Source organism: Aminobacter sp. P4_D5, from assembly GCF_056401815.1.
The window spans coordinates 1-43,242 of record NZ_JBFUIP010000032.1 but is presented as its reverse complement, the minus strand read 5'-3'; the positions used below and the strand labels follow the sequence as shown (position 1 = coordinate 43,242).

General features: G+C 61.2%; 39 protein-coding genes, 3 tRNA genes and 1 pseudogene. 22 read left to right on the top strand and 21 right to left on the bottom strand.

Features of this window, described 5'->3' with window-relative positions; all coding sequences use genetic code 11:
- The 3 genes from AC1DWF_RS09835 to AC1DWF_RS09825 form a co-directional block, all read left to right on the top strand.
- The coding region (locus tag AC1DWF_RS09835; RefSeq protein WP_476841637.1) for a GNAT family N-acetyltransferase at positions 1–456 on the top strand (456 nt) is incomplete at its 5' end.
- A gap of 112 nt (positions 457–568) precedes the next feature.
- Positions 569–1,126 (top strand): OmpA family protein, encoded by a 558-nt coding sequence (locus AC1DWF_RS09830; RefSeq protein WP_476784863.1) that lies wholly within the window; start codon positions 569–571, stop codon positions 1,124–1,126.
- Positions 1,127–1,278: 152 nt separating this feature from the next.
- Positions 1,279–1,779, top strand: a complete 501-nt coding sequence (locus AC1DWF_RS09825) for a DUF1203 domain-containing protein (RefSeq protein WP_476787677.1) — start codon at positions 1,279–1,281, stop codon at positions 1,777–1,779.
- Between the two features lie 64 nt (positions 1,780–1,843).
- Here AC1DWF_RS09825 and AC1DWF_RS09820 read toward each other — a convergent pair whose 3' ends face one another.
- Together AC1DWF_RS09820 and ald are read right to left on the bottom strand one after the other, a co-directional pair.
- Positions 1,844–3,328, bottom strand: a complete 1,485-nt coding sequence (locus tag AC1DWF_RS09820; protein WP_476784864.1) for an outer membrane protein — start codon at positions 3,326–3,328, stop codon at positions 1,844–1,846.
- 37 nt (positions 3,329–3,365) lie between these two features.
- Positions 3,366–4,481 carry an alanine dehydrogenase gene (gene ald / locus AC1DWF_RS09815; protein ID WP_476787676.1) on the bottom strand — a complete coding sequence of 372 codons (1,116 nt, stop codon included), beginning with the start codon at positions 4,479–4,481 and terminating at the stop codon, positions 3,366–3,368.
- 154 nt (positions 4,482–4,635) lie between these two features.
- Between ald and AC1DWF_RS09810 the strand changes: the two genes are divergently transcribed.
- The gene (locus tag AC1DWF_RS09810) at positions 4,636–5,109 is read left to right on the top strand and encodes an Lrp/AsnC family transcriptional regulator (RefSeq protein ID WP_476784860.1); all 474 of its coding nucleotides are present in this window, start codon (positions 4,636–4,638) and stop codon (positions 5,107–5,109) included.
- Positions 5,110–5,124: 15 nt separating this feature from the next.
- Here AC1DWF_RS09810 and AC1DWF_RS09805 read toward each other — a convergent pair whose 3' ends face one another.
- The gene (locus tag AC1DWF_RS09805) at positions 5,125–5,787 is read right to left on the bottom strand and encodes a 5-formyltetrahydrofolate cyclo-ligase (protein ID WP_476784859.1); all 663 of its coding nucleotides are present in this window, start codon (positions 5,785–5,787) and stop codon (positions 5,125–5,127) included.
- 239 nt (positions 5,788–6,026) lie between these two features.
- On the opposite strand from AC1DWF_RS09805, the gene AC1DWF_RS09800 reads away from it, so the two are divergent.
- Positions 6,027–8,003 (top strand): bifunctional 2',3'-cyclic-nucleotide 2'-phosphodiesterase/3'-nucleotidase, encoded by a 1,977-nt coding sequence (locus tag AC1DWF_RS09800; RefSeq protein WP_476787675.1) that lies wholly within the window; start codon positions 6,027–6,029, stop codon positions 8,001–8,003.
- A gap of 65 nt (positions 8,004–8,068) precedes the next feature.
- Here the strand turns inward: AC1DWF_RS09800 and AC1DWF_RS09795 are convergent, their stop codons facing one another.
- The gene (locus AC1DWF_RS09795) at positions 8,069–9,049 is read right to left on the bottom strand and encodes a glycerophosphodiester phosphodiesterase family protein (RefSeq protein WP_476783118.1); all 981 of its coding nucleotides are present in this window, start codon (positions 9,047–9,049) and stop codon (positions 8,069–8,071) included.
- 139 nt (positions 9,050–9,188) lie between these two features.
- Entirely contained in the window at positions 9,189–10,445 is a 1,257-nt protein-coding gene (locus tag AC1DWF_RS09790; protein WP_476783117.1) for a class I SAM-dependent methyltransferase, read from the bottom strand.
- A 371-nt stretch (positions 10,446–10,816) separates the two neighbouring features.
- On the opposite strand from AC1DWF_RS09790, the gene AC1DWF_RS09785 reads away from it, so the two are divergent.
- Complete coding sequence (locus AC1DWF_RS09785; RefSeq protein WP_476783116.1) at positions 10,817–10,945, top strand: hypothetical protein; 129 nt, start codon at positions 10,817–10,819, stop codon at positions 10,943–10,945.
- A gap of 101 nt (positions 10,946–11,046) precedes the next feature.
- Positions 11,047–11,337, top strand: coding sequence for a Dabb family protein (locus tag AC1DWF_RS09780; protein WP_476783115.1), 291 nt, complete (start codon positions 11,047–11,049; stop codon positions 11,335–11,337).
- Positions 11,338–11,385: 48 nt separating this feature from the next.
- Here the strand turns inward: AC1DWF_RS09780 and AC1DWF_RS09775 are convergent, their stop codons facing one another.
- Positions 11,386–11,847 carry a Ros/MucR family transcriptional regulator gene (locus AC1DWF_RS09775; protein WP_476783114.1) on the bottom strand — a complete coding sequence of 154 codons (462 nt, stop codon included), beginning with the start codon at positions 11,845–11,847 and terminating at the stop codon, positions 11,386–11,388.
- A 157-nt stretch (positions 11,848–12,004) separates the two neighbouring features.
- Positions 12,005–14,842 (bottom strand): Rne/Rng family ribonuclease, encoded by a 2,838-nt coding sequence (locus AC1DWF_RS09770; protein ID WP_476783113.1) that lies wholly within the window; start codon positions 14,840–14,842, stop codon positions 12,005–12,007.
- A 726-nt stretch (positions 14,843–15,568) separates the two neighbouring features.
- On the opposite strand from AC1DWF_RS09770, the gene AC1DWF_RS09765 reads away from it, so the two are divergent.
- The 7 genes and pseudogenes from AC1DWF_RS09765 to AC1DWF_RS09735 all read left to right on the top strand — a co-directional run bounded on the left by AC1DWF_RS09765 (position 15,569) and on the right by AC1DWF_RS09735 (position 22,898).
- Complete coding sequence (locus AC1DWF_RS09765) at positions 15,569–16,759, top strand: N-acetylmuramoyl-L-alanine amidase (RefSeq protein ID WP_476841639.1); 1,191 nt, start codon at positions 15,569–15,571, stop codon at positions 16,757–16,759.
- Positions 16,760–16,975: 216 nt separating this feature from the next.
- Entirely contained in the window at positions 16,976–19,417 is a 2,442-nt protein-coding gene (locus AC1DWF_RS09760; RefSeq protein WP_476783111.1) for a penicillin-binding protein 1A, read from the top strand.
- 276 nt (positions 19,418–19,693) lie between these two features.
- The gene (locus tag AC1DWF_RS09755; RefSeq protein WP_476787674.1) at positions 19,694–20,164 is read left to right on the top strand and encodes a VOC family protein; all 471 of its coding nucleotides are present in this window, start codon (positions 19,694–19,696) and stop codon (positions 20,162–20,164) included.
- A 145-nt stretch (positions 20,165–20,309) separates the two neighbouring features.
- Positions 20,310–21,441, top strand: a protein-coding gene (prfB, locus tag AC1DWF_RS09750; RefSeq protein WP_476783110.1) for a peptide chain release factor 2 whose coding sequence is annotated in 2 segments (ribosomal slippage) — positions 20,310–20,375 and positions 20,377–21,441 — 1,131 coding nt in all. Because the reading frame shifts where the segments join, the coding sequence is not laid out codon by codon here.
- Between the two features lie 145 nt (positions 21,442–21,586).
- Positions 21,587–21,925, top strand: a complete 339-nt coding sequence (locus AC1DWF_RS09745; RefSeq protein ID WP_476787673.1) for a hypothetical protein — start codon at positions 21,587–21,589, stop codon at positions 21,923–21,925.
- A 75-nt stretch (positions 21,926–22,000) separates the two neighbouring features.
- Positions 22,001–22,096: pseudogene (locus AC1DWF_RS09740) on the top strand (GFA family protein); the annotation flags it as partial.
- A 154-nt stretch (positions 22,097–22,250) separates the two neighbouring features.
- Entirely contained in the window at positions 22,251–22,898 is a 648-nt protein-coding gene (locus AC1DWF_RS09735) for a YiaD family glycine zipper/OmpA-like lipoprotein (protein WP_476786272.1), read from the top strand.
- A 164-nt stretch (positions 22,899–23,062) separates the two neighbouring features.
- Here the strand turns inward: AC1DWF_RS09735 and AC1DWF_RS09730 are convergent, their stop codons facing one another.
- Both AC1DWF_RS09730 and AC1DWF_RS09725 read right to left on the bottom strand, forming a co-directional pair.
- Positions 23,063–24,604: a DEAD/DEAH box helicase gene (locus AC1DWF_RS09730; protein ID WP_476786273.1), complete on the bottom strand. Its 1,542-nt coding sequence runs from the start codon at positions 24,602–24,604 to the stop codon at positions 23,063–23,065.
- A gap of 166 nt (positions 24,605–24,770) precedes the next feature.
- Positions 24,771–25,544 (bottom strand): NAD kinase, encoded by a 774-nt coding sequence (locus tag AC1DWF_RS09725; RefSeq protein WP_476787672.1) that lies wholly within the window; start codon positions 25,542–25,544, stop codon positions 24,771–24,773.
- 362 nt (positions 25,545–25,906) lie between these two features.
- Between AC1DWF_RS09725 and AC1DWF_RS09720 the strand changes: the two genes are divergently transcribed.
- Positions 25,907–26,647, top strand: a complete 741-nt coding sequence (locus AC1DWF_RS09720; RefSeq protein ID WP_476787671.1) for a GGDEF domain-containing protein — start codon at positions 25,907–25,909, stop codon at positions 26,645–26,647.
- A gap of 26 nt (positions 26,648–26,673) precedes the next feature.
- Here AC1DWF_RS09720 and AC1DWF_RS09715 read toward each other — a convergent pair whose 3' ends face one another.
- Positions 26,674–26,841, bottom strand: a complete 168-nt coding sequence (locus AC1DWF_RS09715) for a hypothetical protein (RefSeq protein ID WP_476782591.1) — start codon at positions 26,839–26,841, stop codon at positions 26,674–26,676.
- 158 nt (positions 26,842–26,999) lie between these two features.
- Between AC1DWF_RS09715 and AC1DWF_RS09710 the strand changes: the two genes are divergently transcribed.
- Positions 27,000–27,075, top strand: a tRNA-Thr gene (locus AC1DWF_RS09710).
- Positions 27,076–27,204: 129 nt separating this feature from the next.
- Here AC1DWF_RS09710 and AC1DWF_RS09705 read toward each other — a convergent pair.
- The 9 genes from AC1DWF_RS09705 to bhcR form a co-directional block, all read right to left on the bottom strand.
- On the bottom strand, positions 27,205–27,639 hold the full coding sequence (locus tag AC1DWF_RS09705; protein WP_476782590.1) for a CAP domain-containing protein: 435 nt from the start codon (positions 27,637–27,639) through the stop codon (positions 27,205–27,207).
- 64 nt (positions 27,640–27,703) lie between these two features.
- Positions 27,704–28,144, bottom strand: coding sequence for a hypothetical protein (locus tag AC1DWF_RS09700; RefSeq protein ID WP_476841640.1), 441 nt, complete (start codon positions 28,142–28,144; stop codon positions 27,704–27,706).
- Positions 28,145–28,522: 378 nt separating this feature from the next.
- Complete coding sequence (locus tag AC1DWF_RS09695) at positions 28,523–30,034, bottom strand: tripartite tricarboxylate transporter permease (protein ID WP_476782589.1); 1,512 nt, start codon at positions 30,032–30,034, stop codon at positions 28,523–28,525.
- A 10-nt stretch (positions 30,035–30,044) separates the two neighbouring features.
- Positions 30,045–30,506 carry a tripartite tricarboxylate transporter TctB family protein gene (locus AC1DWF_RS09690; protein WP_476782588.1) on the bottom strand — a complete coding sequence of 154 codons (462 nt, stop codon included), beginning with the start codon at positions 30,504–30,506 and terminating at the stop codon, positions 30,045–30,047.
- A gap of 252 nt (positions 30,507–30,758) precedes the next feature.
- Positions 30,759–31,736, bottom strand: coding sequence for a tripartite tricarboxylate transporter substrate-binding protein (locus AC1DWF_RS09685; protein ID WP_476782587.1), 978 nt, complete (start codon positions 31,734–31,736; stop codon positions 30,759–30,761).
- A gap of 218 nt (positions 31,737–31,954) precedes the next feature.
- Positions 31,955–33,316 carry a sigma-54-dependent transcriptional regulator gene (locus AC1DWF_RS09680; RefSeq protein ID WP_476787668.1) on the bottom strand — a complete coding sequence of 454 codons (1,362 nt, stop codon included), beginning with the start codon at positions 33,314–33,316 and terminating at the stop codon, positions 31,955–31,957.
- A complete protein-coding gene (locus AC1DWF_RS09675; RefSeq protein ID WP_476782585.1) occupies positions 33,313–35,157 on the bottom strand; it encodes a sensor histidine kinase in 1,845 nt (614 codons plus the stop codon). Before AC1DWF_RS09675 ends, AC1DWF_RS09680 begins: the two co-directional genes overlap by 4 nt.
- A gap of 91 nt (positions 35,158–35,248) precedes the next feature.
- Positions 35,249–35,743: a YbaK/EbsC family protein gene (locus tag AC1DWF_RS09670; RefSeq protein WP_476782584.1), complete on the bottom strand. Its 495-nt coding sequence runs from the start codon at positions 35,741–35,743 to the stop codon at positions 35,249–35,251.
- A 124-nt stretch (positions 35,744–35,867) separates the two neighbouring features.
- Entirely contained in the window at positions 35,868–36,704 is an 837-nt protein-coding gene (gene bhcR, locus AC1DWF_RS09665) for an HTH-type transcriptional regulator BhcR (protein ID WP_476782583.1), read from the bottom strand.
- A gap of 197 nt (positions 36,705–36,901) precedes the next feature.
- Between bhcR and gcl the strand changes: the two genes are divergently transcribed.
- Genes gcl through AC1DWF_RS09650 form a run of 3 tightly spaced genes read left to right on the top strand, consistent with a single transcriptional unit; the run spans position 36,902 to position 40,445 of the window.
- The gene (gcl, locus tag AC1DWF_RS09660; RefSeq protein WP_476787666.1) at positions 36,902–38,683 is read left to right on the top strand and encodes a glyoxylate carboligase; all 1,782 of its coding nucleotides are present in this window, start codon (positions 36,902–36,904) and stop codon (positions 38,681–38,683) included.
- An 18-nt stretch (positions 38,684–38,701) separates the two neighbouring features.
- Entirely contained in the window at positions 38,702–39,499 is a 798-nt protein-coding gene (gene otnI / locus AC1DWF_RS09655) for a 2-oxo-tetronate isomerase (protein ID WP_476782581.1), read from the top strand.
- The gene (locus AC1DWF_RS09650; RefSeq protein WP_476782580.1) at positions 39,384–40,445 is read left to right on the top strand and encodes a 2-hydroxy-3-oxopropionate reductase; all 1,062 of its coding nucleotides are present in this window, start codon (positions 39,384–39,386) and stop codon (positions 40,443–40,445) included. Before otnI ends, AC1DWF_RS09650 begins: the two co-directional genes overlap by 116 nt.
- A 114-nt stretch (positions 40,446–40,559) precedes the next feature.
- Here AC1DWF_RS09650 and AC1DWF_RS09645 read toward each other — a convergent pair whose 3' ends face one another.
- Both AC1DWF_RS09645 and rlmB read right to left on the bottom strand, forming a co-directional pair.
- A complete protein-coding gene (locus AC1DWF_RS09645; RefSeq protein WP_476782579.1) occupies positions 40,560–41,432 on the bottom strand; it encodes a F510_1955 family glycosylhydrolase in 873 nt (290 codons plus the stop codon).
- A gap of 144 nt (positions 41,433–41,576) precedes the next feature.
- Positions 41,577–42,425: a 23S rRNA (guanosine(2251)-2'-O)-methyltransferase RlmB gene (gene rlmB / locus AC1DWF_RS09640; protein WP_476782578.1), complete on the bottom strand. Its 849-nt coding sequence runs from the start codon at positions 42,423–42,425 to the stop codon at positions 41,577–41,579.
- Between the two features lie 199 nt (positions 42,426–42,624).
- Between rlmB and AC1DWF_RS09635 the strand changes: the two genes are divergently transcribed.
- The 3 genes from AC1DWF_RS09635 to AC1DWF_RS09625 all read left to right on the top strand — a co-directional run.
- Positions 42,625–42,709, top strand: a tRNA-Tyr gene (locus AC1DWF_RS09635).
- 123 nt (positions 42,710–42,832) lie between these two features.
- A tRNA-Gly gene (locus AC1DWF_RS09630) sits at positions 42,833–42,906 on the top strand.
- Between the two features lie 196 nt (positions 42,907–43,102).
- Positions 43,103–43,242: GTP-binding protein (locus AC1DWF_RS09625; RefSeq protein WP_476841638.1), on the top strand; the 140-nt coding region annotated here is incomplete at its 3' end.

Genomic DNA, 43,242 nt, shown 5'->3' with positions numbered 1-43,242 from the left:
CTCAAGACCCGTGACATTCCGCTGCATTATTATCGCTATCTAGCCGACCGTGTCGGCCGCAAATGGCATTGGGTCAACATTCTCAGGCTCGACGACGAGGAACTTGCCGCTGGCCTGCACCGCGAAGACCGCGACATCAGGGTGCTTTATCTCGATGGTGCGCCTGCCGGCTTCATGGACCTCAAGCCGCATCTGCCCGATGAGGTCGAATTGGCCTATTTCGGCATGATGGACCATGCCATGGGGCAGGGGATCGGGCGCTGGTTCCTCGGCGCGGCGATCGATGCCGCATGGTCCTACAGACCGCACCAGGTGACAGTCCAGACCTGTACGCTCGACCATCCGGCAGCCCTGCCGCTCTATCAGAAGATGGGCTTTTCGCCCGTCGCGCAGAAGACGGAAACGGTTCGGACGATGACCTTTGCCGAGCGTGCGGCAAGCGTGATGCGACCGTGATCGCACACAACCCCRGCTGAACTGTCCGTTCATCGCGTCTTCAGCTTGGCTCAGGCCTTTTCCGCTGCATCAGATTCGACCGGATCGGTCGAAATATGCAAGGAGAATGAAGATGTTGAACCGCCGTACGCTTGCCGCCGCGCTGATCGCCGTGCTTGCCGCACCGTCTTACGCCGCAGCACAAGCGACGACGCCATCGGCGTCGCAAATCGAGCGCCAGCTCCAGGCGGCGCCAACGACGAGGCTCCAGCCCAACCAGCGCGTCACGGTTCGCGAATTCAAGCGCCGGCCGGATTTGCGCCGCATGGCGCCCTCGATTGACATCCAGTCGATCAACTTCGCCTTTGGCTCGGCCGAGGTGCCTTATTCGCAATATGGCAAGGTGGAAAACATCGCCAACGCGCTGGACCGCATCCTGCGCCGCGATCCCGAGGCGCGTGTGCTGATCGAAGGCCACACCGATGCCGTGGGTTCGTTTTCCGCCAACCAGGCGCTGTCGGAGCGCCGTGCTGCTTCGCTCAAGCAGACGCTGGTGCGCCAGTTCGGAATTCCGCGCTATGCGCTGGAAACGGTCGGCTATGGCGAAGAGTTCCTGCTCGTGCCGACCCAGAACGAGAATTGGCGCAACCGCCGCGTGACGCTGCGCCGCTACGACGCCTTCATCCGGTAAGAGCCTGCTCGCATCGATCATTTATGGAGCCCGGCTTGCAAGAGCCGGGCTTTACGCTGCCATACCACGAAAATTTTCTGCGTCGGAAATCGGGTGGGCGAGCGCCTGTGCTCGCCATAACTTGCGGCAATCGATCAACCAGGATTGCCGCTATGACCATACTCTTCCAGGCACTTCCCACCGATGCGGTGAAGGCTCTCCAGCACGGCGCCCCGGATGCCTATGGCATGACGCCCGAGCGCAAGATTTCGGATGGCGTTGGCGTGCCTTGTCGCCATTGCCTGACCAATGTCGCGGCGGGTAAGCCTTACCTCGTGCTGGCATATCGCCCATTCCCGGAACTTCAGCCCTATGCCGAAACGGGCCCGATCTTCCTGCATGCTGAGGAATGTCCACGTGCGGCTGAGACCCGCGAGTTGCCGGAGCTGTTCGCCAAGACCAAGGACTACATCCTGCGCGGCTACAGTGCGGACGATCGCATCGTCTATGGCACCGGTGCGGTGACGCTGACGCCCGAGATTGTCGGCTGGGCGGCAATGTTGCTCCAGCGCCCGGACGTGGCCTACGTGCACATGCGATCGGCAAAGAACAATTGCTATCAGTGCCGGATCGAGCGGGACGAGCCGATGACGTCAAGCGGCGCCGATATCTGACTGAAAACGAAAAAAAGCCCGCCGCATCGCTGCGACGGGCTTTGGCATTTTGCCTGAAACGGTTCTAATTGAACTTGTACTTCGCGCCGACGCGGACTGTATGGAAGGCTGGAACTGTCTCCCAGAAGTCGCCGCTGTCGTAGTCTTGGCCTTCGTAGCGCGAATAACGGTACTCGAGATTGACAGCTACGTTGTTGGTTACAGCGGTTTCAAGGCCGCCACCGACGGAGAAACCGCCAACACTCCAATCCCTGCTGTCGGACATATCGGCAAAGGTGATCTCTTCCCTGACATGCTGCCAGCTATAGCCGCCGAGCACGTAGCCAAGGGTCGACTCATTGAGCTTTGCACCAACACGGGCGAGAACATCGAAACCGTAGTCGGCGGTAGCCTCGTATCGTGCACCACCAAGCGCCAGATCGTCTGCCAGCTGCGTCGTCATGCCGGAATAACGGCCGTCGATCTGCAGACCGGCAACCCAGATGCCATTGAACTCATGGTCGTAGCCGACGCTCAATTCGCCGAAGGCGCCGTCGCCACCGAAGCCGTTGAAGGTGGCCGCGCCCGCAGCGAGATTGATTTCATCGGTGATTGCACCCGCCCCAAGCGCGCCGCCGACATAAAAGCCCGTCCAACTATAGGCCGGCGCCGCAATTGACGCACCACCGCCATTCTGGCCACCGATGCGGTAGTTGGCGCCGACGTGGAATGTATGCGTTGACGGCTCGATGTTGAGGAGAGCTCCTCCAAGATCGGCAACGGTGTCATTGCCATAGTTGGCGTAGCGATATTCGCTCTTGACGGTCCAGTTGCCACTGACCGCAGTTTCCATACCCAGCCCGAGAAGGTAGCCGCTGCGGTCGTCTTCAAATTCAATTGGTGTGCCGGCCAGGGTTCCGTCGAGCTTGAAATGCTGCCAGCTGTAGCCGCCGAGAACGTAACCCAGCGTATTGGAGGTCAGCAAATAGCCAGCTCGCGCCGCGACATCAAAGCCGTAATTGTTGTTGAGCGAGGCGTCCAATGTGCCATCCGAGGATTCCAGGGAAAGCCCAACATTGCCAAAACGACCATCGACCAAGGCGCCCAGAAGAAAGCGTTCTGACACCATGTAGTCGTAACCGGCCGTCACCTCGCCAAAGAAGCCGCCGCCGCCGAGATCCGGCATGCCGATTCGTTCGGGGCCGTTAGGATTGGCTATTTCGAGCCCGTGCTTGACAGCACCAACGCCGCCGCCGACACCGATATAGATGCCGCTCCAGTTGAAACCCGCAGCGGCCGGCGCTTCCGTTGATACTGCATCCGCTGCGTTTGATGCCGAAGAGATTGCAACTGCTGACACTGCGCCCAGCAAAAGCGCTATAAAAGTCTTACCAAATTTCATCACTACTGCCCCACTACCAATACTGGCTGTTTGGCACGGAGGCCTTCCGCGCGATGCAACATAAATGTCACATTCAGTTTGAAACCGGTGAGCCGAATTCGTTTCGGGAAATCTGTCGACAGGTGCTAAAAATCGCGTGGGAAGCCAATGACATAAAGCCCGCCGCATCACTGCGACGGGCTCCTTCTTTATTGATACAGCAGACTTAAGCCGCCAGCGCGGACTTGGCTTCCGTCATCTCATAACCCAGGGCTTCGGCGACGGCGCGATTGGTGATGCGGCCACGATGCACATTGAGGCCGTTGCGCAGATGCGGCTCGTCGGCGAGCGCCTGGAGGCCACGGTCGGCCAGCGCCAGGCCGTAATGCAGCGTGGCGTTGTTGAGCGCATGGGCCGAAGTCACCGGCACGGCACCCGGCATGTTGGCGACACAGTAATGGATGATGCCGTCGACCTCGTAGGTGGGGTCGGCGTGGGTGGTGGCGTGCGAAGTCTCGAAGCAGCCGCCCTGGTCGATGGCGACGTCGACAAGCACCGCGCCCTTCTTCATGCCGGACAGCATCTCGCGGCTGACCAGCTTGGGCGCCGCCGCCCCTGGAATAAGTACGGCACCGATGATGAGATCGGCGGAGAAGCACTCTTCCTCGAGCGCTTCGACAGTCGAATAGCGCGTGTGGACACGGCCAGCGAAAAGATCATCGAGCTGGCGCAGGCGCGGGATCGAACGGTCGATGATGGACACATCGGCGCCGAGACCGGCGGCCATGCGGGCGGCATGCAGGCCAACGACACCGCCGCCGATGACCGCGACCTTTCCCGGCAGCACGCCAGGCACGCCGCCAAGCAGCACGCCACGGCCACCATAGGCCTTCTGCAATGCCGTGGCGCCTGCCTGGATTGCCAGACGACCGGCCACTTCCGACATCGGAGCCAGCAAAGGCAGGCCGCCGCGCTCGTCGGTCACGGTTTCATACGCGACCGCAGTCACCCCCGACGCGAGCAGCCCCTTGGTCTGCTCCGGATCGGGCGCAAGATGCAGATAGGTGTAGAGGATCTGGCCTTCGCGCAACTGCGCCCATTCATTGGGCTGCGGTTCCTTGACCTTGACGATCATGTCGGAGCGGGTGAACACCTCTTCGGCGGTCTTGGCGATCTGGGCGCCGGCCGCACGGTAGGCGTTGTCATCTGCGCCGATCCCGGCACCCGCGCCTGTCTCGACCAGGACGTCATGGCCATGGGCGACGTATTCGCGAACCGAGCCGGGGGTCAGCCCGACGCGGTATTCATGATTCTTGATTTCCTTGGGGCAACCTACGCGCATTTCCTGCTCCTCCGCAGCCGTTTTGGCCGTCGTTCCCTGATGACGAAGTCAATCACGAATCGTTCCGAATATGTTTGCGAAAAAGGTTGCGCTACCGCAGGTTGATCGATAATTTTTGCGCACATCCTCTGTATTGTCGAAGGAAATTCGAAGAATGCCGTTGGACAGGATCGATATCGCTATTCTGGACGCGCTTCAGAAGGATGGGCGGATGCCCAACGCGGCGCTGGCCGAAAAGATCGGGCTGTCGCAATCAGCCTGTTCGCGTCGCCTCGACAACCTCGAAAAGTCAGGCATCATCAGTGGTTATCATGCCAGGCTTTCGAGCGCGGCACTCGGTCACCAGATGACGGTGATCGTGCATATCTCGCTGTCGGGACAGTTCGAAAAAACGCTTTCGGATTTCGAGGTCGCGGTGAAGCGCTGCCCCAACATCCTGTCTTGCCATCTCATGTCGGGCGAATACGACTACATCCTGCGCATCGCCGCCCGCGACTTGCCCGATTATGAGCGCATCCACAAGGAATGGCTGTCGGCCATGCCGCATGTCATCAAGATCAACTCGTCATTCGCCTTGCGCGAGATTGTCGACCGCATGGCCACGGGCATGCGGCCGGATCTGGCGTGACCGCAAGCAATGGCTTCAGCGGATGATTCCGGCCTCGGTAACGATCCTGTCCATGGGAATGTCGTGCGGCTGCGGGAAGATCGTTGCAATGCGCGTGATCTCGTAGCCTACGCCTATGACCAGTGCCTTTTTCGGCAACGCGGCCAGTGTTCGGTCGAAGAAACCGCCGCCATAGCCTAGCCGGTAGCCCATAGCGTCGAAGCCGACGAGTGGGGCAATGACGATATCGGGGATGACCTCCGGGCTGGCGACAGGGACGGGTATGTTCCAGACGCCACGTTCGAGCTTGTCGCCCGGTGCATAGGCGCGAAAGATCAGCGGTCGACCCAACTCGATTGCGATTGGCAGCGCCGACTTGCCGCCGCGCGCATTGACCGATGCCAGCCATGGCCGAAGGTCCGGCTCGCCCCGGAACGGCCAGTAGAGGCTGACCATCTTGCCCGCCACATCGCCGGTGACTTGGTCGAGCCCCTGCGCGATCAGGCCGGCCATGGCCGTGCGAACGTCAGCGGGGATGGCAAGTCGGGATTCGATCAGCCTTGCGCGCTCGGCTTTGCGCCAGCGCCTGACATCCGGCCATTCCGGCGCGGGCACGGCGCGGAATTCGGGATCAAGCTCATGCATGAAACATGGCGGCGAGGCGTATTGCGCCGGTTGTTCGTCGTCGAGATCGGCCATGTCGCACCTTTTTGAGGTTTCGAGCAGCGTCGAGCCTAGTCCTGCATGCTGGCTGCCTGTGGTCAACGGGCGACATCGCGCTGGCCGAACAGGTCGCAAAGCGTCTGGACCAATCCATTCCCCCGCAGCCTGTCGCGCTGCTGTCACGCGAGTCGGCTGGACTCGCGCGGATTTTGGCGCGACATTTGATCTTTGGGACGCCGGCTAAATACTGTCAGTTCATTTCCTGGAGAATGAAAATGTCCAACATGGTTCACCCTATGTCTCGTCGTTCCTTTCTTGCCGGATCGGCCGCGGCGAGCGCTCTTGTGATGCTGCACCCGTTTTCGGCGCGCGCCCAGGCCAATCAGGCGCATCTGCGCATCATGGAAACGACCGACCTGCACGTGCACGTCTTTCCCTATGACTACTACGCCGACAAGCCGAACGACACGATGGGTGTTGCCCGCACGGCCACGATCATCGACGCCATCCGCACTGAAGCCACCAACTCGATCCTGGTCGACAATGGCGACTTCCTGCAGGGCAACCCGATGGGCGACTACATGGCCTATCAGCGCGGCATGAAGGACGGCGACGTCCACCCGATCATCAAGGCGATGAACACGCTGGGCTATGATTGCTCGACACTCGGCAATCACGAGTTCAATTACGGGCTCGACTACATGTTCAAGGTGCTCAACGGCGCCAATTTCCCGGTCGTCTGCTCGAATCTGACCAAGGGCGAACTGGCCGCCGACGCGACCAAGGACGAACTGTTCCTCAAGCCCTACGTGATCCTCGACAAGAAGGTGAAGGACGGTTCGGGTGCCGAGCATCCTATCCGCATCGGCCTGATCGGTTTTGTGCCTCCGCAGGTGATGACCTGGGATTCCAGGCATCTGCAGGGCAAGGCGATGACCCGCGACATCGTCAAGGCAGCTCAAGCCTGGGTGCCGCAGATCAGGGAACAGGGCGCCGATATCGTCATCGCACTCTCGCACTCCGGCATGGGCACGCCGCAAGCCGCGGAAAACCTGGAAAACGCCTCGATCCTGCTCGCTGGCGTCGACGGCATCGACGCGATAGTTACCGGCCATAGCCATCTCGACTTCCCCGGTCCGAAATTCGACAAGGTCGACGGTGTCGACAACGCCAAGGGCACGATCAATGGCAAGCCGGGTGTGATGGGTGGCTTCTGGGGCTCCCATCTCGGCTTGATCGATCTTCTGCTCGAGCGCGACGGCAATGCCTGGAAGGTCATCAGTTCGACGAGCGAGGCACGCCCCATTTCCAAGCGCGTCGACAAGAAGGTGGTGCCGACAGTCGAGAGCAAGCCGGAGGTCGAGGCGGCAGCCAAGGAAGAGCACGAGGCAACGCTCGCTTATGTCCGCACCCCGGTCGGCAAGACGTCGGCGCCGCTCTATTCCTATTTCGCGCTCGTCGCCGACGATCCGTCGGTGCAGATCGTCAGTCAGGCGCAGATCTGGTACATCAAGGACATGCTCAAGGACACCGAGCACAAGGATCTGCCGGTGCTTTCGGCTGCGGCTCCCTTCAAGTCGGGCGGGCGCGGTGGTCCAGATTATTACACCGACGTTCCGGCCGGCGCCGTGGCGATCAAGAACGTCGCCGACCTCTATCTCTACCCCAATACGGTACAGGCGGTGGCGATCACTGGCGCACAGGTCAAGGAATGGCTGGAGATGTCGGCCGGCATCTTCAACAAGGTCGAACCCGGCAAAGCCGACCAAGCGCTGATCAATCTCGATTTTCCATCCTACAATTTCGACGTCATCGACGGAGTGGCCTACAAGATCGATCTGGCGCAACCACCGAAATACGATCCCAAGGGCGCCGTGCTGAACGCTGGCTCCAACCGCATCGTCGACCTGATGTTCGAGGGCAAGCCAATCGATCCGGCGGCGAAGTTCGTCGTTGCAACGAACAATTACCGGGCTGGTGGCGGTGGCAATTTCCCTGAAATCAACGCCTCCAAGCTGGTGTTCGAAGCACCCGATACCAACCGCGACGTGATCGTGCGCTACATTGTTGATCAGGGCACGATCAACCCGTCGGCCGATGCCAACTGGTCGTTTGCCCCGGTTGCAGGCGCGTCGGTGATCTTCGAGACCGGTCCCAAGGCCAAGGATCACATATCCGAAGTCAAGGCTGTGAAGATCGAGCCGGCCGGCGATGGCGCTGAAGGTTTTGCGAAGTACCGCATCACGCTTTGAGTTTTCGCAGGGTACCAAGGCGGCTGGAGCGATCCGGCCGCCTTTTTGTTTAGCCCTGACTCAGGTCAGTTGGCCCTACGCTCAACCGCAGGCGCAACCAGATCGAGCGCATCGGTGGATATCCCGCCGGAGTAGCCTGCAGGCAGCGCATCGATGGTCGCCGGGTCGTCGATGCCGTCCGAGAAGCCCCCGCCATGGTAGGGCCCCAGCAGATAGACATTGGTGCCGACGCTCTCCATCCGGTCGAGGAAGCGGTTCGGCCAACCCCATAGCAAGGGCGCAATGTTTATCGGCACGCCCAGGGTTGTGCCCCGACAGTCTTCCGGCACATAGCCGCTCCAGCCGAGCCCTTCATAGCGCAACAGGCAGCGCATCAGCGATTGCTTGGACAGTGTCCGTATGGCGGGAAGGGCCAGCTTGATTGCCTGGACCGGCTTGTCGCCGCCGACGATGGTGAGGGATGACAGGCGTTCAGCCGGCAAAGTCGACAGGAAGGCTGCGAGCGCTTCGCCCTCCTTGGCATCGTTGCTCTTGACGTTGATATGGAAGTGCTGGTCGGGAAAGCGCTTGAGAATTTCGTCGAGCGTCGGCATCAGCCCGACGCCTTTGCCACGGAAGGGATATGTCTTGCCGCCATCGGCGGTATAGCCGTAGCCGACATCAAGCGTCTTGAGCTCAGCCATCGAATGGTCGCGCGTCTCGCCGCTGCCTTCGGTGCGGCAGTCCACTGTCCAGTCGTGGAAGACGGCGAACTTGCCGTCGGTGGTGGGGTGCACGTCGAGCTCAAGCACGTCTGCACCCATGACAAAGGCTGCTTGCATGGAGCGGACTGTGTTTTCCAGATAGTCGTGCCGGGGCGGCAGCATCCGCTCGGCTGTACATGTGTCGCTGGTCAGCCCGGTCCGGTCGAACTCCTGGGCAAGCCCCCTGTGCGCGAGCATGACCGGCTCGCCGGCAGGCCGGTTTGAAAGCAGCGATGTGTTGTTGAGGTAGATCGCCCCGCCAACCGTCAGAGTAGAGAGTAGGAAAATGCTTCGCTTGCGCATGTCTTGATTCGCTCCGAGGCCCGGCCCTCGAAGCTATACTGAAGACAGATTCGGCATTTTCACGACGGAAAGACGTCGTAAAACTGCCTTGGGAAAGCAACCGCAAGACAGATTGCGTGCTGACGCAGACGATCGAAGTTTAGGCCTTGTAGACCACCTGCCGCACGTCGATATATTCGGCGCGGAACCCTGCTTCGCAATAGTGGAGGTAAAACTCCCAGAGCTTCTTGAAGCGCTCGTCGAAGCCAAGTGGCACGATGCGTTCCCACGATGACCAGAAACGGCCGCGCCATTCGGCGAGCGTGCGCGCATAGTCCTGCGGAAAGACACGCTCGCGCAGATAATCGAGCCCATGCTCGGCACCTAGCGACTTGAGCAGGGCCGGCGTCGGTAGCATGCCGCCGGGAAAGACGTAGCGCTGGATGAAGTCGGGGCGCTTGCGGTAAAGCGGATAGGCGGCCTCGTTGATGGTGATGATCTGCAGACCCGCCGTGCCGCCCGAAGGCAGGCACTGTTTCATCTTGGCAAAAAAGGCCGGCCAGTATCGTTCGCCCACTGCCTCGAACATCTCGATCGAGGCGATACGGTCATAGGTGCCGGTCTCGTCGCGATAATCCTGCAGCTTGAATTCAACCTTCTCGGAAAGCCCAGCATTGTGGATGCGCTTTTGGGCGAAGTCGAACTGCTCGCGGCTGATTGTCAGCCCTGTCACCTTGCAGCCGATCTCGCGTGCCGCAAACTCGGCAAAACCGCCCCAGCCGCAGCCGATCTCCAGCACATGGTCGTTGGGGCCAATGCCGGTATCACGCGCCAAGGCTCGATACTTCTCGGTCTGAGCGCCTGCCAGGTCGTTGGCGCCCGTCGCATAGAGCCCCGAGGAATAGGTCATGCTCGGATCCAGCCATTGGCTGTAGAAGGCATTGCCAAGGTCGTAGTGGGCGGAAATGTTGCGTTGCGACCCGGTGCGGGTGTTTTCGTTGAGCCAGTGGCGAATACGCTGGATGGTGGTGAGCAGCCAGTTGGTGCCGCCGGCAACGCCTTCTCCCGCCTCGGTGTTGATCACGAACAGCTCAAGGAAGCTGGTGACGTCGGGGCTTTCCCAATCGCCGTCGATGTAGGATTCGGCGACCCCGATGGTGCCGCCGCTGAAGGCGCGTGAAGGAAGCTTCCAATTGTGCAGCACGATCTCAGCATCCGGTCCCGGCGCCTTACCGCCGACCAGAATGCTGCGGCCATCCGGCATCTTCACCTTGAGCGAACCGCGCGGCAGGTGAAGTGCTGCCGATAGCGCCATGCGCACGCGCGCCGGCAGGCCTCTGGCAAAGTCCGCGACATTGCCCTCGTGAAGCCTCGTCACGCCATGATTGGTAGAACCGTCCGAAGTCCTCTGGGCCATGTCGACGTCCCAAGTTCTTGCCCGGTACGGCGTGTCGGGCCCGTTGCTCCTGGTTTTTGTGCCGCTGACGTGCCTGGCTGAAGATGCGCCGCCGCCGCATCTCCAGACAGGTTGCGAAGGACTTGGCCGGGGGCTGCCATGACTTCCGCGTGCTGCGGCGAATTCCTGCCGTGATCTTCACCGCCAAAATCTGGAACTTCAAGTGACATCTGGCAAGCGCTGATATGCCAGATGAATTATCAGGCCGAATGAAACGCGTTGCAAAGGCGAAAGGCGAGTTTGTTAAATATTATAGGACACTAATTTAGTTGCCGAGATTCGTAGGGCCCGTGGAAACAATGGGTTTCCGTGGCAGTCGGGGAGGGCACGCATTGCGATATGTAATTGTGATCATGTGCGGCACCGTGTTCCTCATCTGGGATCTTTTCTACAACCACGGTAACGCCATCGGCGAGACGGTGCGGGAAGTTCATCGCGTCGTGCGTATGATCATCGGTTGAAAGCGCATCCGCGCGAATCGAACTGCTGCTTTTTGGCGGATTGACGCGGACCAAATGCCGACCCAAAAGGCGCCAGCGAAAGCAGCAGAAGGAGTCGCGGCTTGATCCGGCACATCGTGTTCTTCAGTGCGCGCCAGAAACAGGACGTCGAGATGATCCGTGAGGAATTGTCGGCGCTTGGCGGCATTCCGCATTCCACCGTCTTCGAAGTGACGGTCAATACGAAGGTCGATCCGTATTCGGACGAGGTCGACATCGTCGTTTATGCCGAGTTTGCCGACCAGGCAGCGCTGGCCGCATACAAGGCCCATCCGCTCTATGACCGTACGACCCAGCGCGTACGCCCCATGCGTGAAATGCGCTATTCGGCGGATGTTGTCGCCGCACAATAAAAAACGCGCTCCGGGATGTCCCGAAGCGCGTCGTTGAAATTCCTGAAATTACGCCTTTTTGGCGCGGCCGCGTGCCTTTGCTGGCGCGGTAGCTGCCCTGGTAGACGTAGCGCCCGCCTTGCGGCCGAGGCCAAGCGACTTGGCCAGTTCCGAACGGGCGGCGGCATAGTTCGGCGCAACCATCGGGTAATCGGCCGGCAAGCCCCACTTGGCGCGGTATTCCTCAGGCGTCAGTCCAAAGTGGACCGAGAGGTGGCGCTTCAGCGATTTGAACTTCTTCCCGTCCTCCAGGCAGATGATGTAGTCGGGAAGAACCGAGCGCTTCGGATTCACGGCAGGCTGCTGGGCTTCGGCCGGCGCATCAGTGGGCTGGTCGAGCGACAGGATCGACGCGTTGATGCTGGCAATCAATTCCGGCAGGCCGGTGGCCGGAACCTTGTTGTTTTCAACATAGGCGCTGACGATATGGGCAGTCAGTCCTAGGATGTCGATCTTGCTATCATTCGTCATCGACCGTCTCTCCGGGCAGTATTAAAGCAAAGTATGAATCTATCCATTCGCTGCGCCGTATATCGGTGCAAATGGTGTCAGACAGCAAGCAAAATAATCTCAAAAAGTAGTGACCCCGACCAGCATGTCGCTGGTCGGGGTCATTTATATTAGCTTATCAAAAGAAACCCTTGCGCTGCCACCAGCCGCCCTTTTTTGGCTTGGCCTCGGTCAAGGCGGCCGTCTCGGCTTCGACCACGGATGTGACAACGGGAGTGACAGGCGCTACGGGCGCTGCCGGCTCTTCGGAGACGACTTCATCCTCGGCCGGAGCGGCAGCTGCCTTGCGGCGCGGGGCGCGCGGCTTGGCAGCCTTCTTCTCAGGCTTGGCTTCGGCTTCAGGCGCTATCGCCTCAACCACAGCCTCTTCGGCAGGAGCTTCGACCGCTTCAGCTTCGGCCTTCTTGGCCTTGGCCGAACGGCGCGGAGCTTTTTTCGGCTTGGCTTCGACGACAGCTTCGGGCTCAGCAGTGGAGGCTTCAACCACGACAACTTCGCTTACGCTGGTCTCGGCGACCGTCGCGTCGTCGGATGCGACCTGTTCGTCGCCTTCGGCCGACTGCTCTTCGTCTTCCTTGCGGTTGCGCTTGCCACCGCGCTTGCCGCGCCGGCGCTTCTTGGCAGCAGCATCTTCAGCTGCGTCCGGAGCTGCGGATTCACCGGCGACCTCGGAAACAGCTGTATCGACGGCGACGTCGGCCTCGCCATCCTCAGACTCGCTGGCCTCACTGGCCTCGCCAGCGACGGCCTCGCCTTCCTGCGGGGCCGCGTGCTCGCGATCGCGGCCGCCCCGACGACGCCGGCGCTTGCGGCGCTTGCGGTCATGCTGCTCGCCTTCGGCGGATGCAGGCTGCGGCGCTTGGGCAGGCTTTGCCTCGGCGACGACGATCTCTTCTTCTTCCTCTTCGACGATCTCGTCTTCGATGTCGTCGGGCTCTTCATAGGCCGGGGCCGCGACGGGCAGGGCGAAGTTCGCCGGCTTCTCGGCAATGGCGCCGCGGAAGATGGCATGGTTCTGCGAACCGACGGAACCGACGCTGTCGTCGGCCTCAAGCGTGATCGTCACGCCGAATCGGGCTTCGAGATCGACCAGTGTCGAGCGCTTGTGGTTGAGCACGTAGAGTGCCGTCGCCATCGGCGTCTTGACCGTGATGTGGCTGCGCGAGTCCTTGAGCAGGAACTCTTCGATAGCGCGAACGACCTGCAGCGAAACCGAGGAGTCCGAACGCACATGGCCGGTGCCGCCGCAATGGGGGCAGGGTTTCATCGTCGATTCGAGCACGCTGGCGCGAATGCGCTGGCGCGACATCTCCATCAGGCCGAAATGCGAGATCCGGCCGACCTGGATGCGGGCGCGATCGTTCTTCAGGCAATCCTTGAGCTTCTTTTCGACCGCGCGGTTGTTGCGGTTCTCCTCCATGTCGATGAAGTCGATGACGATCAGGCCGGCGAGATCGCGCAGCCTGAGCTGGCGCGCGACTTCCTCGGCGGCTTCAAGGTTGGTGTGAAGGGCCGTTTCCTCGATCGAGTGCTCCTTGGTGGAGCGCCCGGAGTTGACGTCGATGGCAACCAGCGCTTCGGTCTGGTTGATGATGATGTAGCCACCCGACTTCAGCGTCACTTGCGGCTGTACCATCCGCTCGAGCTGCGATTCGATGCCGCTGCGCACGAAGATCGGCGTGATGTCGCGATACGGCTGGACGACCTTAGCATGGCTGGGCATCAGCATGCGCATGAAGTCCTTGGCCTCGCGATAGCCGTCTTCGCCGGCAACCAGAACCTCGTCGATGTCCTTGTTGTAGAGATCGCGCACCGATCGCTTGATCAGGCTGCCTTCCTCATAGACCAGCGCGGGAGCCGTCGACTGCAGCGTCAGGCCGCGGACATTCTCCCACAGGCGCATCAGATATTCGTAGTCACGCTTGATCTCGGCCTTGGTGCGGCTTTCACCTGCGGTGCGCAGGATGACGCCCATGCCCTTTGGCACTTCGAGATCGGCAACAACTTCCTTCAGGCGCTTGCGGTCTTGGGCATTGGTGATCTTGCGCGAAATGCCACCGCCACGCGCGGTGTTGGGCATCAGCACCGAATAGCGGCCAGCCAGCGACAGATAGGTCGTCAGCGCAGCACCCTTGTTGCCGCGCTCTTCCTTGACCACCTGGACCAGAAGGATCTGGCGGCGCTTGATGACTTCCTGGATCTTGTAGTGGCGCCGAACCGGCTTGCGGCGGTTGCGCACCTCTTCAAGCGCATCTTCAGCGCCGACCGACTCGATCTCATGATCGTCGTGGTGAGTCGAATGCACTTCTTCGATCACACCGCCGTTTTCATTCTCGGTGACGGTTGGCTCGGGGGCCTTTTCGGACACGACATCCGCATCGACGGATGCGGCGATCGAGGTCGGCTCGCGCTCATCCGATGCGGCATCATAGTTTTCTTCTACAGCTTCAGCCGCCGAGTCGCCGGCGTTTGCATCGGCGTTGTCGCTTGCCGCGACCGATTCGCCTTCGTCATCGGACGATGCATCACCGTCGTCTTCGGAAGAGCCTTCAGGCTTGTTTTCGTCGCGGCCACGATTCTTGCCTCCGCGGCGCCTGCGGCGTCCACGGTTGCGATCCTGGCTCTTGCTATCGTCGCCTTCGCTGTCTTCGTCTTCCTCGTCTTCGGCTTCTTCAGCCTCAGCACGCAGCAGCGCCTGCCGATCGGCAACCGGGATCTGGTAGTAGTCGGGATGGATTTCACTGAAGGCGAGGAAACCGTGACGGTTCCCGCCATACTCGACAAAGGCAGCCTGAAGGGACGGCTCAACCCGCGTCACGCGGGCGAGGTAGATGTTTCCTTTGAGCTGCTTTTTGTCCTGTGATTCGAAATCGAATTCTTCAATACGGTTACCGCGAACTACGACAACCCGTGTTTCCTCCGGGTGGGAGGCGTCTATCAGCATCTTGTTGGGCATTATTTGTCCTCCCGGCAGCCGTCAGCCGCGGCTTGCGGGAACTTGTCCGCCGCCGTGAGTTTGCTGATGAAGGGGTGCCGGATGATTTTGCGCCCGCCGGTCGCAGCCAAAACGCCATGGCGGAGCCGCCCGCTGCCGTGATGGCGCGGTTACCTGCGGACCTGTCCATGATTGCGTCAGTGGCCAATGCGTGACCTTGCGGAACCTTGTTTCAAATCTAAGCCCGGGAATCCGGACCAGCTACTTTGCTCTTACAGAGCCGGCGCGGAATGAGTGTCCGGCCGTTTTTCTCACGCAGTCGCTACCCCGCCACGGGCCGCGCCTGCGAATCTCGTCGCGATCACTGAAATCTAACTCTAATGCGAGGCGGGCCATCGCTCGTCGCGTGGTTCCCTAGCGGAAGGCGCTGAGGGCGCGGGCCCTGGATTGCAGTGATCCAATGTCGCTTTTATGATTTGGCGAGGTCGAGCGCAACCCCGATTTCCGATGCCGGCAAAGCCACCTTCTGCGACATGAGGGGAGCATTGCGACAAAGACTCGGTTAACCTTCTTTGGTTACCACTCGTTAATCGAGAGGGTCGCGTATTCGGCTCGCGAACGACAACAGCGCGCACAAACTGCGTGCCTGCCTTTTGGAGCGGCAATACAGAAATGGGGTCCGTGGCATTGACTGGCAAGAGCCTCCCATTTGTGGGCTTTCAGCCCCAGGGCGCATTGTGCCATGCGATGTTGGCGTTGGTCGTATTCTTTGCCGTGTTCGTCGGTATCAATTGCCAGCCGGTTTGCGCCGCTGAAGCGATCAAGACGCTCGACTACAAGATGGCCGGCGACGCGACCCACATGCGCATCGTCATGAATTTTGACCGCGAGCCAGAACCAAAGTGGATGCTGCTGCGCAGCCCACACCGCCTGGTCATTGACCTTCCCGATGCAGTTCTTGCACTCGAGGCCAAGGACCTCAAGCCGCGCGGGTTGATCAAGAGTGTGCGTTATGGCGCGTCGGGCGAGGGCGCTTCGCGGCTGATCGTGACCTCGAAAGGGCCCTTCAACGTCGAGAAGGTCGACGTTCTCAAGAACGAAGACGGCTCCGGTTATCGCTTGGTTGCGGATATCGCTGCCGCCTCGGAACGCGAGTTCGACGCGGCACTTGCTATCCAGGCAGAGACCACCGGCTCGACGACAGCCAAAACCGATAGGCTTGGCAAGATCGCCAATCGCGGCGACCGGCCGTTCACGATCGTGCTTGATCCCGGCCATGGCGGCATCGACGGTGGGGCCGAAGGGCTGAACGGTACGGTTGAGAAAACGGTCACGCTCGCCTTTGCCAAGGAATTGAAAGACAAGCTGGCGTCCAACAGCGCCTATAAGGTCGTTCTGACGCGCGAGGGCGACGAGTTCCTGCGCCTCGACGACCGGGTTCRCATTGCGCGTCAGCAGGAAGCTGACCTCTTCATCTCGATCCATGCGGACACGATTCGACTCAAAGGTATCCGCGGCGCCACCGTCTATACGGTGTCGGATAAGGCGTCCGACGCCGACGCGCAGGCGCTGGCCGATCGCGAAAACCTCTCCGACCAGCTTGCCGGCGTCGATGTTGCCGAAGAAAACCACGAAGTCTCCGACATACTGGTCGATTTGATCCGGCGTGAGACGCATGGGTTTTCGACACGCTTTGCCCGCTCTCTGGTCGGCGAACTGACCCCGACCGTTGGCATGATCAACAATCCGCATCGCTCCGCAGGCTTCAAGGTGCTCAAAGCACCTGACGTGCCGTCGGTGCTGGTCGAGCTCGGCTACCTCTCCAATCCACAGGACGAAGAGCAGCTTCGCAGCGCCGATTGGCGCGAGAAGGCAGCAACAAGCATTTCGAAGGCTGTTGCAGCTTTTGTCGCGGAGCGAGGCGCTCCAGGCGGCTGATGCTGACAGCGGGCTTCTCGTCGGCGTTGCCGAGAGGTCACGGCCTGGGCATTAATGGTGTTTTCGACCAGAATCTTGGGCGCATGCGTGGCTATTGCCGTATTTTGCCCACAACCGCGCGACATGGGTGACCGATTGCGGATCGGGACAGTACCTGCAGCTTGCGGTGATGGCGGGTTGGTTTAGGAAATTCCCGAACCTTGTACTGGAGCGGGCATGATTCGTCTTATCGGCTATTTCTTCGGCATCGGCACGACGCTTGCGCTCGTCGTTGCAGCGGGCGTGGCGCTCTATCTCGGCCAGCTCACCAAGGAACTTCCCGACTACGAGGTGCTCGCCAAATACGAGCCGCCCGTGACGACGCGCATCCACGCCTCCGATGGCGCGCTCATGGGCGAGTTCGCGCGCGAGCGCCGGCTCTATCTGCCGATCCAGGCCGTGCCCGATCGCGTCAAGGCGGCGTTCCTGTCGGCCGAAGACAAGAACTTCTATAATCATCCCGGCATCGACATCATGGGCTTTTCGCGCGCCGCGCTTGCCTATGTCACCGGTGGTCCGACGCAAGGTGGCTCGACCATCACGCAGCAGGTCGCCAAGAACTTCCTGCTCTCCAACGAACAGACGATGGACCGCAAGGCCAAGGAAGCGATCCTGTCGTTCCGCATCGAGCAGGCCTATTCCAAGGACCGCATCCTCGAACTCTATCTCAATGAGATATTCTTCGGCCTCGGCGCCTATGGCATCGCCGGTGCGGCGCTGACCTATTTCGACAAGTCGGTGAACGAGCTGACAGTGGCCGAGGCCGCCTATCTCGCGGCTCTGCCGAAAGGCCCGTCCAACTATCATCCGTTCAAATACGCCGCGCGCGCCATCGAGCGGCGCAACTGGGTGATCCAGCAGATGGTGGTCAACGGTTACATTTCGCGCGAGGAGGGCGACAAGGCCAAGGCTGAGCCGCTCGGCGTGACGCCGCGCCGTACCGGCACCTATGTCTTCGCTGGCGAATATTTCACCGAGGAAGTGCGCCGCGAACTGATCGCGCGCTACGGCCAGGACGCGCTTTATGAAGGCGGTCTGTCGGTTCGCACCACGCTCGACCCGAAGCTCCAGGCCATGGCGCGCAAGGCCATGCAGTCGGGCCTGGAGAAATATGATCGCCTGCGCGGCTATCGCGGTCCGGTCAAGAACATCGACATCTCCGGCGATTGGGGCACGGCGCTGGGGGCGGTCAAGGGGCTGGGCGATGTTCCCGAATGGCGTTTGGCCGTTGTTCTCGACAGCTCCAAGGCCGGGCTCGATATTGGCCTGCAGCCCAAGCGCGAAGTATCCGGCGCTCTGTCCAAGGATCGCGAGCAGAGTTCCGTGTCGAAGGACGATATGAGCTTTGCCATGCGTTATGTCTCCGCCGGCAAGCGCCTCAAGGCAAATTCGCCCGCTGAAGTGCTCAAGGCCGGCGACGTGATCTACGTCCAGAAAAATGATGGTAGCGCGGGCTATGCGCTGCGCCAGGTGCCGGAGGTGGAGGGTGGTCTCGTTGCCATGGATCCGCACACTGGCCGCGTGCTCGCCATGGTTGGCGGGTTCTCTTTCGCGCAGTCCGAGTTCAATCGCGCGACCCAGGCGATGCGTCAGCCCGGCTCGGCATTCAAGCCCTTCGTCTATGCGGCTGCGCTCGACAACGGCTACACGCCGGCCTCCGTCATCATGGACGGCCCGATCACCATCCAGTCTGGCAATACTTCCTGGACGCCCAAGAACTATGACGGCAAGGCCGCAGGACCGTCGACCTTGCGCGCCGGCATCGAGCGCTCGCGCAATCTCATGACGGTGCGCCTGGCCAACGACATGGGCATGAAGACAGTTGCCGAATATGCCGAGCGTTTCGGTGTCTACGACAAGCTCGCACCGTATCTGCCTATGGCGCTCGGCGCTGGCGAGACCACGGTGATGCGCATGGTTTCAGCCTATGCCGTGATGGCCAATGGCGGCCGTCAGATCAAGCCGTCGCTGATCGACCGGATCCAGGACCGCTACGGCAAGACGGTGTTCAAGCATGACGAGCGTGGCTGCGAAGGATGTGTCGCCACCGAATGGGCCAACCAGCCCGAACCGGAACTGGTCGACAATTCCGAGCAGGTGCTCGACCCGATGACGGCCTACCAGATCACCTCGATGCTGGAAGGCGTGGTCCTGCGCGGCACCGCAACCACGTTGCTGTCACTCAACCGTCCGATGGCGGGCAAGACAGGAACGACCAACGACGAGAAGGACGCCTGGTTCGTCGGCTATACGCCCAATCTCGTCGTCGGACTGTATCTTGGCTATGACAAGCCGCAGGGGCTCGGCAAGGGCACCACGGGCGGCGGTCTCGCAGCACCCGTGTTCAAGGATTTCATGACCGTGGCGCTCGACGGTACGCCCAAGGTCGACTTTGTCGTGCCAGCTGGCATGAAGGTGATTTCGATCGACCGCAAGACCGGCATGCAGGCGTCGGAAGGCGCGCCTGGCACGATCATGGAAGCGTTCAAGCCCGGCACCGGACCCGCCGACAGCTACTGGGTCATCGGCATGGGTGAGGACGGCACCAATGGCTATGGCGGAGCACTTTCGCCGCAGGCCAGCAAGGCCATCAGCGAAGGTGGCGGCGGCCTCTACTAAGATCGCAGCCCAGTCCGGCATCAGCTGGACCCTTTGACGGAACTGACAAGTGCGCGTGGCCAAGCTGCGCGCATTTTTTGTGTTCGAATGGCGCCCCATCTTTGCTCTTGCAAATAGCCACATAGTTATATAGCTTTTTAGTTATTGAATGCCGAAAGACATTGAAGGGCGTGCGTAAACTCCGAAGTCATGTCGGAGCGTTCGTTGCTCGATCGTCCTTGAAGCAGCAGCCTCACGATGGGAGGCCCAGTCCGATTTCAACGCAGGGAGAGAATGATGCAGAAGATCAGCCCATTCCTATGGTTCGACAACCAGGCCGAAGAGGCCGCCAAGTTCTACACATCGGTGTTCAAGAACTCAAAGATCGGCAAGATGACCCGATATGGCGAGGCAGGGCCAGGTCCGGCCGGCAGTGTCATGGTGGCCGAGTTCGAGCTTGAGGGCATGGGTTTCACCGCCCTGAATGGCGGTCCGAACTTCAAGTTTACTGAAGCGATCTCGATGTCCATCGACTGCAAGGATCAGGCCGAGGTCGACTATTTCTGGACCAAATTGTCGGAAAGTGGCCAGCCCGGCCAGTGCGGCTGGCTGAAGGACAAGTTCGGCCTTTCCTGGCAGGTCGTTCCCGAAGCGCTGCCTCGGTTGCTCGGCGATCCCGATGCCGCCAAGGCCAGCCGGGTGATGCAGGCGATGTTGCAGATGACCAAGATCGACGTCGCCAAACTCGAGGCGTCTTACGTCGGCTAGGCAACGCGGGGCACGGTAGAGCTGGTGGGCGGGAGCACACGGCTCCCGCCCATTTTGCTTTACACAGGGCGACCTCATCCCTATGTTCCGCGCGGATTCAACAAGCCGCCTTCGGGCGCGAAACAAGCAAAAAGAAGCAATCTCCATGCGCGCGGAAACGCAGAACATTGTCGACGAAATCAGGCAGGCCATAAGCCTGCTGAGGAGGCATCTTTGACTGGGATCAGGCGGTAAAACGGCTTGATTACCTGAACATGCGGGCAGAGGACGGCAACCTCTGGAATGACCCGCAGGAGGCGCAGAAGCTGATGCGCGAGCGCCAGTCGCTCGACGACAGCATCCGCTCCATCCAGGGCCTCAGCCAGGCGTTGGATGACAATATCGGCCTGATCGAGATGGGTGAGGAAGAAGGCGATGCTGACATCATCAGCGAAGCCGAAACCGCCATCCGTTCGTTGGCCGGCGAAATCCGGGCGCGCCAAATCGAGTCGCTGCTGTCGGGCGAAGCCGACAAGAACGACACCTATCTCGAAGTCCACGCCGGCGCTGGCGGCACCGAGAGCCAGGACTGGGCGAACATGCTGTTGCGCATGTACACGCGCTGGGCCGAACGCCGCCGCTTCAAGGTCGAGATTCTGGAAGTCCATGACGGCGAAGAAGCCGGCATCAAATCCGCCACGCTCCTCATTAAGGGCCACAATGCCTATGGCTGGCTGAAGACGGAATCGGGCGTTCATCGCCTTGTCCGCATCTCGCCCTTCGACAGCAATGCACGGCGCCACACGTCGTTCTCGAGCATCTGGGTCTATCCGGTGGTCGACGATTCGATCGAAATCGACGTCTCGGAATCGGATGTCCGCATCGACACCTACCGCTCTTCGGGCGCGGGTGGCCAGCACGTCAACACCACCGACTCGGCGGTGCGCATCACGCATATCGCCACTGGCATCGCAGTCGCCTGTCAGGCCGAACGCTCGCAGCACAAGAACAAGGCGAAGGCCTGGGAAATGCTGCGCTCGCGCCTCTACGAGGAAGAGCTGAAGAAGCGCGAAGCTGCGGCCAATGCCACCGAGGCGTCGAAGACCGATATCGGCTGGGGCCACCAGATCCGTTCGTACGTATTGCAGCCCTACCAGCTGGTGAAGGACCTTCGCACCGGCGTCGAAAGCACGAGCCCGTCCGACGTTCTCGACGGCGATCTCGACGACTTCATGGAGGCGTCGCTGTCGCAGCGTATCGAAGGTGGGGCAGGGCAGGCCGTCGCCGATCTCGACTAACGGCCAGCTTCCCTCTGTACCTTGCACCCGGTCATCCGCATGGCGGCGATGACCGGGCGCCGGTCGTGGGAACATCTTGAGGTAACTTTTCGTTAAGCGTGCGGGCGGAGGATTCGCTTGGGAGGAGATCTCAGGGGAACGCGTCATGTTGTGCCCAGGAAAACGCCCGCCGCGGAGATATGTGTTTGCTGTCTCTGCCCTTGTGCTGATTGCTCTCAACGTCCCGCCCGCTTTTTCGCACGACGCGCCAAAAGGCTGGACCTATCCCTTTGCTTGTTGCTCTGGCTATGACTGCCGCGAGGTGCCAAAGAAGGCGATCAGCGAGCGCCCGCAGGGTTATGTCATCGAAGGCACCGGCGAGGTCGTCACTTATCGGGACGCCCGCGTCAAACCCTCACCGGACGGCGAATACCATTGGTGCTCGGTAGACGGCGCCGACAACACCCGGACCATCTGCCTGTTCGTGCCATCGAAATCATATTGATCGCGGCTGCTGACGATTGTCCTGACGTTGTGTTCTGTCGCCAGTGCGGCGGCGCAATTCGATGAGTCTGGTCAACCAGCGAACCCTAAGATCAGCGTCAATTCGCGTTCGTTTGACGACTTCGCTCTCCACAAGATCGAGGTTGTGGTGATCAACAGAAAGAACCTCTGGCAACAAGCAAAATTTCTCATGCAGGCGAGCTCGAGTTTGCTCGCTTGTTACTGCTGCCGTTCCGTTTTTCGCCGCATTTCATGCTACAAGGCCGGTGAAGGGCTTTGCGTGGAGCGCCGTTGCGTTTCGCGGGTACTGAGAGGGACATCCTTATATGAAGAAGACAGTAATTTTTGCGCTGGCGGGCAGCATGTTTGTCGGCGCCTGCACGACCGATCCTTATACGGGCCAGCAGAAGGTTTCGAACTCTGCAGCAGGTGCAGGTATTGGTGCGCTTGCTGGCGCGGGCCTTGGCCTGCTCGCCGGCGGCAATGACCGCCGTAACGCGCTGATCGGCGCGGGCGTCGGCGCTTTGGCCGGTGGCCTTGCCGGCGGTTACATGGACAGGCAGGAATCCGAGCTGCGCGCCCAGCTTCAGGGCAGCGGCGTCAGCGTCACCCGCGCCGGTGACCAGATCATCCTGAACATGCCGTCCAACATCACCTTCGCCACCGACCAGGATGCCGTGAAGTCGGGCTTCTACAACACCCTCAACTCGGTTGCGCTGGTGCTGAAGAAGTTCAACCAGACCACTGTCGACGTGTTCGGCCACACCGATTCGACCGGTGGCGACCAGCACAATTTCGACCTGTCGCAGCGCCGTGCGCTGTCGGTGGCCAATTACCTCGGTTCCCAGGGGGTCGATTCGCGTCGCTTTGCGGTCACCGGCTTCGGTGCAACCCGGCCAATCGCTTCCAACGCAACAGCCGAGGGCCGCGCGCAGAATCGCCGCGTCGAGATACAGCTGTCGCCGCTTACCTGAGTGGGGCAGTCAAGCAAAGGAAACGGCCCCGCAAGGGGCCGTTTTTCATTGGGGCGCTGGCCAAACCAGACGGACCGCAAGGGGCGCTGCTGCTCATTGCATTGCTTCAGTCACCAAATGAAAACGGCCCCCGAAGGGGCCGTTTTCATTGAGGCGCTTGGCTCTCAGATATTTGTGGTGATCAGCATGAAGGCTGGCAGGTCGTCGCCGAAACCGATCGTGCGGTCGTCGTCTTCTTCGCGGTCGCGATTGTTGCGGCGGTGGCCGCGATTATCGTCGCGACGCGGCTTGTCTTCATGCTCGCGCGGCTTGCGATCGGCGTTTTCGTTCCGGATCGCTTCCTTGCGCACGCGGCGCTCGTCAATGTCAGATACCACGTTGTCGACCGGAGCTTCGCTTGCGACAATTGCTGCCTGGGCGACGGGCGCCTCCTCACGCGGCTTGCGGTCGCGCTCGCGACCATGCTTTTCCTTGCCAGCACGGCGCGGTGCGCCACGGCCACGGCGCGGAGCCTCGTCCTCGCCTTCGCTGGCGATCACCGTCGAAAGGTCTCCGTCGTGCCATTCGATTGGCAGGCCGGTCAGTCGCTCGATGGCGTCGACGTATTTGGTGTCGGACTTGGTAACGATGGTGAAAGCCTTGCCCAAGCGTCCGGCACGACCGGTGCGGCCGATGCGGTGGACATAATCTTCCGCATGAATCGGAACGTCGTAGTTGAAGACGTGGCTGACTTCGGGAATGTCGAGGCCGCGCGCGGCGACGTCGGAGGCGACCAGCAGCTTCAGTTTGCCGTCACGGAAGCCGGCGAGCATCGCCATGCGGGCGCGCTGGTCCATGTCGCCGTGCAGGGCGCCGGCATCGAAGTCGTGCTTGACCAGCGAGCGGAACAGTTCCGACACGTCGACCTTGCGGTTGCAGAAGATGATGGCGTTCTTGATCTCGTCGCCTTCGGCATTGATCAGCTTGCGCAGCGTCTCGCGCTTGTCCCACGGCTTGGGGCCGGACTTGACGAGGCGCTGGGTGATGTTGGTGCTGGTCGATGCCGCCTTGGAGACCTCGACGCGTATCGGCGCGTGCAGGAACTGCTCGGTCAGCTTGGTGATTTCAGGCGGCATTGTCGCTGAGAAGAACAGCGTCTGCCGGGTGAACGGGATCAGCTTGCAGATGCGCTCGATGTCGGGGATGAAGCCCATGTCGAGCATGCGGTCGGCTTCGTCGATGACCAGGATCTCGACGCCGGTGAGCAAAAGCTTGCCGCGTTCGAAATGGTCCAGCATGCGGCCGGGCGTGGCGATCAGAACGTCGGCGCCGCGCTCAAGCTTCTTTTCCTGCTCATCGAACGACACGCCGCCGATCAAAAGGGCGATGTTGAGCCGGTGGTTCTTGCCGTATTTGACGAAGTTTTCTTCGACCTGTGCGGCGAGTTCGCGCGTCGGTTCGAGGATCAGCGTGCGTGGCATGCGTGCCCTGGCGCGGCCCTTTTCAAGGCGCGTCAGCATAGGCAGCACAAAGGACGCCGTCTTGCCGGTGCCCGTCTGGGCGATACCCAGCACGTCCTTTCCCTGCAGCGCGTGCGGGATCGCACCTGCCTGGATCGGCGTAGGCTGCGTGTAGCCGGCGTCGGTGACTGCGGAAAGGACCTTCGGCGAAAGGCCGAGGTCTGCGAAGGTCAACGCTTCTGAAGCGGTCTGAGTGTCTTCGGACAAGTTTGTTGGCTGTCTTTGCTCGTTCAAGGGCGCGGCGATCTGGCCACGACAGGCGCAACTCGCCTGCAATATGCCGCAACGCGATAGGCGTAAGTGCGCGATTTGTCAACTCAAACTGGCACCTACACGGCGATTGCAGCTGTTTACTTCAAGCTGTGGCCCAAAGCTAGTATCTGAACTGCTCGGCCAGGATGCGCTCGCTCCAGGAATGACCGGCGTCGAACAGCAAGGTGGCGGTATGGTTCGCCGATTCCTTGACCTCGACCGAGACTACCGACTTGACTTCCGTGTGGTCGGCAACGGCATTCACCGGGCGCTTTTGTTCTTCCAGTATGTCGAAGCGGACCACAGCGGTCTTGGGCAAAAGCGCTCCACGCCAGCGGCGCGGCCTGAAGGGGCTGACCGGCGTCAGTGCCAGAAGCGGCGCGTCGAGCGGCAGGATGGGGCCGTGGGCCGATAGATTGTAGGCTGTGGATCCAGCCGGCGTTGCCACCATCACGCCATCGCAGATCAATTCCTCGAGTCGAACCTTGCCGTCGACCGAAATGCGCAACCGTGCCGCTTGGTAGGACTGGCGCAACAGCGAGACCTCGTTGATGGCAAGCGCGTCCCTGGTGACACCCGCATTATCGATCGTCACCATTTCCAATGGCCGAATGGTTTCGGCGACCGCTGAGGCAAGCCGCTCGGGCAGGGCGCTCTCGTTGTATTCGTTCATCAGGAAGCCGACGGTGCCACGGTTCATGCCGTAGACGCACTTGCCGGTGCTCATCGTCTCACGCAGTGTCTGCAACAGGAAGCCGTCGCCGCCCAAGGCAACAACGATGTCGGCCTGATCGTAAGGCGTCTGGCCATAGCGCTTGGAAAGGCGCTCGGCCGCGGCGTCCGCCTCCGCTGTACCGGAGGATGCGAACGAAAATGTCAGCGACTTGGCGTCCATGTGCTCCCTACAGGCGGTCCGAACGCCGATGTCGTCCGCCGGCAACGGGGGTAGCATGCTGATTTGTCGAAGCATAGGGAGCGGACRGGCGCCATATGTCGCCAGGTTGGCCAAAGCTTATCCGGCCGCCGCCCTGGCGATCTCAAATATGTCGCTACCTACGACTTCCTTGGTCGTCACCGGGCCGGGGTGAATGTTGAACACGGGACGCTGTGACGTTCCGAGGGCTGCTTCGGCGGTGGCGCGCGGCCTCCCACTCCGTCCAAATCCATCACTGTACATATGTGCCCGGATGGCAAAGCATTAAGTTTCAACCGCTATCCACCACTGCAAGAGGGGTCGGGAACTGCAGGGACAGCGCTGTGTGGAAGATCGCGTTCAAGGCCAGCTTGATCACCATTGCCGTCATCGTGGTGAGCCAAATCGTGTCGTTTTCGATCCGCTATTCGGCCGGCCAGCCCTTCACGGCGTTCGTCTTCGCGATGAACTCGATCCTGCCGGTGCTGACAGCGTTTCCGGCCGGCTTCCTGATTTTCTGGCAGAACGAGAAGCTGAAGCGGGCACTTGCCGAGCTGCAGGAGGCTCATACTCAGCTCAAGACAAAGGCTACCCATGACCAGATGACCGGCCTGTTGAATCGAGAGGCTTTTTTCGAGAAGTCGAAGCAAGCGCGGCTCAAATGCGATCACGGCGCGCTATTGTTGATCGACGCCGATAATTTCAAGAGCATCAACGACAGCTTCGGTCACCTCGTCGGCGACGACGCGCTCAAGCTGATTTCCAACGCGTTGCGGCTCTCGATCCGCGAGCACGATCTTGTCGGACGTGTCGGTGGCGAGGAGTTTTGCGTCTTCTTGCCTGCGACCAATCGCGACGACGCGGCAGCTATTGCAGAGCGGATTCGCATGGAGGTCGAGCAACTGGTCTTCCATCCGGTCGACGGACACCTGCATCCGTTGAGTGTCAGCATAGGAGCGGTCGTTTCAGACGGGCAGCAGCCGACGTCGCAACTGATGCGCCTTGCCGACCGCTGCCTCTACGAGGCTAAGGAGCAAGGGCGCAATCGTGTGGTGTTTGCGAAGACAATGACATCGGCGGCTTAGCAAACACCTGCTTGTGCGCAATGAGGTCACCCTAGGCCGGTGACGTGGCGCAGATAGAAGGCGAGCGCGATGAAACCGATGATCGCGGCGACGCCGGTCCAATCGACCCGCGCCTCCTTGATCTGGCGAAACAGCTTGAGCAACAGCAGCCAGGCGACAATCACCACCATGGCAATGATCACGAACCTGAGCATCCATCACCTCCGAGCAGGGCCCTGTCGACCCGCTGCAAATATGTAGTGAGTACCTGTGTGCAGTTTTAGGTGTCTCAGACCGCGCTGCCTGGGGATGCTTCGCCATTCTCTCGAAATTGTCTTTACTGGGCCGAAAAATATGCTAACCGGAGCAAATTGCCCTTGTAGCTCAGATGGTAGAGCAGCGGTTTTGTAAACCGAAGGTCGCGGGTTCGATTCCTGCCGGGGGCACCACTTCCCACACGACAGCTGAGAAACCAACCAATTCAAGGCATCAGCGGCCCTTGAATGGCTTGAGGGCGGCTGCGTTTGACTGCTTGAGGCGGAACATTGCCGCTGACCTGGCTATCCGGGCGGCCGGCGCTATCGGCAAGCGAAGAAAGTCGAATAAGGGCCAACTACGGAAACGCCCGCGTAGCGGATATTGGGCCGAAGCAAGTTCGTCCGATGGAGTGCCGAGTTCTTCCATCCCACAAAAAGCTGCTGTGCGTTTTGATAGTTATAACCAACGTTCTCCGCACATACGACGCTGAGGCCGGCAGCCTTCGCTTGGGCGGATCGCTGGCGGAAGCCATCATGGCCGAGGCTGTTTCTTGCCGCTTGGTACCGGCTATGTTGCCTTGCCAAAGCCTGCAGCGTGCGGTGAGAGGTTAGCGGTGAAAGGCCACGGCTCACCCTGTAGGCATTGATCAGGGCAAGCGTCTCAGGGCCGAAATCGGCTGCTGCGGCGATGGGCATTGTCGTACCGAACCAACCCGAAACGAGAAGCGCAACTGTGAGCGTCGTTGAGGTTTTCATCCTCGGACTTTTCACGCTGATTGCGACAGATTTACGTTCCGCAATCGTCCTGTCTTTAGCTTGACTACCGATCCTCCGACTTCCGTTCTTGCAGCACTTTTGCAGCAGCATGGCGGAAGTCGACAGGCGCTCGGCACCAAGTGATCGAACTCGCGCGATCAATTTGATCTAGCGCAAAAAGCTGCCGCCGGATTTGACTATGATGGCCCTTATCGGGTGCATCACCCTCTGTTTGCACTTGATCCCAACTGTGCTCGCCCGCGCTGTATTCCCATTCGGCGCGGGCTTTTTCACGCAAGCCGTGCCAGTCGTCGGTGCCGACCTGCGAGCGCGTCTGATTGGGTTTTGTTTGCGCTGGCGCAAAGAGCGCCTGGCAGGCCGAGGTCATTTTACCGAGCTGACTGATCGGAGAAAMGCTCGTGCCTGAAGCCAACCAAGATAGCACCCTGATCCCCATGTTGATTGCAGGACTTGTCCTGGTCGTAGTCGGCGGCATCGTCGTCATGATGTTCGTCTGACAACGCCTGCGGACGGCTAGACGCATCCGCATCTCATCGGCCCGTCGCCGCAGACGGTGGGAAACCTCCGCGATAGCCACCGCACTCTGCTGGCCCGTATTCAAAAAGAACCCGCCGTGAGGGCGGGGGATCGATTTACACAGCGGGTCAAAAAAGCAATCGTCGCAGCATATGTGGTCAAACTGGGTGGCTGGGTTCGAAGAGCCTCGCTCACCTCCGATATGCAAATTCACGCGAACCAGACGCGTGGTCAAATCACCATTCGCGATTATGCACCGATAAGCTCATTCCCCTGGAGCCCCGCAGCTCCATGCCGCAACCAATGCGCGCCAACCTAAGCTTCGGTCGGCGCGCAGTTGCGTGCGTCAGGCTTCTTCTTCGACAAAGACCTCGTCGCGTTTCTTGCGCACTGCCGGCAGCAACACCACGATCAGCACGCAGGCGGCCAGTGCGAGCAGGAGCGCACTGATCGGACGGGTGACGAAGGTGGTCGGGTCGCCGCGCGACAGGATCATGGCCCGGCGCAGGTTTTCTTCGAGCAGCGGCCCGAGCACGAAGCCGAGCAGCAGCGGTGCCGGCTCGCAGCGCAGCTTGACCAGCGCGTAGCCGATGAGGCCGAAGAAGGCGACGGCGTAAAGGTCGAAGACGTTGGAGTTGACGCTGTAAACGCCGATGGCGCAGAACGCCATGATGATCGGAAACAGCACGTAGTAGGGCACGGTCAAGAGCTTCACCCACAGCCCGATCAGCGGCAGGTTGAGGATGATCAGCATCAGATTGCCGATCCACATCGAAGCGATGATGCCCCAAAAAAGAGCCGGCTGCTCAGTGGCGACATTGGGGCCAGGCACGATGCCCTGGATGATCATCGCGCCGATCATCAGCGCCATGACCGGGTTCGCCGGGATGCCGAGCGTCAGCATCGGGATGAACGAGGTCTGAGCACCCGCATTGTTAGCCGATTCCGGGCCGGCGACGCCCGCCACGGCACCCTTGCCGAACTCTTCAGGGTGCTTTGAAACGCGCTTTTCGACGGTGTAGGAGGCAAAGGCCGCAAGGATCGCGCCGCCGCCAGGCAGGATGCCGAGTGCCGAGCCGATGGCCGTGCCGCGCAGGATGGGTGCTGCCATTTCGCGAAAATCCTGGCGCGTCGGCATCAAGCCCGAAACCTTGGCCATCAGCACTTCGCGGGTCTTTTCACTTTCGAGGTTGCGCAGGATTTCGGCGACGCCGAACACGCCAACCGCGACCGCAACGAAGTTGAGCCCGTCGGCATATTCGCGGATGCCAAGGGTGAAGCGCGGTGTGCCGGTGTAGATGTCGGTGCCGACGAGGCCGAGCAGCAGGCCAAGGACGACCATTGCCAGCGCCTTGATGATCGAGCCATGGGCGAGGGCGATGGACGAGACCAGGCCGACGACCATCAGCGAGAAATATTCGGCAGCACCGAACTGCAGCGCGATTGTCGTCAGCGGCGGCGCGAAGATGGCGACCAGGAAGGTCGAAACTGTGCCTGCGAAAAACGAGCCGATGGCGGCGATGGCGAGTGCGGCACCGGCGCGGCCCTTGCGTGCCATCTGATAGCCGTCGATTGCGGTGACGGCGGATGAGGATTCGCCCGGCATGTTGATGAGGATGGCTGTGGTCGACCCGCCATACTGCGCGCCGTAATAGATGCCGGCGAGCATGATGAGCGAGGAGACTGGATCGCCGATCTGGAAGGTGATCGGCAACAGCATCGCGATGGTGGCGGTGGCGCCGATGCCGGGCAACACGCCGATGAGGGTGCCGAGCAAGACGCCGATCAGGCAGAAGCCAAGATTGGAGAGCGTTGTGGCCGTTGAAAAGCCGAGCACGAGATTGTCGAAGAGTTCCATCACATCCTCCTCAGAACGGCAGCCAGGGGCCGAAGCGCTGGAACGGCAGGCCGAGCGCGTAGCTGAACACGGCGACTGAAAACAGCGTCACTCCGGCGGAGAGGATGACAGCGGCGAGCGGCTTCATCCGCGCCGAGGCGAAGGCAGCTATCAGGCAGGTCAGGAAGATCGACGGCACGAAGCCAAGTCCACGCACAGTGAGGCCGAAGAAGATCGGCGCCGGCAAGATGAAGGCCATGCCGCGCCAGGCGATCGGGCCGATCGGCTCGCCCTCGACCCGAGTGGCCTGGACGATGACGACGAGGCCGAGCACGATCAGCACGCAAGCCAGGACCAGCGGAAAATAGCCCGGTCCCATGCGGAATGTTGTGCCCAGGTCGAGACCCAGGGACTGGATGGCGAAAAACGCGCCGGTGGCGACGAAGATCGCTCCGCAGGCGGCGTTAGTGGGATCGATGGCGAGGTTTTTCATGGGAAGGCCCTCTGCTGGCGCCTGATGTGGATAGCTGCGTTACGCTGCCTCCATCCGCTTGCCGGCACTTTCTCCCCGTGCGTTGACGGGGAGAAAGGAACTCGGCATCAGACGCCTGTCTCATTCCTAGGCGTCGGCGATTGGCAAGAGGCTGCGGCAGTCTGCCTTCTCCCCGTTCACGGGGGAGAAGGTGCCGGCAGGCGGATTGAGGCAGCGCTTTACGCGACCGATTTCCGCCGCAGGCGAAGTGCCTTAGTCGGCGAACTGGCCGGCGCTCTCGATGATCGGCTTCCAGCGTGCGATTTCGCCTTCGAGCTTGGCCTTGAGCGCTGCCGGGGTGGCGTCGGCTTCCGACGACGGCACGGTGCCGAGCTCCGCGAAGCGTGCAACGACGTTGGGGTCCTTGAGGGCCGCCTGCAGCGACTTGGACAGGCGCTCGGTCACATCAGCCGGGGTGCCCTTGGGCGCGTAGAGGCCGTGCCAGATGCCGACTTCCATGCCGTCGAGGCCGCCCTCCTTGGTGGTCGGAACGTCAGCGAGCACGTCGAGGCGCTTGGGCGATGTCACGGCGTAAGCCTTGATGGTGCCGCCCTGGATCTGCTTGGTGGTGTTGGTGGTCTGGTCGCACATGATGTCGACCTGGCCGCCGAGCAGGTCGGTCATGGCTGGGCCGGTGCCCTTGTAGGGAACGGTTACCAGCGGCGTGCCGATGGCGCTCATGAACAACATGCCGCACAGATGCGAGGCCGCACCGATACCGGCATTGGCGACGGTCACGGTGTCCTTGTTGGCCTTGGCGTATTCGACCAAGCCCTTGAGGTCGGTCGGCGCAAGGTCCTTCTTGGCAACGATCGTCATCGGCACTTCGGTGACCAGGCCGACATATTCGAAGGCGTTCAGCGTGTCATAGGCGAGCTTGCGGTAGAGCGTGGCGCTGGTGGCCATGCCGATGTGGTGCAGCAGAAGCGTGTAGCCATCGGCATCAGCGGCGGCGACGCGGCCGGCACCGAGCGTGCCACCGGCACCGCCGACATTTTCGACGATGACCTGCTGGCCGAGGTCCTTGGACATCGATTCGGCGACGAGGCGCGTGACCGTGTCGGTCGGGCCACCGGCCGAGAACGGCACGACAACGGTGATGGTACGCTCAGGATAGGCCTGCGCGTTGGCGGCAAGCGGGAATGCGGCAAGCGTTGCGGCAGCCGTCAGCGAGGCGAGCAGTCTCTTCATGAAATCCTCCCGGGATCTGTATCTGTGCTTCCACCCGCGCCTGGTCCCTCCCTGCGCCGGCGGTGGATGGGCCGATTAGGAGCGACTGGATGTGTGCATCGCAAGGCATGCACACCCATCCGGGCGGCTAAAAACGTTCGAGATCAGCACCAGTGGGTGGAAAAGGTGACGTTGCCCTCCTGCCATGTGTGGATTTCCACACATGGGCGCGCGGCCGGTCAGGCGTCCTGGCCCTCGGCGGCACCAAGGCGATTCTTGTCGAGGCCGTAGCGCTGCATCTTTTCGTAGAGCGTCTTGCGGGAGATTCCGAGCTGCTCATAGACCGGCTTGAGGCTGCCGCCATGGGCAAGCAGGGCGGCCGAGATCGCATTTTTCTCAAAGTCTGCGACGCGGTCGGCAAGGCGGTCGCCACTGCCGTTCGCCGCAGTCGGGCCTTCGGGCAATTGCAGGCCAAGGCCGAGCACGAAGCGGTCGGCGGCGTTGCGCAGCTCGCGCACATTGCCAGGCCAGTCGCGGCGAGCGACTTCCGCGATAGCCTGGGGCGGCACCTCGACATCGTCGCGGCGGTAGCGTGCAGCTGCCTCGCGCGCCAGCTGGAGAAACAGCAGTGGCACGTCCTCGCGCCGTGCCGAAAGGGCTGGCATGCGCAAAGTCACGACATTGAGCCGGTAGAGCAGATCGGCGCGGAAACGGCCGGCTGCGACTTCGGCGTCGAGGTCGACCTTGCTGGTGGCAATGAAACGAACGTCGAGCGCGATCGGCTCGTTGGAACCAAGGCGGGTGATGACGCGCTCCTGGATGACGCGCAGAAGCTTGACCTGCAGGTCAGTCGGCATCGAGCCGATCTCGTCGAGCAACACCGTACCGCCGCGCGCATGCTCGAATTTGCCGTAACGCGAACGCAACGCCCCGGCAAAGGCGCCGGCCTCATGGCCGAACAGTTCGCTCTCGATCAACGTTTCGGGGAGGGCGGCACAGTTGATGGCAACGAAGGGTTTTGTGGCGCGTCCGCTGATGTCGTGCAGCGCGCGTGCGGTGACTTCCTTGCCGGTCCCGGTGTCGCCAATGATCAGGACGTCGGCGTCGGTGGCAGCGACCGCGCGCAGCTTATAGCGCAGGTCGATCATCGTCTGGCTGCGGCCGGGCAGGCGCGCTTCGATGTCGTCGCGCTTGCCGGCGACGGCGCGCAGTTCGCGATTTTCAAGCACCAGGCTGCGGCGGTCGATGGCACGCGCCGCCATCTCCGTCAGATGCTGCGTGACGAAGGGCTTTTCGACAAAATCATAAGCACCTTCGCGCATGGCGCGCACGGCGAGCTGCACGTCGCCATGCCCTGTCACCAGAATCACTGGAATATCGGCGTCGATGTCCCGGATGCGGCCCATCAGCGTCATGCCGTCCATGCCGGGCATGCGCACGTCGGTGATGACGACTCCGTTGAAGCCTTGGGTGATGAAGTCGAGTGCGCGTTCGGCCGACGAAAAATCCTCGACGGTGAAGCCGGCTAGATCGAGCGACTGGCGGGTCGAGCGGCGCAGCTCGTCTTCATCATCGACAAGAAGAACGATCGGCGGCTTCATTCCGCAGCCTCACGGGTGGCGACGCGTGCCGCATCGAGCTCGACGGTGAACAAGGCGCCCCCTTCAGGATGGTTCAAGACTCCAAGAACTCCGCCAAAGTCTTTGACGATATTGTAGGAAATGGAAAGCCCCAGACCGAGGCCTTTGCCCACGCCCTTGGTTGAAAAGAACGGATCGTAGATGCGCTCGGCAATCGCCGTTGGTACACCGGGGCCGTGGTCGCGGATCGAGATGGTGACCTTGGGGCCCTTGCGTCGCGCGGTAAGTTCGATGCGACGATCGGCCCGGCCCTCGACCGCGTCGGCCGCGTTGGTGATGACGTTGACCAGCACCTGTTGGAGGCGCACCGAGCCCGCCTTGACGGCGAGCGGTGTCGGGCCGAGGTCGACGATCAGAATGGCTTCGGCCGCCTTGAGGCGCCAGGCGACAATTTCCTGCGTATCGCGCACAACCTCTTCAAGTGCTACTGGCCCGAGCTTCTGGTTCGGCTTGCGGGCAAAGTTCCGGAGATGCCGGCTGATCGACGACATCCGGTCGGCGAGCTTGGAAATGCGCGAGACATTGTCGCGGGCTTCTTCGATGCGGGAACGGTCGAGCAGCGTTGCGGCGTTGTCGGCATAGGTCTTCACTGCGGCAAGTGGCTGGTTGAATTCATGCGAAAGCGCCGCCGACATCTGGCCAAGGGCGGCGAGCTTGCCGGCCTGGATCAGGTCCGCCTGGGTTCGGCGTAGCTGCTGCTCGGCGGTGCGGCGTTCGGCGACTTCGGTCTCCAGCCGACTGTTGACCTGTGCCAGATCGGCGGTGCGCTCCTCGACCCGGCGTTCGAGTTCGATCTGCGCGCTTTGCTGCATCTGCATGCGCTCGGCGAGGCGGGCGCGGCGCTGGAGGATGATTGCGCCGCCGAGACCAGCAAGGGCGAGTGCCAGAAGGGCGGAGATAACGGCTGCCAGAGCCTGCGTGTGCGCCGAAGCCGTGTCGGCGAGCACATGAACCGTCCAGCGCGCCTGTGGCATCTGTTCGGCGAGTTCGAGGAATTCGCGCGACTTGCCGCCTTCGGTGATGCGGAGCAGCAGATTGCCGTCGTCGGTGGTGCTTTTCGTGACCGGCAGTTCTCGCAGCATCGCGTCGGCATAACGGCGGGATGCTTCGGTGCGGGCGAGGCGCTCGTCGGTCAGMGGCCGGAGGCTGGCATAAAGCCAGCTTGGCTGGCCGCTCATGAAGATGATGCCTTCGGGGTCGGTGACGATGATCTCTTGATCGCCACCTTTCCACGACGCTTCGATGGCGTCGACGTCGACCTTGAAGACAACGACGCCACGGATTTCCATGCCGATGCGGATCGGCGAGGAGAAATAATAGCCGCGCTTGAGCGAGGTGGTGCCGAGCGCGAAGAAGCGCCCTTGGTTGCCGCGAATGGCATCCTGGTAATAAGGCCGGTAGGAGAAATTCTCGCCAACAAAGCTGATCGGCAGGTCGTGATTGGAGGCCGCGATCGTCTCTCCGCCGGGGAGTAGGACGTAAATGTCAGAGGATTTCAGCAGCGCATTGATTTCCTTGAGGTAATCGTTGGCGCGTGCGCGCAGTGCCGGATTGTCCGGGTCGCTGACCAGCTCCTTGATATCGTCATGGTCGGCGATCAGTTCGGGCAAGGGCTCGAAGCGGTTCATCTGGCCGGAGAGTGCGGCGACGGCGAGGCGCAGCGTGGTCTGGCCGCGCGATGCTGCTTCGTCCAGATAGATCCGGTTGGCGAAGGCGCCGCCGAAAAACACGATTGCCACTGCCAGGGTCGCCACGGCGAGACCCGGCCATAGCCAACGTCGTCCTCCAACAAACTGCGGCATCGATGCGCACGAACCTGATTGATACTACCGAGTATAGCGGCCGGCTGTGCTCAAACAAGCAAGGCGCAGTATTCCGCCGGATGCGAGGAAACTATTCCGCAGCTTCCGCGTCTGGCTTGCCGACGGCATCCTGGCAGATGTCGCACCATTCGGCATTGACCAGCGTTGCCATGCGCTCGACCCCAATCCTGACTGCCGCATTGGTGGCCCCCGCAGCCGGCACAACCTCGTCATAAGCGCGCAGCGATACGTCGCAATAGATCGGCAGCGGTGTCGCCAGGCCGAAGGGACAGACACCGCCCACCGGATGGCCGGTGATCTCGGCGACCTGCTCGACATCAAGCATGCGTGGCTTGCCGCCGAACGCATCGCGCGATTTGCGGTTGTCGATCCTGGCATCGCCACGGGCAACGACCAGCAGGGCGCGATCGCCGACGCGCAGGCAGATGGTCTTGGCGATCTGGGCGGGCTCGACCCCATGGGCTTCGGCGGCAAGTGTGACCGTCGCCGAGCTCGTCGGCGTCTCGATGACCTTGATGTCGGGGGCATGCTCGGCGAAGAAGGCTTTGACGGATTGCAGGCTCATGGTCGCTTCCAACACTTGTCATTGCAAATTCGGCTTTGACTTCAGCCGTTGTGGTTGTGCTGTCAAGCACGGGCCTTTGGCCCACAGCAAGGGCGACGTTTGGGATTGCCTGCCGAAGGCCCGTTCAGATGCCGGGCAAGGCGCCGTCTGGCGAGCCGCCGATCATCCTGGTCAGTTCGGCGGCGGCAGCGCGAACGATTGGCCCGATTTCGGCGAGGCGTTCGGGTGTCACGCGTACAGTAGGCCCGGAAACCGAAACACCGCCAATGGGTTCACCGAATTCGTTGAACACTGCCGCTGCCACGCAGCGCATGCCGGGATAACGTTCTTCGTCGTCCACCGACCAGCCGCGCGCGCGGATCTGTTCGAGATCGCGGGCAAGGGCTGCCGGTTCTGAAAGCGTGCGCTCGGTATAGGCATCAAGGCCAGCCTTGCGCACGATGGCGTTGACGCGGTCGCGGTCGAGATGGGCAAGGACCGCCTTGCCGATGCCCGACGCGTGGAAAGGACTGCGCGTACCCGGCCGGAAAAAGGCGCGGATCGCCTGATGCGTCTCGACCTGGCTGACGAAAACCACGCAATCGTCTTCGGCGACGCCGAGATTGGCGGTTTCGCCGGTCTTTTCCATCAGTTCCTGCATGACGGTACGGGCACGGTCGACAAGCTTGCGCCGACGCAGGAAGGCAGCGCCCATGCGATAGGTCTCGACCCCGATCGACCAAAGCTGGCCGTCGCTGTCGAACTCGACCATGCCGTGGTTCTGCAAGGTGGTCAGCATGCGGTAGGCGGTTGCCGCGGCCAGATCGGAGGCGGCCGAAATCTCGCTCAGCGACAGGCCGTCGCTATGCGCGACGATGGCAAGAATGCGCAGCGCGCGGTCGAGCGACTGCACCGAACCGGCGTCGGGCGCCGGCTGGAAGGCACGGGGGCGTCCGCGCTGCCGTTTTTCGGTGGTTGCCATGCCGGTGCTCCAGATTGCGTTTAAAAAACTTTTTCACTTAGTTTGATGCTCTACGCAACGAAAAATGAAAATGACAGCAAAATCAGATGGTAAGTGCGCGCAACATGAAATGAAAAAATATTTTGAAAAAATTGCAAAATTCGCTCTGCGATGACACGATCGACTAACATTGAGTTTCGATCGTTGGAGGGAAGTCCATGGCCAGGATGCGTGCTGTCGATGCAGCGGTTCTCGTTCTTGAGAAGGAAGGCATCAGCTGTGCCTTCGGTGTGCCAGGTGCGGCGATCAACCCGCTCTATTCGGCCTTGAAGGCACGCGGTTCGATCCGGCACGTCCTTGCCCGCCACGTCGAAGGCGCATCGCATATGGCCGAGGGTTACACCCGCACCAAGGCCGGCAACATCGGCTTATGCATCGGCACGTCGGGACCGGCCGGTACCGACATGATCACCGGCCTCTATTCGGCGTCCGCCGACTCGATCCCGATTTTATGCATCACTGGCCAGGCGCCGCGCGCCCGCTTGAACAAGGAAGACTTTCAGGCCGTCGATATTGCGGCGATCGCCGCCCCCGTCACCAAATGGGCCGTCACCGTCATGGAGCCGTATCTGGTGCCGATGACGTTGCAGAAGGCATTCCACCTCATGCGCTCGGGTCGTCCGGGGCCGGTTCTGGTCGACCTGCCTGTCGATGTTCAGCTGGCCGAGATCGAGTTCGACATCGACGCCTATGAGCCGCTCGTGGTCCACAAGCCGGCGATGACTCGCGCCCAGGCCGAAAAGGCGCTGTCGATGCTCAACGAGGCTGAGAAGCCGCTGATCGTTGCCGGCGGCGGCGTCATCAATGCTGACGCCTCGGACCTGCTCATCGAATTCGCCGAGATCACGGGTGTTCCTGTCATCCCGACCCTGATGGGTTGGGGCGCTATCCCCGACGACCACCGCCTGATGGCCGGCATGTGCGGCCTACAAACCTCGCATCGCTACGGCAATGCGACCATGCTCGCCTCAGATTTTGTGCTCGGCGTTGGCAACCGCTGGGCCAACCGCCACACCGGCTCGGTCGACAAGTACACGGCGGGCCGCAAGTTCATCCATATCGATATCGAGCCGACCCAGATCGGCCGCGTCTTTGCGCCCGATCTCGGCGTGACCTCGGATGCCGGTGCAGCCTTGAAGATGCTGCTCGACGTTGCCACCGAATGGAAGACGGCGGGCAAGCTGCGCGACTGGTCAGGCTGGGCCAAGGAGTGCCAGGCGCGCAAGAAGACGATGAAGCGCAAGACCCACTTCGAGCAGGTGCCGCTCAAGCCGCAGCGCGTCTATGAGGAAATGAACAAGGCGTTCGGCCGCGACACCACCTATGTCACCACCATCGGCCTGTCGCAGATCGCCGGCGCACAGTTCCTGCATGTCTACAAGCCGCGCAACTGGATCAATTGCGGCCAGGCCGGCCCGCTCGGCTGGACCCTGCCTGCGGCACTCGGTGTTCGCGCCGCTGATCCGAACCGCGACATCGTCGCCTTGTCAGGTGACTATGATTTCCAGTTCATGATCGAGGAACTGGCCGTCGGCGCCCAGCACAAGCTGCCCTACATCCATGTCGTCGTGAACAACGCCTATCTCGGCCTCATCCGCCAGGCACAGCGCGGCTTTGCCATGGATTTCGAGGTCAGTCTGTCGTTCGAAAACATCAATCGCTCAGGCGACCCCGAGGCAGGATACGGCGTCGATCACGTCGCGGTCGCCGAGGCCATGGGCTGCAAGGCGGTTCGGGTGCGCAAGCCGGAAGAATTTGCCGCTGCCTTCAAGCAGGCCAAGCAGCTCATGAAGGAGCATCAGGTGCCCGTCGTACTCGAGTTCATCCTCGAACGCGTCACCAACATCTCCATGGGCGTCGAGATCGACAATGTCGTCGAGTTCGAGGAGCTTGCCGAAAGCAACGAAGACGCACCGACCGCAATCATGCTGCTCGATTGATTTTCCGAGGAAGAGCCTATGCCCAAGTTTTCAGCCAATCTTTCGATGCTCTTTGGCGAGCATGACTTTCTCGAGCGCTTCGATGCCGCCGCCCGCGCCGGTTTCAAGGGCGTCGAATACATCGCGCCCTACGACCACGCCCCCGATGTGGTGGCTGCGCGCCTGAAGAAGAACGGCCTGACCCAGGCGCTGTTCAATTTGCCGCCCGGCGACTGGGCGGCAGGCGAGCGCGGCATCGCCGTGATGCCCGATCGCATCCCCGAATTCCGCCAGGGTGTGGCCAAGGCGATCACCTACGCTCATGCGCTTGGCTGTGAGCAGGTCAATTGCCTTGCCGGCATTGCACCCGCCGGAAACACCCATGACGTGCTGCAAAATGTGTTCGTCGAAAATCTCGCCTTTGCCGCCGAGAAGCTGAAGGCAGCAGGCATCCGCCTGCTGATCGAGCCTATCAACACCAGGGACATTCCAGGCTTCTTCCTGACCAACACCAGGCAGGCGCTCGGCATCATCGACAGGGTCGGCTCGGATAACCTTTATCTGCAGTACGACATCTACCACATGCAGATCATGGAGGGTGATCTCGCCCTCACCATCGAGGCCAATCTCGGCCGCATCGCGCATGTGCAGCTGGCGGACAACCCCGGCCGTCATGAGCCGGGTACGGGCGAGATCAACTACCCGTTCCTCTACGATCACCTTGACAGCATCGGCTACACCGGCTGGGTCGGCGCTGAATACAAGCCAAAGGCAGGGACGGTCGAGGGACTGGGATGGTTCGCGGACTTTGCCGGCAAGGGCAGCGCGGCCGCATAGGCCAGACGAAATTCGAAGGAAAATAAAAATGGAAAAAATTGGCTTCATTGGGCTCGGCATCATGGGCGCGCCGATGGCGGGACACCTGCTGGACGCTGGCTATGAGGTAACCGCGAGCGACCATCGCGGCGCTCTGCCTGAGGCACTGGTCGCCAAAGGCCTGAAGAAAGTGACCGGCCACCAGGCGCTTGCCAAGGCCTGTGACATCATCATCCTGATGGTACCCGATACACCGCAGGTCGCCGATGTTCTGTTTGGCGAAAACAGCGTTGCATCAGGCCTTTCCAAGGGAAAGCTCGTCATCGACATGAGCTCGATCTCGCCAATCGAAACCAAGGAATTCGCCAAGAAGATCAACGAGCTGGGCTGTGACTATCTAGACGCACCGGTCTCCGGCGGAGAAGTCGGCGCCAAATCGGCGTCGCTGACGATCATGGTCGGCGGCGAGGACAAGCCGTTCGAGCGCGCACGTCCGGTGTTCGAAAAGATGGGCAAGAACATCACGCTGGTCGGTCCCAACGGCGTCGGCCAGACCACCAAAGTGGCCAACCAGATCGTCGTCGCATTGACCATCGAGGCAGTGGCCGAAGCATTGGTATTCGCATCGAAGGCTGGAGCCGATCCGGCTAAGGTCCGGCAGGCGCTGATGGGCGGTTTGGCTGCATCGCGCATCCTCGAAGTGCATGGCGAGCGTATGGTCAAGCGCACCTTCGCACCCGGCTTCCGCATCGAACTGCACCAGAAGGATCTCAACCTCGCCCTGCAGGGTGCCAAGGCGCTCGGCGTGTCATTGCCCAACACCTCGATGACACAGGAGTTGTTCAATTCCTGTGTCGCCAATGGCGGGGCCAAGCAGGACCACTCGGCGCTGGTGCGCGCGCTCGAAAGGATGGCCAATTTCGAGGTTGGCTCGCAAGCCGGTGAGGTCAAGAACCAAGCAGCATAGGCGGGGGAGGTCGCGGCGCAACGTTCCCAAGCCGCAGCCTTTTCCACGCCGTCGAAGAGCGGGTTCCGGCATGATTGCCGGAGCCCGTTTTGCATTTCGGTCGCAGCGAAGCGGCTAGTTGGCGCCGAGGTTCGTCCAGGTCGCGCCGGAATCGCCGCTGACTACCACCGCCAGCTCGCCGGTGACAGCGACCAGACGCTCAGGCGATTTGGCATTTACTGCAAGGTGCAGGAGGTAACCCGCACTGTCGGGGCCTTGCCCGATGGTCTCGAATTTCGGTGCGTTTTCAGTTGCCTTGAGCAGGCCGCGGCCGGGTACGAAGGCATAGATCGTACCGTCGGCGGTCAGTTCGACCGTCGTGACCGGGACGTCGGTGATCAGCACGTCCCAATTCTTGGCGCCGTCACGGCTGATCATCAGCCCGGTTTGCGTTGCGGCGTACACGACGGCCGGATTGGCGGGCGAAATGGCCAGGTCAATCAGCTTGGGCGGGGCTTCGCCTGCGATTGTCCAGGTCGCGCCGCCATCGCTGCTGGTCTGGATGCTGCCAAATGATCCGTACAGCACGTCAGGATTGGTGGGGCTGACGGCAAGCTGGTGGAAATCGACAGGCCCATTGACGCCTGGCGAAATCTGCGTCCAGCTCTTTCCTGCGTCGGTCGATTTGATGAAGCCAAGATTGCCGCCACCTTTTGGATGGCCGCTGGCAAACAGGATTGCAGGGTCGGCCGGGTGCGGCGTAAAGCCCATGAAGTCGTCCTGGCTTTCCGAAACCTCCGTCAGGGTGCCGTCTGAGCCTGCCACGAGCAGCCCGTGATGCGTGGCGATCAGGATCTTGCTGGGCTCCGCACGATCGAAGGCGAGCCCATGGATATGCGTGTTCCCCGCAAGATCGGCGACGGTCTTGGTCTGGGCGAGAGCAGGGGCCGCAATACTGAGCGCGAAGGCGAGCGAGAGCAAAGGGATGAGTTTGGGGCCGTGTGCCAATGACGTATCTCCGTTCGCCGTCAGGCTACGGCTTCCGCCAGGTGGAAGGTCAAGGGCTGTTCGCGATGAAACCACGATCCGGTGTGGCGCTGTGGCTTTCAACCGGAAGCCACAGACGCCGACACCAGCAGGTTCTGACTTAGCTCAGCGCAAAAACTTCCTAGCGGCATAAAGCGAGATTGCCGCCGCATTGGACACGTTGAGCGAATGGATTGCGCCTGGCATGTCCAAACGGGCAAGCGCGGACACTGTCTCGCGTGTCTTTTGGCGCAGGCCTTTGCCTTCGGCGCCGAGCACCAGTGCGACCCTGTTGCCCGAAAACGTCTTTTCGAGTTCCGCCGGGCTTTCCGAATCAAGTCCGACCGTCTGGAAGCCGGCCTCATGCAGCTCACCGAGCGCATCGGAGAGATTGCGCACTTCGATCAGGTCGATGTGTTCGAGCGCCCCTGACGCCGATTTGGCGAGCACGCCGCTCTCGTGTGGGCTGTGGCGCTGCGTTGTGACCAGCGCACCGGCGCCGAAAGCCACCGCCGAGCGTATGATCGCGCCGACATTGTGAGGGTCGGTGACTTGGTCGAGCACCAGGATCAACGGCGAATCACCCAGCGCCGACAATGCCTTGGTTTGCAGCGGCTCGGCTTCGATCAGTACACCCTGGTGCACCGCGTCGGAACCGGTGATCTTGTCGATCTCTCTTGGCTCGACCAATTCGGTGGCGAAGGCCAGGGCACCGAGATCGGCGATCTCAAGCCGTTCCAGCGCATTTCGGGTGACCCACATATGGCGAATCTTGCGGCGCGGATTGTCGAGCGCTGCGCGCACAGTATGCAGCCCATAGAGCCGCACCCGCCCGTCAGGAGCGTTCTCCCCAGGCGGCACTGGCTTGCGTGGCTTGAATTCAGGCGCGCCGCCGCTTTTCTGGTCGCGGAAGGTGCGACGCAGCTTGGCGTAGTGGCTATCCTTGGGTGTTCCGGGCTTTTTTGTATCGTTCATGCGCTTGCTATAGCGCCAGCTCCTGGCTTTGCATACGGCCCGTTATCAGGCGCTTTGAATAATCCGCATGAAAACGCACCCTGTCCGGTTGACAGGCCAAATCCTTGTCGCCATAAGCCCACGCAGATTTCGGGGCAGGGCGCTTCGCCTCGAACCGGGATCTGGAAATGCCTCGTTGCATGGCTCCGGCAAAGCAGTTGGAGGAGTGCCCGAGTGGTTAAAGGGGACGGACTGTAAATCCGTTAGCTCAGCTTACGTTGGTTCGAATCCAACCTCCTCCACCACTGCCGGCCCGGAAGCCATAAAACGCATGGCCTCGAAAGATGATCTCATCTTTCAGAAGGCCATGCCGCAAGGTGAATACCAGAGCGTGCTTCGCTCCTGATCAGGCGCGCGGCGCTCAGGGCGCGGGTATAGCTCAATGGTAGAGCAGCAGCCTTCCAAGCTGAATACGCGGGTTCGATTCCCGCTACCCGCTCCAGGGCTTTCTTGCCGAGCGAGAAGCCTTTTATTTGCATTCGGTTGCCACCATATGTGCGTCCAGCACTGAAAGAGCACCGCGGCTTTTGCGCCCGACCTCGGCCTTTGGCCAAAAGGCGCTTGTCTTTTTCGGCCTTTATCGGTAATCGCCCCGCATCCGACCGGAACCAAGGTCCCGATGCCCAAGGAAAGAGACAATGGCAAAAGGTAAATTCGAGCGTAATAAGCCTCATGTGAACATTGGCACGATTGGTCACGTCGACCATGGCAAGACGTCGCTGACGGCGGCGATCACCAAGTATTTCGGCGAGTTCAAGGCCTACGACCAGATCGACGC

Bases quoted from the DNA above. Each gene is read 5' to 3' on its own strand.
- AC1DWF_RS09685 (WP_476782587.1), bottom strand. From the start codon at position 31,736: ATGAAGAGACTGCTCGCCTCGCTGACGGCTGCCGCAACGCTTGCCGCA.
- AC1DWF_RS09775 (WP_476783114.1), bottom strand. From the start codon at position 11,847: ATGACGAATGATAGCAAGATCGACATCCTAGGACTGACTGCCCATATC.
- AC1DWF_RS09745 (WP_476787673.1), top strand. From the start codon at position 21,587: ATGTTGTGCCCAGGAAAACGCCCGCCGCGGAGATATGTGTTTGCTGTC.
- AC1DWF_RS09715 (WP_476782591.1), bottom strand. From the start codon at position 26,841: ATGCTCAGGTTCGTGATCATTGCCATGGTGGTGATTGTCGCCTGGCTG.
- gcl (WP_476787666.1), top strand. From the start codon at position 36,902: ATGGCCAGGATGCGTGCTGTCGATGCAGCGGTTCTCGTTCTTGAGAAG.
- AC1DWF_RS09805 (WP_476784859.1), bottom strand. From the start codon at position 5,787: ATGGCCGATCTCGACGACGAACAACCGGCGCAATACGCCTCGCCGCCA.
- AC1DWF_RS09795 (WP_476783118.1), bottom strand. From the start codon at position 9,049: ATGCGCAAGCGAAGCATTTTCCTACTCTCTACTCTGACGGTTGGCGGG.
- AC1DWF_RS09695 (WP_476782589.1), bottom strand. From the start codon at position 30,034: ATGGAACTCTTCGACAATCTCGTGCTCGGCTTTTCAACGGCCACAACG.
- AC1DWF_RS09680 (WP_476787668.1), bottom strand. From the start codon at position 33,316: ATGAAGCCGCCGATCGTTCTTCTTGTCGATGATGAAGACGAGCTGCGC.
- bhcR (WP_476782583.1), bottom strand. From the start codon at position 36,704: ATGGCAACCACCGAAAAACGGCAGCGCGGACGCCCCCGTGCCTTCCAG.
- AC1DWF_RS09800 (WP_476787675.1), top strand. From the start codon at position 6,027: ATGTCCAACATGGTTCACCCTATGTCTCGTCGTTCCTTTCTTGCCGGA.
- ald (WP_476787676.1), bottom strand. From the start codon at position 4,481: ATGCGCGTAGGTTGCCCCAAGGAAATCAAGAATCATGAATACCGCGTC.
- AC1DWF_RS09670 (WP_476782584.1), bottom strand. From the start codon at position 35,743: ATGAGCCTGCAATCCGTCAAAGCCTTCTTCGCCGAGCATGCCCCCGAC.
- AC1DWF_RS09690 (WP_476782588.1), bottom strand. From the start codon at position 30,506: ATGAAAAACCTCGCCATCGATCCCACTAACGCCGCCTGCGGAGCGATC.
- AC1DWF_RS09810 (WP_476784860.1), top strand. From the start codon at position 4,636: ATGCCGTTGGACAGGATCGATATCGCTATTCTGGACGCGCTTCAGAAG.
- AC1DWF_RS09825 (WP_476787677.1), top strand. From the start codon at position 1,279: ATGACCATACTCTTCCAGGCACTTCCCACCGATGCGGTGAAGGCTCTC.
- AC1DWF_RS09735 (WP_476786272.1), top strand. From the start codon at position 22,251: ATGAAGAAGACAGTAATTTTTGCGCTGGCGGGCAGCATGTTTGTCGGC.
- otnI (WP_476782581.1), top strand. From the start codon at position 38,702: ATGCCCAAGTTTTCAGCCAATCTTTCGATGCTCTTTGGCGAGCATGAC.
- AC1DWF_RS09770 (WP_476783113.1), bottom strand. From the start codon at position 14,842: ATGCCCAACAAGATGCTGATAGACGCCTCCCACCCGGAGGAAACACGG.
- AC1DWF_RS09830 (WP_476784863.1), top strand. From the start codon at position 569: ATGTTGAACCGCCGTACGCTTGCCGCCGCGCTGATCGCCGTGCTTGCC.
- AC1DWF_RS09790 (WP_476783117.1), bottom strand. From the start codon at position 10,445: ATGGCCCAGAGGACTTCGGACGGTTCTACCAATCATGGCGTGACGAGG.
- rlmB (WP_476782578.1), bottom strand. From the start codon at position 42,425: ATGAACGATACAAAAAAGCCCGGAACACCCAAGGATAGCCACTACGCC.
- AC1DWF_RS09705 (WP_476782590.1), bottom strand. From the start codon at position 27,639: ATGAAAACCTCAACGACGCTCACAGTTGCGCTTCTCGTTTCGGGTTGG.
- AC1DWF_RS09760 (WP_476783111.1), top strand. From the start codon at position 16,976: ATGATTCGTCTTATCGGCTATTTCTTCGGCATCGGCACGACGCTTGCG.
- AC1DWF_RS09820 (WP_476784864.1), bottom strand. From the start codon at position 3,328: ATGCGGCGGGCTTTATGTCATTGGCTTCCCACGCGATTTTTAGCACCT.
- AC1DWF_RS09725 (WP_476787672.1), bottom strand. From the start codon at position 25,544: ATGGACGCCAAGTCGCTGACATTTTCGTTCGCATCCTCCGGTACAGCG.
- AC1DWF_RS09755 (WP_476787674.1), top strand. From the start codon at position 19,694: ATGCAGAAGATCAGCCCATTCCTATGGTTCGACAACCAGGCCGAAGAG.